Source organism: Pseudidiomarina sp. (genome assembly GCF_033722695.1).
Taxonomy (GTDB): Bacteria; Pseudomonadota; Gammaproteobacteria; order Enterobacterales; family Alteromonadaceae; genus Pseudidiomarina.
On record NZ_JAWVYM010000008.1, the window covers coordinates 1 to 56176 of the forward strand.

Here is a 56176-nt window from a genome sequence, read left to right on the forward strand (position 1 = left end):
CGTTGATGGTACTAAACAGCTCTATTCCCGTGTAATCGGCGGCGATCAGGCGATTATGGGCATGCAATATCCGGTGACCATGGTCGCACCCGGTGCCTCAGCCGAAATCCGCTCTACCCTGTTTATCGGTCCAAAAGATCAAGATGCGATGGCGGCCGTTGCCGAAGACCTTGATCTGACGGTCGATTACGGCTTCCTCTGGTGGCTGGCCCAGCCGATCTTTAAGCTGCTGCAAATTCTTCAAAGCGTGCTGGTGAACTGGGGTCTGGCGATTATCGCCGTCACCATAGTGATCAAGCTGCTGCTGTATCCGCTGACCAAAGCGCAATACGTATCCATGGCAAAGATGCGCATGATTCAGCCGAAGATGACTGCCCTACGCGAGCGCTACGGTGACGATCGCCAGAAGATGTCACAGGCGATGATGAAGCTCTACAAAGAAGAAAAAGTAAACCCGCTGGGCGGCTGTCTGCCGATGATCCTGCAGTTACCTATCTTCCTTGCTTTATATTGGGTTCTGCTGGAAAGCGTTGAACTACGCCATGCGCCGCTGTTCCTGTGGATTGAAGATTTGTCGGCTAAAGATCCGTACTACATACTGCCGTTGCTGATGGGTGCTTCGATGTTCCTGATGCAGCGTCTGCAGCCCACGCCGGCTACGGATCCTATGCAACAGAAACTACTGCAATATATGCCGGTTATCTTTACCGTGTTCTTCCTGTGGTTCCCGGCTGGTCTGGTACTGTACTGGTTAAGCAGCAACCTGATCACCATCGGACAAATGCAGTGGATTTACCGTGGCCTCGAGAAAAAAGGCATCATGGAGCGTAAAAAGAAGAAATGATCGATGATCTGCTGACTAACGACACTATCGTCGCCCAAGCCACGCCTCCAGGGCGCGGCGGGGTCGGTATTGTCCGGGTCAGCGGACCTGCCGCCAAACAGGTGGCTGAGCGCTTGCTCGGCCACTGTCCGCCACCCCGCAAAGCCGAATACCTGCCCTTCCGTGATCTGAACGGTGAATTACTTGATGAGGGCATTGCGCTGTTTTTTGCCGGCCCCAATTCATTTACCGGTGAAGACGTGCTTGAACTGCAGGGGCATGGCGGTCCCGTTCTGATTGATATGATCATCAAAGCGGTGCTGGACTTTCCCGATGTGCGTCCCGCGCGTCCCGGGGAATTCAGCGAGCGCGCCTTTCTCAACGATAAGCTTGATTTAACGCAGGCAGAGGCGATTGCTGATTTAATCGATACAACCTCAGAGCAAGCGGCAAAAGCAGCGCTACAGAGCTTACAGGGCGGTTTCTCGCATGAAATCGACCAACTTGTCGACGCCGTTATTCATTTACGCATGTATGTGGAAGCAGCCATTGATTTTCCAGACGAAGAAATCGACTTTCTGAGTGACGGTAAGGTTGCCGGCGACCTTGAAGCCATCATCGATCGCCTTTATGAAGTGCTGGTGCAAGCCCGGCAAGGCACCTTGCTTCGCGAAGGCATGAAAGTCGTTATCGCCGGTCGCCCCAATGCTGGTAAATCAAGCCTGTTAAACGCCCTGGCCGGACGCGAGTCGGCAATCGTTACCGCTATCGCCGGCACGACCCGTGATGTACTGCGTGAGCATATTCAGATTGACGGGATGCCACTGCATATCATTGACACCGCTGGTTTGCGGGATAGTCCTGATGAAGTCGAACAGATTGGCATCCAGCGCGCCTGGGATGAGATCTTCGCTGCCGATCGCGTGCTCTTTATGGTTGATGCCACTGAAACGGATGCCATCCACCCCGCTGATATCTGGCCGGAGTTTTTTGCGCAACTGCCGGAAGACCTGCCTTATACTGTTATCCGTAATAAAGTCGATCTCAATTCAGAGTCCGTGGCGCTGGAAGATCATGGCGGCATTCCGGTATTGCACCTGTCCGCCAAAACTGGCCATGGCGTGGATTTGCTGCGCGAACACCTGAAACATTGCGTGGGCTACCAGGCCACCAGCGAGGGTAGCTTTATGGCTCGCCGCCGCCATCTGGATGCGCTGGAAAAAGCCCGTCAGCATCTGCTGTCAGGGCAGGAACACCTTGAATCCAGTCTGGCCGGCGAACTTCTCGCTGAAGAATTGCGCCTGACTCAGCAGCACCTCAATGAAATCACCGGCGAATTCACCTCTGATGACCTGCTGAGCAAGATTTTCGGCTCTTTCTGTATCGGCAAGTAATTTAATTCCGCGCACTTGCCGCCACAGTTAACGCATCACCTTCAAAGCGTCGGCCCATTTAGCCATTTCTTCAAGCATCGCTTTAGCTGACTGCTTATGAACTTCAGCGCCAGCAAAATGTTGCGCATCATCGAGCAGCTCCCAAGGCATCTGCACCATGACACCCTCTACCATCGGCATCATCTTCAGGGTGGTGACTAGCTGCTTGGCGCTCTGGGCTGAGCGCAGCCCGCCGGATACTCCACCATAACTGACGAAGCCACAAGGCTTGTAATTCCATTCGTTGTACAGATAGTTGAGTGCATTCACCAACGCTGGCGGCGGTCCAAAATTATACTCAGGGGTGACGAACACATACGCATCAGCTTTAGCCACAGTGGCTGCCCAGGTTTTGGTATGATCATGCTGATATTGCTGCATGCGGGGATGATTGGGCTCATCATATACAGGGAGGTTAAAGTCTGCCAAATCAACCAGCTCAGTTTCAAAATAACCCAGTTCGGAGGCAACGTCATGAAACCAGCGTGCGATTTTTGGACCAACCCGTCCCGGCCGGGTACTGCAAATTATAATCTGAAGTTTAAGCGACATGAGGTTTATCCTGCTGCTATCTGAGTTAATGTGGATACAGCTTAACTATCGACTCAGCAGAAAGATAACGGATATTTTAGACACTTTTACTCGATTAAATTGAACAAAGGCGGGGCTAACCGGCTTGTTTTGGGGAGACCAGCCGGGAACGAATACGCTTGATCGCCTGCGAATGCAGCTGTGAAACCCGTGATTCCGTGACATCAAGTACCGCGCCGATCTCTTTCAGGTTTAGCTCTTCCTGGTAGTACAGCGTCATCACGAGTTTCTCGCGCTCCGGTAAGCCGTCAATAGCAGTCATCAGCTGTTGTTTGAGTTGTGCCGAGCCAACCAGCTGGTCAGGATCATCGCTGTCGGCATAGGTTTCAGCGTTGGGTTGGGCCAATACGACTTCGTCGTAGGACAAGACCAGACCATTGTTGGTATCCTGCAGTAACTGCTGGTACTCATCAAGGGTCATATCCAGTTCCGTCGCGATTTCACGTTCTTCCGGACTGCGCCCGAGCTGCTGTTCGAGGCGACGCATAGCCAGCTCTAGCTCCCGCCCGCTGCGGCGAACGCTCCGAGGGATCCAGTCACGACTGCGTAATTCATCGATCATGGCGCCGCGCACGCGTTGATGAGCAAAGGTTGAAAAAGCGACACCGGCCTCCGGGTCAAACCGGTCGATCGACGACAGCAGGCCTTCAAGCCCCGCCTGAATCAGGTCGTCCATATCAACGCCCGCCGGCAGGCGCACGCGCAGGCTGAGCGCCTGCCGGCGCACCATCGGATAATACTGTTCAACCAGACTGTTACGGTTTATGGTGCCTTGTGCTGTATACATAATTCCTCAGCTCTTCAGCCTTTAAATAACAACAACTCAATGCCCAGATAGCTGCGGGCAACCTGCTGCAGGTTACTCAGTAACCCTTGCCGCGAGGCAATCGGCGGGTGCAGCGCAATGACGCGGCGCGGACCAGCGGTGCCAATCGCCTTCAGGGCCTGGTACGCACGGTAAAAACCATTAATATCATCAGCAATCCAAACGGCCCAGCGCTGATGCCTTTGCGCCAAATCAGCCAAATTATCGTGGTCGGGCGAGGCAGGAATCATTTGCCAGGAAGCCGGATCCCCGACCCATTTCTTGCCCCCTTCAGCCCAACGCTTAAACACCTGGCTGGCAAGCTCGGTCTGCGGCTGCTCGCTGCCCGGGAGGCCTAGCACCACCACGCACTTGCCTGCTAAGACACGCGGCTTATCATGCTCAGTACTGTCGCTACCGTCAGTGCGCTTAGCGGCCCACTGACGCAAGCCGGCGGCTTGGTCACTCATAACACATCACTTAACTTGCTAGCTCCCGTCCGGCGGCCTGTAACGACTCATAACCCTGCAACGCATGCAGTATACCGCTGACCAGTTTATCGCCCTGAACGCGTCCGCGCTTACCGGTAAGGCTCAGCAGTTCACCGCGAACGCTGGCACACTCAGGTGCCTGAGCATATTCGATATGCACTGCCGCGGCGGCAATAGCGCCGGCCAGCCATAACTGTAGTGCCTGGCGCTGTGCCTGCTCATCCTGCGGAGCAATGAGCTTATCCAGCTGTTGCCAGGCCAACCGCGTCAGGCGACCATATTCTTCCAGCTGTAATGCGTACCGGATGCGCTCACCCAATTGCTCTGCCGAACACTGCCCGTCTACTAACCAGTAGCGGCGCTGCACCGGGTTCTTATTGGTGCCACCATGTAATTCACCATACACCAACTGGAGCGGGTGCTTGCTCTGCAACGAATCAACCGCGGCAACCTTAACCACAAGTTCGCGGCGCTCGCCACGATACTCGATTCGAGCGCGCGATAACGGCACCGCCTGCTCCTTTACTATGGCAACCACCGGCAGCCGCTTACCCTCTACCAGCAAACGGTGATTGAGGTTAAGGGTCGCGAGCCAACCGGTGCCTTCCTGATCAAAGACATCGAGTAACGCAGCCTCGGGTAAATAATCGAATAGCTGTGCCGGCGCACTATCCGCCCCAATTGTGAGATTTACTTCTGCACTTTGTAAATACGGCGGCAGTACTGGCAGACCTGACTGACTTAATTGCAGGTGCGGCGTAAGCTGCTGCCAGCCTTGCAGTGCCTGGGGTGCGGCCCAGCGAATGAGCGCGCAGCCCTGGTGCGGATCTGATTCCGGCTGCGGTAATTGCTGGTGCCGCCATACACTCTCCACAAGCCCGAATCCGGGTACTTGCTTACGCAGTGTTTCGACCACTGAACGAATGACCCGGCTATGGCTGAACAGTTGGCCGGATGAAAAATTCTGTGGTAGCTGCTGTTCCCAGTCATCGCCGCTGTAAACAGATTCTGTTTCCGCGACAGCTAGCGACTCACTAACCATGGTACGCAAATCCGCGGCAACCAGATCTTCGGGAACGCGCTGTCCACCGGAGCAAGCCTGCACGGCAAATTTATACCGAATCACGGTATCCAGTACGCCGCCCAGTTGTGCCGCTTCATCCAGCTTGGTCAGAATAACGTCATTGATACGCAACGCGCTTTCGCTGGCGATACCTTGGTAAATCCGGGCTACTTCATCCAGGTTTTGCTGCTGTGAAGCACTGTTCAGCAGCAGCATGATACGGGTACTGTCATCGCGCTTGTTGCTGCGCAGCGCCGCCAGTCGTCGCGCCAGATTCTGATCGCGCTGGCTCATTCCTACCGTATCAACCAGCACCAGACGTTTGCCCTTGATCTTGTCGGCCACGGCCGCCAGCGAGTCGCCATCGGCAAGCGCGTGCATCTGCACATCAAGCAGTTCGGCATATATCGCCAGCTGTTGCTGAGCGCCGATACGGTAACTATCAGTAGTAACCAGTAACAGGTTGTCGTTACCGTGCTTCATCACATAATTTGCGGCCAGCTTAGCGGTAGTAGTGGTTTTGCCCACGCCCGTTGGCCCCACCAGCGCCAGTACCCCCTGCTGATTGAGAATGTCCAGCTCAGCGTCAGGTGCCGCGATGCGCGTAATGAGCTGCTGTTGCAACCAGTCCAGCGCGGCGGCAAATTGCGTTTCCGATTGATTCAGGTGGCCCGGTAACAAGGCCACTAGCTGGCGGGCAAGTTCATCGCTGTAACCACCGGCACGCAGCTTCCGATAAAGGCGCCGGCGATTATCAATTGGCATCTTAGTGCCGGTTTGCTCGTGCATCATCGAGCGCATATCCTGCACTTCTGCCAGCAACTGCTGGGCCAGCGCGGCAAATTCAGGGGCGTTACCATTAGCCTGAGCTCTGGCAGGTGTATCAGTGCCCACCGCGTCCAGCTCGGCTTCGGCGATCGCAAATACTTCCGCCCCCTGAGCTGTTTTACGCGACGAAACAATAACCGCGTCCTCGCCCAGACTATCACGCACCTGGCGCATCGCCTCACGCTGGGTAGTGCCGGTGAAACGGCGAACGCTCATGCTGATTCTCCAATCACGCTAACCACCTTGATTGATCGATCATCGGGAATTTCGGCCTGAGATAATACCACTAAATCACTGAGTTGGCGGCGCAAGAAATGAGCTAACAGCGGCCGCAACTGATGGGGCACCACCATCACTGGTGGCATACCAAGGGTCTCCGCGCGCTGCAACGCCTGTTGCGTTTGCTCTTGCAGGGTCTGCGCCAGACCCGGCTCGATTGAGCCGTTCTGCTGTAGCGCCTGGCTCAGCATGGATTCCAGTTGCATGTCGAGACCAATCACCTGCAGCTCACGCGCACTGCCAAACCATTTCTGCGTGATAATCCGGCCCAACGCCAGACGCACGCGGGCCGTCAGGTCATGCACATCAGTCTGTTGCCCCTCAGATTCTGCCAGCGTATCAAAAATAGTGCGTAAATCGCGAATCGATACATCTTCGGCCAACAGGTTCTGCAGCACCCGCTGCAATGTCGTAAGGGTGACGCATTTGGGCACCACATCCTCAACCAGGGTTTTATTATCTTCGGCCAGGCGATCCACCAGCTGCTGTACTTCGCCACGACCCAGCAGATCGGAAGAATAGCGCTGCAACAGATGATTCAGGTGAGTGGCCACCACGGTACTGGCATCCACTACGGTATAGCCGTAAATCTGCGCATGCTCACGCTGATCCGACTGAATCCACAGGGCTGGTAAGCCAAATGCAGGGTCGGTTGTTTCGATGCCTTCGACGGTGCCGGTGAGCTGCCCTGGATTAATCGCCAGCCAGCGATCAGGATGTATCTCGGCGCGACCCACTTCACCGCCCTTCAGGGTTATCGAATAGGCGTTAGGGGGTAATTCCAGGTTGTCGCGAATATGCACCACCGGGGGCAGAAAGCCCACTTCCTGGGCGAACTTTTTACGGACGCTTTTGATGCGGCCCAGTAATTCACCCTGCTGCTGATCGTCAACCAGCGAGATAAGCCGGTGCCCCACTTCCATACCCAGGGTGTCGACCAGTTGCACGTCGTGCCAGCTGGCTTCAGGCGAACTGAAACTCGGTGCGGCGGCCGCAGGCTCGGAAGCGCCGGCCAGCGCGACTTCGCGTTGCTGGCGCTGGTGCATAACCCAGGCAAGCGACCCCAGCATGACAGTGAACAGCAGAAAGACAAAGTTCGGCATGCCAGGCACCAGGCCCAACATGCCGATAACGCCAGCCGCCAGCATCAGCACTTTGGGGCTCACAAACAGCTGCTTGATCAGCTGCTGACCAACATCCTGCTCAGTGTTCACCCGCGACACCGTAACACCGGCCGCTGTGGAGATAATTAGGGCCGGGATCTGTGCGACCAGGCCATCACCGATGGCGAGCAAGATGTAGGTATGTGCGGCCGAACCAAAACTTAGTCCGTGTTGCATCGTACCTATCATCAAACCGCCGATGATGTTCACCACCATAATGATCAAACCTGCGACCGCATCACCCCGTACGAATTTACTGGCACCATCCATCGAGCCATAAAATTCAGCTTCCTGTGCAACTTCCGTCCGGCGCCGGCGAGCTTCTTCTTCGCCAATCAGGCCGGCGTTGAGATCCGCGTCAATGGCCATCTGCTTACCCGGCATAGCATCAAGGGTAAAGCGCGCACCGACTTCGGCGATCCGCCCGGCACCCTTGGTGATGACCATAAAGTTGATAATGACCAGGATCAGGAACACCACGATACCAACGGCAAAATTACCCCCGACCAGGAACTGACCGAAGGCTTCGATCACTTTACCAGCCGCGTCGCCGCCCTCATGCCCTTCCATTAGCACAACCCGCGTTGAAGCGACGTTCAGCGACAGACGCAACAAGGTGGTAAACAGCAATACCGCAGGGAAAGCCGCAAATTCGAGGGGTTTTTCGGTGAACATGGCCACCAGCAAGACCATTAACGATAAGGCGATGTTGAAGGTAAACAGAAAATCCAGCATAAACGGCGGTAACGGCAGCACCATCATCGCCAAAATCATCAGGATCAGTACCGGCCCGACTAATACCTGCATCCGGGCACTGGTAATACCCCCTGCGACCATTCGCCAATCCATATTCATCGGGCAGGCACCTCGTAATCGTCCGGCACGCTAATCTGCGCCGGCTTGGGTGGCACTTCCGTCAGGCCCTGCTGGGAGCGCTTTAACTGAAACGCCCAGGCTAGCACTTCGGCAACCGCGCTATACAGCGGCCCCGGGATTTCCCGACCTAATTCAACGTAGGTGTAGAGCGCGCGTGCCAGCGGCGGCGCTTCCAGCCGCGGTATCTTATGGGTATCTCCGATTTCCCGAATCTTCGCCGCGACCTGTTCAACACCCTTGGCAACAACCCGGGGCGCTCCGTTTCCTTGCTCATCATATTTAAGCGCGACGGCGTAACGGCTCGGGTTGGTTACAATGACATCGGCGGTGGGCACATCGCTCATCATGCGACGGCGCGCCATTTCCTGCTGCTGCTGCCGGATCTTACCCTTAATGTAGGGGTCACCCTCGGTTTCCTTGTTCTCGCGCTTAATTTCCTCTTTGCTCATACGTAGTTTTTTCGTATGGGTAAATAGCTGATAGGGAACGTCAAACAGCACGACCACAATCAGGGTCAGCACCATCCACAGGCAGGCCTCGGCTGCCAGCGCGACGGCCTCGCCCAGAGCCTGCTTAACCGGCATGTGCATAAGCGCCATGAAGGTTGTCTTCTGCTGCCAGAGAAACAACACCAGTACCCCTCCAACCAGCACTGATTTAGCAATTGCTTTGCCAAGTTCGGCTAATGCCTGGGCGGAAAATACCCGCTTTAGCCCTTTGACCGGATTAAGCTTACTCAGTTTTGGTTGCATTGATTTCGCTGAAGCTACCCAGCCGCCCAGCAAGGCAGGCGCAACCAGGGCGAGCACGACCATAACGGTAAACAGGGGTAACAGCGAAAATAATGCGTGGCTGGCCAGCTCCAGAATATTCTGCAGCATCGGCCCGGACTCGAAGATTTGGGTGCGTTCAAACAGGAAGGCCTGCTCCATCACCCCACCAATCTCCTGGTAGAGGGAAGAGCTCATGCCCCATAACACAATAATGCCACCAAACAGCAGCACGAAGGTGGTCAGCTCACGGGATCGCGCCACCTCACCCTCTTCCCGGGACTTTTGTAATCGTCGGGCCGTGGGTTCTTCAGTTTTCTCCTGATCGCTGCTTTGGTCTTCTGCCATCTGGGTTCCGGGTTAAAAGCGACACTACTGGACTGTGCTGCTTAGTATGCCGAAACACAAATGGTGTTGAAGGGGAGAAAAGGCGGGTTTGTACCCGCTATTTCAGTGGTTGCTGATCGGTAAAATTGCCTTCCTGTTCAAGCTGAGAGCGGATCAGTGCTTCGTATTCAGCCTGATCTTGCGGGAAATAGCCCTGGCGTTTAATGAATTCAGCTGATTCCCGCGTATGGAGAACCAATGTAATGCGGCGGTTCATCGGGTCATCTGACTCAACACCTTCCATGGGAATGCGATCGGCGACCCCAGTGACCAACAACAGCTTGCTCGAATCAAGACCCGCGTCCAGCATAACTTTACGCGAAGCGTTGGCGCGGTCAGCGGATAGTTCCCAATTGCTGTAGCCGCGCTCGCCGCCGGCATAGGGCAAGCTATCGGTATGCCCACTTAAAGTAATCTCGTTAGGCACTTCATTGATAATCGGTGTCAGGGTGCGCAACAGGCGATCCATGTACGACGCGACTTTGTCACTGCCTAGCTCAAACATTGGCCGCTGCTCTGAATCAACCACCTGGATGCGCAGCCCTTCGCGGGTAATATCAAAACGCAATTGCTCCGCCAGTTCGCGTAGAATGGGGTCGTCCTCAACTGCCCGCTTAATACGTTCCTGTATACCCTGAAAGTGACGGCGTACATCTGATGGTCGCGTCTGCCGCCGCAGATCAATGCGCATCTGCTCACCTTTCGCGTGAGAGGGATCGTCACCACCGCCTTTAATCGCGCTGGTACTCGCCGATGATTTATCACCACTAGTTAGTGCAACCATCAGCGGTGTGCTGAAGTAATCAGCGACTTGTTGTTTACTCTCTTCACTGGAAATCGACAGAATCCACATCACCAGAAATAACGCCATGAGCGCCGTCATAAAATCAGCGAGAGCAATCTTCCAGCTACCACCATGATGCTTCTTGATGATTTTTTTGCGACGGATAATTATCGGGCGTTTATCATCGGACATAATTACGCTTCCGCTTTAGCGCCGCGAACATAGTCTTCCAGTTCGTTAAAGGTTGGCCGCTCTGCCGTATGCAGGGCCTTGCGACCAAATTCGACCGCCAGTTGCGGGGCATAGCCGTGCATGCTTGCCAGCAATGTCACGCGAATACACTGCATGGTCTTCGCCATTACGGCGATTTGCCTTTCTATGCGGCTGGCAACCGGATTAATAAAACCGTAGCCCATCAGGATACCGAGGAAGGTCCCGACCAGAGCGTGGGCAATCATTACGCCCATCGCCGAGGGGTCAGCACTGGCTGAACTCAACGCCCGTACCACCCCTAATACCGCCGCGACAATGCCGAAAGCTGGCATAGCATCACCGACTTTAGTCAGTGCATCTGCGGGAATTTCCGCTTCGGCTTCAAAGGTTTCAATTTCGTGGAGCATGAGCTCGTCGAGCTCCTGAGGGTTCATGTTGCCACTGATCATAAGCCGCAGATAATCAACGATAAAGTTGAGCATCAGCTCATCATTGAGTACCTGAGGATGTTCATTAAAAATACTGCTTTCGGCCGGTGCTTCTATATCCCGCTCCACCGCCAGCATGCCGTCGCGGCGCATTTTATTCAGTAGTTTGTAGATTACGGCGAGCAACTCGAGGTAGGTATCGTTGTCATATTTTGATGACGCCTTAAATTTCTTCAGCGACTTCATGGTCGCTTTTATCGCTTTACCGTTGTTTGCCGCGACAAAGGCCCCCAGGCCAGCGCCACCAATGATCAAAAATTCCAGCGGCTGAAACAGCGGACCCAGGCTTCCGCCGGCCAGCGCAAAACCACCGAATACGGAAAATAGTACGATTAAAAAGCCGAGCGGAATGAGCACAAGAACATCCTTTATCTATTGGAGTTATTCTATAGCTGGTTATCGGCAGGGGGAGCGGCAACTTAAGCGGTTTTGCCGATGTTTTTACGGGTGGTCTTTAATGGTTTGCCGGCCCGCGACGGCGGCTGGCATACACCGCAAACATAATCAGCATCGGGCGTATGGGCATGGTTCACAAACTCTAGCTTGCATGAATTGCAGGCGGACAACTGGAACATATTGCTTTCAAAAAATCTGACCAGCGTCCAGGCTCTGGTCAGCGCCAGTACCTCTTCATCACCCTTTAGCTGAATATGCTCCTGGTATAACCGGTAGGCTTTAATAAAAGCCTGCATCCGCTCCATCTTCTGCCCTTCGCGCAGGCGAACGTAGATGGTATAAAAAAACGATGAGTGGACATTTGGCATCCAGGTAAGAAACCAGTCCGTGGAAAACGGCAGCATGCCTTTTGGCGGCGACTTACCCGAAACCTCTTTATATAACCGGACTAAGCGCCCCCGGTTCAACTCGACTTCTGACTCCAGCACCTGCAGCCGTGCCCCGAGCTCGATAAGCTCGATAGCTAACTGGACCTGGTTAAGTTCGTCGAGAAGTTTTTTCACTGGCTTTGTTTCACGCAGAGGCTAACAACATGGCAAGGTGCGTTTCCTGCAAGCCGGTGTCGCGCTTATTACTTAAAATTGCCCGAAGCTGGTCTACCGGGCCAAGGCTTGGCCGCAGCAGGCTATGAGGTTGCCTGGCCAACAGGGACAGATCTTTAATCGACATGTCGGCGATCAAATCGGCTAAGTCATCATCAATTTTCAGGCGAAACACGGCGGTTTCGCGATCTTCCAGCAACAGCTTTTGAACCAGCAGTAAATAACTCAGGTTTAGATCCTGCAATTCGGCAATATTTCGACTTTGCTGCATAAGTGATGTGGTTCCGGAAGTATTAAAAAAACCAATGATTCAGTACGGAACTTTTAACAAATTTTTACACAAAGGGTCAAGCAGAAAAGTATTTTTTAAATCGAATGTTTTATATACAGCAGTGTTTATAAAATGTTCATCTTGAGTGCTCGCATGCCTATTCTCGGGCGGTCCCATCTAGCCCGCCAGCCCATAATAACAACTCTGCAACAATCTCCCAAAGCATTTGCGGTACGTATTCGTCAAGGTCTAATTGCGATAAAAGATCGACAAGTTCAGGTGAATGGTGGACAAAGATGCCATGCTCGGCCGCTTTCGCCAGAATTCGCTCGGCGAGCTCGCCCTGACCGGTGGCAATCACCTTCGGGGCCGGTTCAAATTCCTGATAACGCAGCGCAACAGCGCGTTTGGGGGGCTTAAATGCATCGCTCATTCATTCATCTCCACCGGAATTGCCGTGACCGGTATATCGGCGATCACAACACCCACCTGGCCTCGCAACCGCATAGCAAGCTCATCAACTTGCTCTCTAACATGAGTCAGATGCTCCGGCTGGCACTGCAAGCGCAGCTCGAGGTTAGCCGACCTGATTTTTAACTGGGCCCGCAGCTCGCCAAGGGTAGGTAGTTGAAGCTTAAACTCACTTTGCCAGGCGGGCGCCTCCTGCTCATCCGGCCCCTGTTGTTCGCGCCAGCGTTTAATCAGCGGATTGCGTTCGGGTTGCACCAACATCTGCAAAATAACCTGTGGCCAGATCTCGGTTTCTAAGCGCAACGTGCCCGACTGCATCAGTTCAAGCTGCTGCCCGAGAATGGGTTGGTTTTGTTGGGCTGTTTGCCGGGCCTGGGGATGCCGCAGCAGGTTAGTTAGGGGCAGTTTATCGGCGGCCCAGCGGCTCAGGGCGTTTTCGTAAAAGAGTCCGGATTCCCGTACCGCCTGGCTCAGGCGCCCAGCCAATTTAGCGGCATCAAGCTCTGCGGCGGCGGGAAATAACGGCTGACCACCCTGCACATGAGCGGCCCCCTTAGGTAAGTTTGAAGCAGGAATTTGCTGTTGTAAGCTCTGAATAATTGCGATCAGGCGAGCCACTTGCTGGCCGGCCTGGCTAAACTCGGTAGTGGTCGCAGTGGGTAAAATTTGTTGTACCGGCAGGGTATGTCTGGGTAACGGCTCTGCCGAGCTACGCTGTTTCATCACCTGATGAACCAGCGTATCCAGTAACGGCGTTATGCTGCTCAATTGCGATAGCTATGCTCAAGCTTTTGCTTCTTCTGCGCGCTGAGCAAGGTCTGCTCCAACAAGGTACGGCGCGCGATGAGCCGCTCGCGAATTTCGCGGTCCTGATCCATGATGGTGCTTAATAATTGTAGTTTCTGTAGCTGCTGCTCTTCATCCAGCGCTACACCCGATTCGCCATGACTAATACGCTCAACCTCACGGACGTAATCAACTTCCGCTTGGATCAGGGTATCCCAGTCCTCATTGCGCACACTGGCCAGCATCCGGTTCGAATAATCCAGTAGCGTCTGATAGGACATAATTACCTCCATTGGGGACATAACATATTGTTGTTTCAGAGTTTGCGCCGCCACGCTTAAATCCCTTCGGCCTCGGGCTGAATTTCTTTCCAGGCCGATCCGATCTGGCCGAGTAAATCACCGGCTTCTTTAAGTAAAGCGTCGTCATTGCGCAAATTGGCTTTCAACAACAGACCAGCTACGTAGGCATATAGTGCGTCTAATTGTTCCGCCAGTTCACCGCCCTGTTTCTTATCTAACGCTGCTGCCAGGCCCTGATTCACGATATCCAGTGCTTTGCTGATGGCTTTTGCTTTTTGTTCTATGCGGCCTTCCGACATATGTAAGCGCGCTGCGCTGATTTGCCGTAAAGCGCCGTCGAACAGCATATTTATGAGTTTATGCGGGCTAGCGGAAAGCACATGACTCTCTACGCCGACCCGCCCATATGCTGCAGCACCTTTCATTCCATACATCGTCTTATCTCCTGTTATTTCCGACCCAGCTGCGCATCAAGGGCCGCAAACTGCTGAGTCAGATAAGAACTGGTTGAGTTCATACTCGCGATCAGGCTGTCGAGCTGAGCGAACTGCGTCCGGTATCGATCAATAGTTCCCGCGATACGCTCTTCTTCGCGAATGTAACGATCATCTAACCGGGAGAGCATACTTTTGAAACCATCGGTTCCGGTGGTAATAGGCCCGCTGTCGCCCAGCAGTTGTTCCACGGCGGTAAGTGTTTTTGCCGCAAAGCCTTCGACGGTAGCAGTTCCTGAAAAGAAGTCCTGAACGTCACCCAACTGCTCGCTGGTTAATTTACTCAGCTTATCGCTGTCCACGGCAAGTTTGCCGTCCAGCGCTTTGGTAATGCCCAGTTCAGACAGGTTATTCAGGAGAGTCTCGGGAACGCTGTCACTGAGCGCGGTTCGCAATTTACCCTGTATCGAGCGCAAGCCGCTATCTCCGAGCAATTGACCTGCGGCGCCGGTTTCAGCGTTAAAACTGCTGAGCTCGCCCATGGTCTTTTCAATATTATTGTAGGCTTCAACAAATTCGTTAATCGCCCCGGTTATGGCTTCCTGATCCCGGCTAACGGTTACGGTGGCATCGCCTACTTTAGTAAGGCTGAGGGTTACACTTTCGATGGCACCGGCGACCTGGTTGGTCTGGCTGGTGACGGTAATACCGTTCACCGACATTGTGGCATTGCGCGCGGTGACTTCGGTCGCGGCATCGGTAGTCAGGTTGGTGGCCAGAGCTCCGCTGTAAGTAAGCGAACTAATCGCTTTGTCTGTGCCAGTTGCTATCGAACTGAAAACCAGCCGGTTGGGAGTGCCTGAACCATCATTGACAATCGACGCCTGAATATCGGTTTGCTGACTGTTGATCGCATTTTTAATCGACTCTAACGAACTGGACCCATCGGCAATAGTGATGCTGTGGGTTGTGCCATCACCAAGCACAAAGTCTACAGAGCCTGCGCCAAGCTGCGCCGTTTTATCAGCAATGCCGTTGGTGGCAATGCTGTAACCGCGCGCCAGCTGGCTCACGCTTACTGAATAAGAGCCTTTTGCTGCGGCATTAGAAGCCGCTGCCTGCACCGCGTCACCGCTGACACTGCTGGTAGTCGCGCCGAAAGTTTCTGCTTCGCCAAGCTTCTTCACCGCATCCTGAAACTGCGACAGCGCACCTTCCAGCTTCCCATAAGCCGAAATTTTCGCTTCGAAGCTACGTTTCTGGAGTGTAATAGGTTGCAGGCGCTGGCGTTCAGCAGATTCAAGCTGCCTGAGTAAACCGTTTAAATCCAGTCCGGAGCCAACCCCGAGTGCGGCAATCGCTGCCATAGTTTCCTTCCTTTTTTACGTCGGTTCAGTTTGCCTGAACGCAGGTAAATCAAAACCGATAATAGCCGGTTAAACACCGCTTATTTTCATCTATCGGCCAAACCCGGAACAACTTTAGTGCTCCGGCACAACAATATCTTTTATTTTTCCCAGCTCACGCAAAGCTGAGCCTTCCAGCGGTTCGCCAAGCTTCGAGTCAGGCGCTAACCGATGCGGCGATACCCGCACCCGCGCAATTTTTTTGTCCCGGTCCAAGCCGACCACCCAGGCAAACTGGCCACTATCAAAACGCAGCAGGCTACCAATAGGCACCGGCCCGAAGTGACGGATATAACGATCAATCCATACCTCATCAAACTGCTCGCTGCGCGCCTGAATAAATTTATGCGCAGCGATGGCAGTCATAGCCGGGCGATCTGGCCGGGCGCGCTGCAAGGCATCAAGCACATCAACCACGGCCGCAGCTCGTGCCAGTTGCCCCAGCCCGTTATCGCGCGCGCCATCCGGATAGCCGCTGCCATCCAGGCGTTCATTAATTTGCCCGATCACATTAGTCCGCACCACGGGTGACAACCATTTACAGTTATCGAGGGTGCCGAGAATATTCGGAACATGAGCTTGCATCTCTTTGTAGACTTCGGTACTTAACGTCACTGCTCGCCATATTTCAGGAGCCGTCATACCCTTACCCAAATCGTGCACCATAGCTGCCGCTGTTACTGCCTTACGCACTTCCCGGGGAATTTTAACCGTACTCAGGATATCTGCCAGCCGCACCGCAACAGATAACCCGTGACGAATCCAGCGCGACTCCCGGTGAATACAATGAACAGCAAATAATGTTTCTTCGCGTGAATCATCGAGCATGTCAAGCAGGCGATCCGCATGCAGCGACAACTGATGCGAGTTTACCGGTTGGCCCTGCTTTAATATCACCATCTGGCTGTCAAGATAACCCGCTATGCGCGCCAGCCTGCGAGCCATTGGAGTCGCATACTGATGACCGTGACGTCGGCCCAGGCGCTGGTCATTTTCATCTTTTACCTGAAATAATTCGGACGGCGACTTATTGCCGCCTTCGCCAGCGCTGCGGCTAGCCTCACGCTCTATCTCGCGGACAAAATTCCATAATTCTTTCTCTTTCGCCGGGCCAATCTCCGGAAACTCAAAACCAACCGCAAGCACCTGGCGGTCGTTATCCGTTTTTAAATGGCGGACTTTCGCTGCAACCGCAAACCTGACGCCATTGGGGAAAAATAGCTGAATTTCCGTATCCAGATCCGGCAACACGCGGGACACACCATCCTGCATAAAGAACTCCGCCAGACAGCCGGTGGCGGACAAGTCTTTTAAATCACCCTGCAGCTCAATCTTATCCTGTGTCTCTTCATCGTCACTGTGCAGAAGCACTCCGACGTCCATTCCCAGACGCAGAGAAGCCCGGAAACTCGCCCGCCGCTGTTTAACATGAATCTCCAATGGCCAGTCTGCATAGGCAAGCAAGCGCCCGTCGGCGTTGATTAGCTCGCGCATGGTCATGGGGTTGGATTTGACCAGACCACCAGGCGTATAACCATGCAAAGTAAATGTAACGCCGCGCCTTAACTGCGGCGCAAGATCACGAATGGCGCTCAGATCAAACAGCAGATAATCGCGCTCTTCCTGCTCCAGCAAAACCACAGGGTGTTCCTTACCACCCCCGTTGGCAACCTGTAGCGAGGCCACACCCGGCTGACTCAGCGCCTCATAATAAGTCGCTAACTCTATCGGGTTGTTAACCGGACTGAATTCGATTTCGGGTTCACTCACTCTTATTTCCCTCGTGGCGAGCTTTTATTATCGCGCAATGTCCTTATCGGCTGACGTTTATGCTTCTTTAATGTTTGCCGGCATGTATATAGGCATGCGTAGCAAAATACCTGCTATCAAAAAAATTTTCTAAAGGTTTTTTTCTACGCACCGATAACTAGTCAGGACGGAGGCCACAACCGGCAGCCAATTTTCGGAAACAGAAGGATAAAGACTATGTCAGTTATAAACACAAATATCACCGCGATGATTGGTCAGAACAACCTGTCAAAGTCGCAGTCTGCACTGCAAACTTCGATGGAGCGTCTGTCATCTGGCCTGCGTATTAACAGTGCCAAAGATGATGCCGCTGGCCAGGCGATTGCTAACCGCATGACCGCTCAAGTCACGGGTATGAACCAGGCTTCTCGTAACGCTAACGACGGTATCTCTTTGGTGCAAACCATGGAAGGCGGTCTGAACCAGGTCAACGATAACCTACAACGCATTCGTGAACTGGCCGTACAGGCTGCGAGTGATACTAACTCGGCCGCAGACAGAACGTCTATCGCAACTGAGATCACTCAACGGGTAGCTGAAATTGACCGTATCGCGGGTAGCAACAACTTTAACGGCACAAGCCTACTGAACGCAGCGGCTTCGCTGCAAATCCAGGTTGGCGCTGGCACTACCGCTAACGATTCAATCGCCGTCGCCACCGTAGATGCAACCTCAGCGACTCTGGGTGTCAACGCATTGGCGGTTGACACTGCCGCGAACGCTCAGCTTGCTATCGACAGCGTTGATGCCGCTATCACAACTATTGATACTGCTCGTTCTACTTTAGGTGCGACTCTGAACCGATTTGACTCTGTCGTAGACAATCTGGCAACGACTTCGACTAATCTGTCAGCGGCCCGCTCACGCATCGAAGATGCTGATTACGCGGCCGAAGTCAGCAACATGACGCGTGCCAACATCCTGCAACAGGCTGGTACTTCAGTTCTGGCACAGGCGAACCAGACTCCACAGTCAGTTCTGTCACTGCTGGGCTAAGAAAATCGGGTATCTCCGTGACGGTAACGCATTCACCGTCATTCCCATGGCAGCCCTTATTTTAAGGGCTGCCTTTTTTCGCTTCAGGAGGCGAAAATCATGACTACCCCCATGAATGAGTTGTCCTACAATAACTGGCCAGCAGCTTATGCCGCCGCAGAACGACAGCGAATGGAGCGGGTATTGCAGCAATTGCCCATGCCAAAATCCTCCGCCGAGCCACAACAATATAAAGCTGCGGAACTCGTCAGCCCGGTGCAGCGCATCAATCAGGTCATGGAGAATTACGGCCTGCACTTTGATTTATCCGAGCAGGCTGGTGGTAAAGTCGTGATCAAGCTGGTGAGCCGGGATTCCGGCGAGGTTATCCGGCAAATCCCGTCAGAAGAAATGCTGCGTATCGCTGAACACCTGGATGAGATAAAAGGATTGTTGCTGCAGCAGCAGGCTTAAGTTGTTAAACCTGCATGCCCATGATTTCTTTATAAGCACTAACCATGCGGTTTCGCACCTGCACGCCCATCTCAAAAGCCAGAGATGCCTTCTGCTTATCCACCATGACTTCATTCAGGGTTACATTGGGATCCCCTAACTGAAACGCCCGGGTTTTTTCGCCGGAGATCTGCTGCAGCGCATTAATTTTATCGATCGAACTCTTTAACTCTTGGGCAAAGCCGCCGGACTGAACGGGACCTGTTGCTGCAGGCTGGGCCTTAACTTCAGTCTGTAATGCCTGCATTTGCTGCAGAGCAGTCTGTATCGCTGGTACGCTCATATAATCGCCTTCAAAACATATGATATATTTTTATTGGCAACACTTTAGCAGTGCGTCCACTATCCGAAGCATCTAATTAACGCTAAAAAAGTGCCCTTTTTCACTCTTTGACTTGCCCCTCCCCCCGCATAATGGCATCTAGCTAAATCCGCCTGTTTACGAATCCGGAACCCAAAGAATATTATGGAAGCAACTCAGACCGTAAAACCTGCTGCAAGCACCGGCACCGCAGCGCCGGGCATGCCCTCGTGGCTGCAGCAGTTGAAGAACAACAATCTGGTGCCCCTGTTAATCGGCGGTGCCGCATTCGTTGGTCTGGTCTTTGCCCTGGTCATGTGGGCCAGCACGCCGGAATACCGGGTTCTGTATAGCAACCTGAGTGAGGCCGATGGCGGTCGTATTGTTAATCAACTGGAAGCCCAGCAGGTGCCCTATCAGCTGAACGGCGCAGGTACGATCATGGTGCCCGGCGATCAGGTGCATCGCCTGCGTCTGAGCATGGCAGAACAAGGGCTTCCTCAGGGCGGTAACGCCGGATTCTCGCTGATGGATAACCAAGCCTTCGGTATCAGTCAGTTCGCGGAGCAGGTTAACTTTCAGCGCGCCCTCGAAGGCGAACTGTCCAGTTCGATGGAGTCGCTCGGCCCGGTAGCCCGCGCCCGTGTGCACCTGGCCATGGCTAAAGCCTCTGTGTTCGTGCGCGATCGGGAGCCCGCAAAGGCTTCGGTCATACTGACGCTGCACGCCGGGCGCCAGCTTGGTGACGGCCAGGTCCAGGCCATTATCCATATGGTTTCCAGCAGCGTGCCGGAGCTGGCCACCGAGCACGTCACCGTAGTTGATCAGTATGGCAATCTACTGTCGAACAATAACCGCGAAGACGCTTTAAGCGGTACTAAGCTGACCTATATCGGACAGATCGAGCGGTCATATCAGGAGCGCATTGAAAACATCCTCACACCGATACTTGGCCGCTCAAATATTCAGGCCCAGGTTGTTGCCCACGTCGACTTCGCCAAGCGTGAGGCCACCGCTGAAAGCTATACCCCGAACCAGAATGTCGACACCGCCGCCATTCGCAGCATCCAGCGCAATATAACCATGCAGGGCAGCGGCATGGGCGCCCAGGGCGTGCCCGGCGCGCTGACCAATACCCCGCCGGGCGTGGAAGCCTCCCCCATCGAAGTCACTGCCGCCGAGCCCGGTGCAGAGCCGGCAGTAGAAACTGCGGAAAATAATGTTGCCAATCGCTCGATACAGCAGGATCAGATTGTTAACTATGAAGTGAATCGCACCATTGAGCATGTCGATCATCATCGTGGCCAGCTGGAACGCCTTTCCGTAGCTGTGGTGGTCAATCACCGCGAAGTCATCGGTGAAGACGGCATCGCTACCCGCGTCAAACGTAGCGACGAAGAGCTGGAATATATTACCCGGCTGGTACGCCAGGCCATGGGTTTTACCGAGGCTCGCGGCGACCAGCTTGATGTGATTAACAGCCTGTTCGTTAACCAGGCCGAACCTGTTGAAGAGCTCTCCTGGTGGGAGCAACAAGGCGTTCAGCAATTAGTGATGTCGGTCATCCGTTATCTGCTGGCCGGTCTTGGCATTCTGTTGCTTTACCTGTGGCTGTTGCGCCCACTGCTAAATCGCTTTAGCTCATCAGTAAGTGCTGGCAGTGGCGGCTCCAGGAACAATGCCCGCGGTAATTTACGCGCGGTGGTAGGCGACGATGGCGATGATACCGAATCAGCCCGCAGTCGCGGTGCACCGCGTGCCGGCGGCAGTATCGACGACGAAGACGAGGACGAGGAATATGGTTCGTTCCGCTGGCCTGAAAAAGAAAACAAATCGAATTACAAAAAAGGCCTGAAAAAAGCTCAGGAGCAAGCACGGGATAACCCGAAACAGGTGGCCCGAATCTTACAGAACTGGATAAATAACGATGACAATCTCTAATCAACAAGCGGCAAGCTCTGGAACCATGACCGGCCTGCGCCGCGCCGCGCTGTTGTTGCTCATGCTGGAAGAAGAGTCGGCCGCCGAGGTGTTTAAACACTTTGCGCCCCAGCAAATCCAGAAGATCAGTAAAGAAATGACGAAACTCACTGATGTCTCGCATAAGGACATCAAAACGGTACTGGAACAGTTCCATCAGGAACTCGCAGACACCCCGGCCCTCGACAAATACGATGATTATATCCGCTCGGTGCTCACCAGGGCCCTCGGCCAGGACCGTGCCAACAGCCTGATTGAAGACGTGCTCGAGCACAAGGTTGGCAGTGTTGGCATCGACGCCCTGAATATGATGGATGTGCCGGAAGTGGCCGAGATGATCCGCGATGAACACCCGCAGATTATTGCCACTATTCTGATCCATCTTGACCGCCCGCAAGCGGCAGGTGTGCTTGAACTGTTCGACGAACGCCTGCGCAATGATGTGGTCTTGCGGGTAGCGACCTTCACCGGCGTCCAGCCTGCGGCGCTGCAGGAATTAACTGAAGTACTGGGCGGCATGCTCGATGGCCAGAACCTCAAGCGCAGCAAAATGGGTGGTGTTCGCACCGCCGCTGAAATCCTTAACCTGCTGAGCGCCGGCCAGGAAGACACGGCGCTGGAAAACATCCGCGCCTACAACGACGAGCTGGCACAAAAAATCGTCGACGAGATGTTCCTGTTCGAGAACCTGCTCGAGTTGGACGATCGCAGTATTCAGGTACTGATGCGTCAGATAGAAACCTCAGCGCTGGTTATCGCCCTCAAAGGCGCCGACGACGCTCTGGTCGAGAAATTCCTGCGCAATATGTCACAGCGTGCAGCGCAGCTTATTCGTGAAGAAATGGAAACCCGCGGCCCAATTCGTGTGTCGCAGGTTGAAACTGAACAGAAAGCCATACTGCAGGTGGTTCGCCGCTTAGCTGATAGTGGCGAAATTGTCTTAGGAAGTGGTGACGATGCCTTCGTTTAAGTCATTCTCAGTTGCCCGGGAGCAGCGTGCAAGCACGGCTGCTACAGCTAGTTCGGCCAACGATGGCAACTGGCAGAGCTGGTCGATGCAGCCTCTCGGGCGCAAGCTAGCTGCCAGCGCAGTGAACGAGACGGACCAACCCGCCGAGTTCCAGGTTAACAGTGAGCTACACAAGCTTTGCAATGAGGCTCGTGCGGCTGCCTACCAGGAAGGCCTGAAAAGCGGCCAGGAAGAAGGTTATGCACAAGGTTACGAAAAAGGCCTTGAGGAAGGTCGTGTTGCTGCCGATAAGGAATTAAAGGAAACCCTGGCACAAACCCTGACTCCGCTTGGCAGTCTGATTGGGGAAGTCGACCGCGCGCTGCATCAGTTGGATGACAATGTCAGTGAACAGCTTGTTCAACTGGCTCTGGCGGTAGGTCGCCAGCTGGCCGGTGAAGCACTGGATGCACAACCTGAGGCGGTGCTGACGTTGGTTCGTGAGATGCTCCACGCCGAGCCCATGCTGACCGAGAAACCGGTGTTAATACTACACCCGGAAGATCTGAAACTGGTCGCTGAACAGTTAGAGAATGAAGTGGCCACAGTGGGTTGGAAGCTGCGGCCCGACGAACGTTTGCAGCGCGGCGGATGCCGCCTGATCAGCGCTACCGGCGAACTGGACGCAAGCCAGGAAACCCGCTGGCAGCGCATAATTCAGCAGTTAAGAGGACGCCATGCATAGTGCTGAGCAACTCACAGAACATTGGCAGGCCGCGCTAAACAGTGTGCGTGAGCGCTTGGTTGCGCTGCCGCAGTGGCGTCACTGCGGTCGGCTGGTGCGCGCCACCGGCATGGTGCTGGAAGCCGTTGGCTTGCAGCTACCGGTTGGCAGTGCCTGTGTGATTGAAGTGCAGCAGCAGAGCGATACCCTTATTGAAGCCGAAGTCGTCGGCTTTGCCGGCGATAAAACCTTTTTAATGCCCCTTGAGCAGGTACAGGGCTTAACACCAGGCGCTCGCGTTCTGCCGATTAGTGAGGCCGGTGACGACAGCCGCCGCTTTCCGCTTGGCCCGGCACTGCTGGGCCGGGTACTGGACGGTAGTGGTCGTACCCTTGACCAGCAACCGCTGCCGCGCGAAGTGGAATACGGCAAACTCTCTGGCAAAGCTATTAATCCGATGCAGCGCGCGCCAATCGATACCCCTATCGATGTCGGTATTCGCGCGATTAACGGCTTACTGACGATTGGTCGCGGTCAGCGCATGGGTTTGTTCGCGGGCTCGGGCGTTGGTAAATCGGTGCTGCTGGGTATGATGGCCCGCTTTACCAAGGCCGATGTGATCGTCGTCGGTCTGATTGGCGAGCGCGGCCGCGAAGTACAGGAATTTATTGATCAGATTCTGGGCGAAGAGGGCATGAAACGAGCCGTTGTGGTAGCAGCGCCGGCAGATTCATCGCCACTGCAGCGGCTGCAAGGCGCCGCTTATGCTACCCGTCTGGCCGAAGATTTCCGGGATCGCGGCCAACATGTGTTGCTGATTATGGATTCACTGACCCGTTTTGCCATGGCGCAGCGCGAAATCGCTTTAGCTATCGGTGAGCCGCCCGCCACCAAAGGTTATCCGCCAAGTGTGTTTGCACGATTACCGGCCCTGGTTGAGCGCGCGGGCAACGGCGCTATCGGCGGCGGCTCAATCACCGCTTTTTATACGGTGCTGACCGAAGGTGATGACCAGCAGGATCCCATCGCCGATGCGACCCGCGCAATTCTGGATGGCCATGTGGTGTTATCCCGGGGTCTGGCCGAGTCGGGTCATTACCCGGCAATTGATATCGAAGCGTCGATCAGCCGCGTGATGCCGTCAGTAATCAGCCAGCAGCAGGTGCAGCAGGCACAGAAACTGAAGAAGCTCTTTTCGGTCTATCAGCGCAACCGCGACCTTATCAGCGTTGGCGCCTACAGTCCGGGACACGACCCGGTGCTCGACCAGGCGGTGCAGAAATTTCCGCAGGTTGAACACTACCTGCAGCAGCAAATGCACGAAACCGCCAGTTTTAACGACGCACAGCGCGGCTTAACCGATGTCATTGGAGGGATGCAATGAACACTATCGCCTTAGCACAGCTTACTGAACAGGCTGAACGCGCTCGCAACGATGCCGCCCGGCTGCTTGCCAGCGAGCGCCAGAACAAACAAAAAATCGCCGCCCAGTTGCAGACGCTGCAAGGCTACCGTCACGAGTACCGGTTGCAATTGCAGCGCCAGTTGCTTAACGGCCTGGCGCCGGCCACTATTGCCACCTACCAGCAGTTTCTACGCAGTCTCGACCACGCCATCCTGCAGGCGCAACAGGCGCTGCAACAGCAAAGTGATAAAGCCGACCAGGTACAGCAGCTGTGGATTGAAAAACAGCAACGGCTGCAATCTTTTGCCACCCTGGGTGAGCGCCAGCAGCACGTTATCCGTAAGCAAGTGCAACAGCGCGAACAAAAATTAGCCGATGAATTGACAACCACCATGTACGCTCGCCGACTGCAACTCGCGAAGGAAGGATTTTAACCATGGTTCAGGTAAACGTGATCAGTCAGTTGCTGCACCAACAAATGCGCACACCAGAGGGCGGTGCAGAAGCTCAGCCCGAAGGCGCTTTTGCCACGCTTTTTGCTGCACTAGCCCCGGCCCCGGAAGCAGCTCCGGTCAAGCACAGTCTGCTGCCATCAACAGCCTTTAAGGGTGCATCGCGCGATGACTTAATTACCCTGCCGGAGCAGCCTCCGGGCCCGCCAATATTTGCCCAGACGGTCGCATTGCCGGTACCAGCCAATGTTAACGCGTTACCCGTGCCGCCAGCAGCACTGTCACCGGTATTGGAATCGCCGCTACCTGTCACAGCGCATCCACTGATCCAACCTGGCAACGGCATCATAAAACAACCGATCGCAACACCGGTCGAGCCAGCGGTAGCCCATGCCGCGGCAACGCCACCAGCAGGTTTTAAAGAAGCAGCAGTTAGCACCGCAGCACCTGCAACGACTGCCGTTGAGCCGCTGGTTCGCGCTCAGGTTCAGACGCAGACGCAGGCCCAGACGCAGCCAGCGGCTCCTGAACAAGCTGCTAAATCAGCGGAACTGGCGCAAGCCACGATTAATAGCCGGGCTAATACTGCTGAGCTTCGCGAAACCATGCAGCCTGCAGCACCAGTAGTGAGCCAGCTGGCTTCCGCCACCGCCACCTTGCGCGGATCCTCAGTGCCGGAGGTTGCGCCTAAGCCGCTGACCAACACTTCGGCGAATGGTATTCAGATCATCATGACAGACGCGCCCGTCGCCGGCAGCACGGCGGCGGCTGCGTCACAGCCAGCCCCACAAGCCATACCAGCGGCAGCGCTGCCTCAATTAACTGCGCCCGTGGGCAGCCCGGCCTGGCAAACCCAGCTACAACAAAACATGGTGCAGATGGTTATGCATAACCAGCAACAGGTTACCTTGCGCCTGAATCCTGCCGATTTAGGCCCCATTCAGATGCAGCTGCAACTGGACGATACCTCAGCTCAACTAAATATTCTGACGCACAGCAATCAGGTGCGCGGTGCCTTAGAAACGGCGATGCCTCAACTGCGTGAGGCCCTTGCGAGTCAGGGAATTCAACTAACTGATTCGCAGGTTGGCCAGCAGGGCAGCCAACAACAGCAGCCGCAGCAATCGCCGCAACAACAGCGGGGCATGCAATGGTCTGCCAAAGGCAATGACCGATCGCCAGTAACGGATTCAGCAAGTTTAACCTCCCCCGCCGGGGATTCAGTACACCAGGGCCAGGTCGATATCTACGCCTGACCTGATCAAGTTACTTTAACGAAGGTGATGTATGGCACGTAAAAATGACACTCCGGAAGCTACAGGGAATAAGAGCAATCTGGTGCTCTACATTTTACTGTTTTTAACCATCGCATTAGGCGCTGGCAATACCTGGCTACTGCTGGATACCCGCAATATCGCCTTAGCCGCAGGTAGCGCCGAAGAAGTAGCGGCAGAAGCCGAGGAATATGAACCGGTGTTTGTCAATATTTCGCCCTTTACGGTGAACCTGAAGAGCGATCAGTTCGGTCCGCGGCTGCTGTATACCGGCCTGACTCTCGAGGTTCCTGATGAGAAGGTGAAACAGGCGATCCTCAGCAATATGCCGCAGGTCCGTAACCGCCTGCTGGTGCTGTTATCCGGTCAGGAAGCAGAAAAAATAGCGATGTCGGACGGCAAAAAGGCGTTGGCAAGCAGCATTATGCAAAGTCTCAGTGAGCCGTATTACGGCGACAAAGAAATGGTGATTAACGATGTTCTGTTCACCGAATTTATTGTGCAGTAGGTGCTATGAGTAGTGATAACCACTTAAGTCAGGATGAACTCGATGCGTTGTTAAGCGGCGTTGCTGCCGAGCCCGATTCTGACGATGATGATGCCATTGATATTGAGACCACCGAGGATACAGCGCCGGCGGAAGCGCCTGTGCGCCAGCCAAAAGCCAAAGCGAAGGCTCGGCAGCGGCCGTTTGACCCGGCTTCTCAGAACCGTGTGGTGCGTGAGCGCCTGCATACGCTGGAAGTAATCAACGAGCGATTTGCCCGCCAGTTCCGTATGAATTTGTTCAATCTGTTGCGCCGCAACGCTGACATCAGCGTCGAATCTGTGCGTTATCAGCGCTTCAGTGATTTTGCCGATGCCACCCCATCGCCAACAAACCTCAATATTATCGCCATGAAGCCGCTCCGTGGTAGCGCTCTGGTGGTGTTCCCTCATCCGATGGTTTCAATGATTGTCGAGAACCTGTTTGGTGGGGATGGCCGCTTTATGACCCGCAACGAAGCGCGGGAGTTTACCGGCACTGAGCAACGTATTATCAGCCGGGTACTGAACCTGGCCATTGACGCTTATCAGGAATCCTGGCGCGCGGTGCATCCGCTGGAAATCACCTTTATCCGTTCGGAAATGCAGCCGAAGTTTGCCGCGATCACCAGTTCGCCGAGTGAGATAGTGGTAACCACCACCTTTCACCTGGAAGTTGGCCAGTTAGAAAGTAACTTTAAGATTTGCATGCCCTACTCGATGGTGGAGCCACTGCGTGACAAGTTAACCAACCTGCGCGCTGATACTGGCTACAGCAACGATAAAGCCTGGCGTCAGCGTATTTCCCAAGAGCTGAAATCATCTTCCATTGAGCTGGTTGCCAATTTTCTTGATATCCCCTTGCGGTTACCGCAAGTCATGTCTTTAAAGCCGGGCGATGTACTGCCGGTGGAATTGCCTGACACCGTGACCGCGACCGTTAATGCGTTACCCGTGCTGGAATGTGAGTTTGGCAGCGTGAACGACCACCGCGCCCTGAAAGTGAAGCATTTATTAGAAAACCATCAATTTCCAACCGCGGTGCTGCGTACCAAGGAGTCTGACCATGACAAATAAAGACCAAGACCAAGAGCAAGACCAGTCCCCTGCGGATCAGGATCAGGATCCCTGGGCTGATGCGCTCGCTGAAGAGCAGCAAAGCGCGCCAGCCAGTGACAGCCAGAAAGTTTTTAAGCCCCTGGATAACACCGCCACCGGCGGCACCATGAATGATCTGGATATTATTATGGATATTCCGGTCAAGCTTAGTGTCGAGCTGGGGCGCACCCGTATTACCATCAAGCAGCTATTGGAGCTGGCTCAGGGCTCGGTGGTTGAACTCGATGGCCTGGCCGGTGAACCGATGGATATCCTCATCAACGGCTACCTGATTGCGCAGGGTGAAGTGGTCGTGCTTGATGACAAATACGGCATCCGGATTACCGAAATCGTGACGCCGTCCGAACGTGTGCAGAAGCTGAACCGATGAACACGACCGAAGCACCCGAGCTGACCGGCGGCCTGGCACTATTTGGCCAGGTTACCTTAATTCTAATCTTCATTATTCTGGTGATTCTGGGTTGTGCCTGGTTGTTTCGCCGCTTTTCCGGCGTGGCACAGGGCGGCAGCGGCTTACTGAAAGTAGTCGGCAGCGTTGGCGTTGGCCAGCGTGAACGGGTGGTCATTGTCAGCGTTGGCGAAACCTGGTTAGTACTGGGCGTAGCCAGCGGCCAGGTGCGTAAACTTCATGACATGCCAGCGCAAGCCTCTGCAACCAAAGACGACGGACAGGGATTTGCCAGGCGCTTTCAGCAGGCACTGGGTAAACAGTTAAGCAATAAGGACGGGCGTTCAGACTAATGCGTATTCTTGCCATCGCGCTGTTGGTGCTGCTATTTCCCGCCGACCTGTTCGCCCAAAGTATTCCCGGTATCATCAGCGAACCGACGCCGGAAGGCGGCCAGAAGTGGTCATTGCCGCTACAGACCCTCATACTACTTACCAGTCTGGCCTTTATTCCGGCTGTCGTACTGATGATGACCTGCTTTATCCGGCTGATCATCGTATTCAGTCTGTTGCGCACCGCGATAGGCACGCAATCTGCGCCGCCGAATCAGGTGCTACTGGGATTATCGCTGTTTCTGACATCTTTCATTATGGCGCCGGTATTTAACCAGATTTACGATACCGCCTGGATCCCCTTAAGCAACGACACCATTGACCTGACGCAGTTTTTTACGCTGGCTTCAGAGCCACTGCGGGAATTCATGATGGCGCAGACCCGCGAGCCCGACCTGGCGTTGTTTGCCGGCCTGGCTAATGTTGGCCCGCTGCAAAATCCGGATGACGTGCCATTTTACGTGCTGGTGCCATCGTTCGTGACCAGTGAACTGAAAACGGCTTTCCAGATCGGTTTTACTATTTTTATTCCGTTCCTGATTATCGATCTGGTCGTCGCCAGTGTGTTGATGGCACTGGGTATGATGATGGTGCCACCGGCGACTATATCGCTTCCATTTAAGCTCATGCTCTTTGTGTTAGTCGACGGTTGGGGGCTATTGATTGGCTCGCTGGCGAGAAGCTTTTATGTTTAGGGAGCCGGCATGACACCAGAAACGGTCATGACCATCGCTTATCAGGCGATGCAGGTCTGCCTGTTCCTGGCTGGCCCGCTGTTGCTGACGGCGCTGCTGCTGGGTCTGCTCATCAGCCTGTTTCAGGCGGCTACGCAGATTAACGAGATGACGCTTTCATTTATTCCTAAAATTCTTGGCGTTATTGCGGTACTGGTTGCCATTGGCCCTTATCTGCTGCAGCTCATTATCGATTTTACCACGCGCCTGTTCACCAACATTCCCATTATGATCCAATAGCGGGTCATCCAGATGTTAACCATCACGTTCGCCCAACTTGAACACTGGATCAGTCTGTTCCTCTGGCCCTTCTGCCGCTTTAGCGGGGTGCTGCTGATTGCTCCGGTACTGAGTCACTCAAGCTTGCCGCGCCAGATAAAACTCGGTCTGGCGCTGATCTTTACGGTTGTTATCAGCCCACTGCTGCCACCATTACCGGATGTGCCTTTGTTTTCCTGGGAAAGCTTCGGAATTATTGTTGAACAGCTGCTAATCGGAGTGGCTATCGGCCTGGTCATGCAAGTGGTTTTTGCCGCTATTCAGGCCGCTGGAGAGTTTATCGGCCTACAGATGGGCCTCGCCTTCGCCACCTTCTTTTCGCCTGACAGTGGCGCTAATACGATGATTCTGTCGCGCCTGTTCTATGTATTCTCCATGCTGATGTTTCTGGCTATTGACGGCCATCTGCTGTTGCTGGAGGTACTGGCACGATCCTTCATTATGCTGCCCATTGGCACCATAGGTATGAACGCTGATGCCTTCGAGCTTATCGCCCGGTTTGGCGCGGTGATATTCAGTGCGGGTATCCTGCTGGCGTTACCGGTATTCGGCGCGCTGCTGATCGTGAACCTGACCCTGGGTATTCTGAACCGCTCGGCACCTCAGTTAACGGTGTTTTCGATTGGCTTCCCGATGTCATTAACCCTGGGGCTGGTGTTGCTGCTGGTATTAATGACTGAGCTGGGGACTTATTTACAGCGAATGTTCCAGGTTGGTCTTGATATGGTCGAGAAGGTGCTGGTGACTTTGTAAGCGGGCCCTACCTGCGCTTAGCGCAGGTAGTTAAACAAACTTAAATCCTTCACTTTGGCAAACGACTGCTGCGCTGCCTGTAAGCCCACCATCCGCATGCTGTACTCGGACGCCGCCTCAACATAGTTGAGATCTACCAGATCAGACATGGCCTGTTTATAGCCGATCATCCGGTTCGACGATATTGCGTCCAGCGTATCGAGCTCATTAAAACGGGCTCCGACTTCCGCCCGCACAGTCAGCACGTTCTCCAGTCCGTTATCGAGTTCGTTCATTACCACATGGATGCTATTTCGCAGATTTGCCTTATCGGAAGCCGTTATCGCCGGGGTATCTAATGCCGCTATGGCCCGCTCAAAGGTTTTAAAAATATCAGTGTTACCCTGATCAGCCGGCGCGATACGAAGCGTATCGCCAGCTGCTGGCTGCCCTTCCAGGCGAACCCTGAGGCCACCAACCGCAATATCCTGCGGCGCCGTATAAGCAACTGCGGCGCCACCATTAACGGAATAGGTCGGCGCGGCCGCGGTACCGCCAAAGCTCAAGTCAAAAGCCTGTCCGAACTGCGGGTCAGAAGGGTCCAGAATCTCGGCTGCACCAAAGGTCATGGTGCCCGCATTCGCCGGGCTCGCATCGACAAGGTAACCGGCACTGCTATGGACCTGACGAAAAATCTCGTCGCCAGTATGTCCCGTGGGCATTAACCGGTCGGCATCCACCCGTTGCTCTCTGATTTCGGTACTGCCATTAAAGCTAACTGAGCCATCGGGCTGCCGGATAAACGGCGCCGTGTCATCCTGGTAACCGCCAAACAGATAGCGGCCATTGCCATCACCACTATTTGCCAGACCAACAAGTGACTCATACAGACTTTTTAACTCGCTGCCAACGGAAGCGCGATCGGCATCGCCCAAGGTTCCGTTAGCTGCCTGCACCATTAACGTTTTGGCGCGGCTGTAAATTTCGGTGACACTATTCAGTACACTTTCTTCCTGGCCGAGCGAGTTGCGAACCCCAATGCGGGCATCAACAAACTGCTGGGTAACCGCCTGCGACTGGCTTAACGCGACGGCTTGCGTCATCGCCTGGGGATCGTCAGAAATAGTCGTCACGCGTTTGCCGCTGGCTATTTGCTGACCAACTTTCATCACGTCAGCCTGCTGCTTATTCATTGATGAAGTATGTTGATTATAAATCGTTAAAGTACTAATTCGCATAAGGCTACTCCGCTAGGGTTAACGCAGGCTCAGAATCGTATCGAGGATGGTTGATCCGGTTTCAATTACTTTCGCGTTGGCCTGATAATATTGCTGATAACGGATCAGGTTGGCCGCTTCCTCGTCCAGGTTGACCCCCGATTCTGACTGCTGCAAGGCGTTAAGCTGATCAGTGAGACCCTGCTGCGCAGCAAGATTAGCCTGCACCACGCTCATCTGGTTACCGGCGGTACTAATCATCCCGGCGTAGGCTTGATTAAAGGTCGCATTGCCCTGCACCAGCCGCTGATTCTGCAGCTCCAGCAGGGCCAGCGCATTACGGTTATCGCCGGTGCTGTTTGACTGTGCCGCGGCCAACTCAGAGCCTTCGGTAATCAGTAGTTCGAACTGACTCACCACATTATTAAGCGGCTCCACGAGAAACCTGTCACCGCTAGCTGGCGTGCCGTTAAGCGTGAGTTCTACCCCGCCAAAACTGAGGCTATTAGTCGCAGCATCGAAAGTCACTGCCACGGCTTTACCGTTATCCCGGCGCGTTACTGTATAGCCATCGTCACCGTAACGTATATCGAAACCCGTGCTCATCAGCGCGCTGGTATCGGTAATGCTAACCGCGGCTTCAACACCACCGGTATTGCGGGTATGACTAAACACGCTTGGGTCACCGATGCCGAATAACGCGCCGCCTGGTTGCTGGTTCAGATCAACGCCTTGCTGATGGACTTCATTGAACGCAGTGGCTAGCGAATAGGCAAGCTGACCTAACTGGTTTTGCATTTTATCAAGGCTTTCGCTGCGAAATTCAAATAGTCCGCTTAGCTTGCCCCGTTTAAAGTGATCTTCGCTCAGCTCTCGCGGATTACCGGACCCATCAACATAAGACACCATGGTCCGCGTCGGATCTGCCTGGCCAGCGCCAGCCTGCAATTGATATGGCGTGCCTGATGAAACCAGTGGCATGCCATTCCCCAAAGCGACCGTATAAGAGCCCGAATCCTGCTCATTCACCCGAATATCGATACGCTGGCTTAGTTCGTGCACGAGGTTATCACGCTGGTTCAAAAGGCTGTTCGGTGCATTACCCTCACTGCCCCGGGCTAGCTGAATTTCATCGTTTAGGCGAGCGATCTGACTGGTCAGACTATTTATTCCGGTAACTTCCTGGGCAATCTGCTCATTAACGCCCCGACCAATGTCATCCAGATAATTGCCGAAAGAGCTGAACTGCGAAACCATGGTACTGGCGGTTCCCACCACACCCTGCCGGGCTGCTGGATCACCGGGATTACTTGCCATCTGCCCGAGAGCGCTAAAAAACTTCTGCATCAGCGGTGCCAGGCCGGCCTGGTCATCCGACAGCAAGTTATCGATCTGTCTCAGTTGAGTACCATAAGTGTCCAGCGACGCCAGTGAGCCACTGGCTGCGTTAAGGCGGGTTGCGACAAACTGATTGAACTGCCGCTGCACATCATTCACTTTAACGCCATTGCCGTTGTTTTCGCCCAGCAGCACCACTTCGCGGTTATAGCCCGGCGTATAGACGTTACTGATGTTGCCACTGGTGGCATGCAGGGCGGTTTGCGCTGCGTGCAGGCCACTCAGGCCGATGGAAAAAATACTCATGGATATACCCTCTGATGATACCCCTGGTTATCGGCATTGCAGCCGTTAACTTGAGCCTTATTCACGGCTTTTGCTGTAGTTGCGCAAAGAGTCGGTCCGCTAAACCAATACCCTTGCTGGCCAGCTCCGACGACATTTGTTGATCGAACATTTCAGTATAGGTTTTCATGGCGTTAGTGTTAAAAAACACGGAGTCGCCACCGGCTTCCCGCATCGACTTCATCATCTGCTGTAAAAACAACGCTTCGAACTGGGTGGCGGCAGCTTTGGCGGCCTCGTACGGACGCCGCTGGCTATCGGTTTTCAACTGCGCCAGTTGCTGGGTATCCATGGCCAGCCCGGTGATGGTGCTGCTCATCAGATAATCTCCAATTTAGCGCGCAGCGCACCTGAAGCCTCCAGGGCCTGCAGGATAGCCATCAGATCAGATGGCGTGGCGCCCAGGTTGTTCAGGGCCTGCACCACTTCCATCAGCTCGGTACCTTCAACCACCTGCAGTGAGGCTTCTTCCTGCTGAATTTCGATATCCGCTACTTCGGCGGTTACTGTCTCGCCGCCGCTGAATGGCGGTGGCTGGCTGACCACCGGACGGCGGGTAATCGTCACAGACAGGTTGCCATGAGCAACAGCCGCCTGACGCAGCCGTACAGCACCGTTCAGCACGACTGAACCGGTGCGGGAATTCAAGACCACCCGGGCCGTCGCATCGGCGGGATTCACTTCAATATTTTCGATGCGCGCCATAAACCGCACCCGCTCATTGGCAGTCGCCGGCCCTTCAAGGGTGATGGTGCCACCGTTGATGGCCTGGGCAACCTGGTAGCCAAACTCATCATTAATACGTTCAACGGCGCGCAATGCTGTGGTGAAGTCCGCCTCTTTCAGATTCAGTTCCAGAATCCCCTGGCTACGACCCAGATCGACTTCTATTGCGCGCTCAATTGTGGCTCCGCCAGTGATACGACCGGCTGACTGATGGTTAATCACGGCGGACGAGCCCTGCGCTTCGGCCGAAATACCGGTAATCAGCAGATTACCCTGCGCCAGCGCGTAGACGTTGCCATCGACACCCTTGAGCGGGGTCATTAATAGCGTACCGCCACGTAAACTGCGGGCATTACCAATGGATGACACGACTACGTCGACCTGTTGCCCGGGTCGCGCGAAAGCCGGCACCTTGGCCGTTACGATAACCCCGGCCACATTGCGTAGCTGCATATTAGTACCCGGCGGAATCGAAACGCCTAACTGCGTGAGCATATTAGTCATACTCTGGCCGGTAAAAGGTGCCTGCATGGTCTGGTCGCCGGTACCATCAAGGCCAACCACTAAACCGTAACCAACCAGATCATTAGTCCGCACGCCACCGAAGCTGGCGATGTCCTTTAACCGCTCAGCTGCCGCAGCAGCGCTGCTAAACATACTTGCCAACAATAAAGCCGATAATCCAGTCAGTAATTTAGTCACTAATATGCGACGCATTGCGCTCACTCCTAAATATCTAAACCAGCCTAAAACGGCGCAATTTTATTAAAGAACCGTTGCAGCCAGCCCATTCGCTGGGCTTCACTGATATATCCGCCGCCCAGATATTCCAACCGCGCATCAGCGACCGCGGTCGAGACCACATTGTTCAGGCCGTTAATATTGCGCGGGTCCACAGTTCCCGAAAACCGGATAACTTCGGTACCCTGGTTAATCGCGATTTGTTTCTCACCGCGCACCCGCAGGTTACCGTTATAGAGCACTTCCATCACGGTGACAGTAATAGTTCCGGAAAAGCGATTATTGGCGCTGGAGTTACCCGCACCACTAAATTCGTTGTCACTGCTGACAGCAAAGCCATACTCAGCCAGCTGCTCGAGCGCATCGGGCAAACCGGAAAGATCAACGCCCATGGAGCTATTACGGGTGGCTTGGCTGGCTGAACTCTTGGTGGCGTTGACTTCTTCTTCGAGCATGATGGTGAGGATATCGCCAACCCGCCGCGGCCGTTGGTCTTCAAACAAGGGGATATAGCCTTGCTGAGCCTGGTAAATCGCACCATTTGGCACCGCCGGCGCAGGCTGCGGCACCGCCACCGGCGCGTAGGGTTCTACTAACACCGGATCCGGTACATTGGTGCAGGCGGATAAACCCGCCATAAGCGCTGCTAAAGATATCAGGCGCGCGGACGTGTTCATCACAGCTGCCCTAACCGGCCCAGCATCTCATCACTGGTCTGTACCGCACGGCTGTTGATTTCATAAGCGCGCTGGGTCTGGATCATATTGACCATTTCTTCAACCACGTTCACGTTTGAAGCCTCAACAAAGCCCTGATATAAGGTTCCGGTGCCGTTCATACCAGGCAGCGACTCAGTTGGAGCTCCGGACGATGCGGTTTCCACATACAGGTTGCCGCCAACAGCTTCCAGGCCGGTCTCATTCATAAAGGTCGCCAGACTAATCTGACCAACCTGTTGGTTGTCAGCAACGCCCGGCTGCTTAACGGTAACGATACCGTCTTCACCAATAGTGACGCTCATGGCATTAGCTGGCAGGAAGATAGCCGGTTCCAGCGGGTGACCATTGGCTGTAACCATCTGGCCGTCTTCATTCACCTGAAAACTGCCATCGCGGGTATAGGCAATATTGCCGTCGGGCATCAGCACCTGAAAAAAGCCTTTGCCGCTGATGGCCAGATCACGTGAGTTCTCGGTGTTATTCAGGCTGCCCTGAGTATGCAAACGTTCAGTGGCTACCGCGCGCACACCAGTACCTGTCTGAAGACCTGACGGTAGCGCGTCCTGGGCATTATTCATGGCACCAGGCTGGCGCATGTTCTGATAAAGCAAATCTTCAAACACGGCGCGCGAACGTTTGAAGCCAGTGGTGTTGACGTTAGCCAGGTTGTTGGTGATCACGTCCAGCTGTTGCTGCTGCGCGCTTAGCCCGGTTTTTGCCGTCCATAATGACTTAATCATAAGTTAACCCCTGCTCAGCCCCGAACCGACAACAGGCTGTTCGCCTGTTTTGCGGTTTCATCGGCTTTATTAATAAAGTTCATCTGCATTTCGTAGCGGCGCTGGTTATCAATCATGGCCACCATGGCATCGACCGCGTTGACATTACTGCCCTCCAGTGCACCTGAGCGCAACTGTGCGGTTTCATCCTGCGCCAGCACTGCGTTATTGATGCCGCGGAACCAACCATCTTCGCCGCGCTCGAGCAGCTGTGCATCACCGACAGTGACCAGCTTCAGGCGCTCCAGCGGCACCAGTTCATCCGGGTCAGCGCCTAAACCAATACCGCTGATGGTGCCATCATTACCAATCGATAATTGGGTCCCAAGTGGAACCATCACCGGACCGCCCTGACCAAGCACCGGCATGCCCTGTACTTTCAGCATGCCTTCCGCGTCCACCTGCAGGTCGCCGCGGCGGGTATAGGCTTCACCGGCCGGGGTCTGCACCGCCAGCCAGGCGTTACCCTGCAGCGCGACATCCAGCTCCCGCCCGGTAGTCTGGACCGGCCCTGCAGTGGTATCAAACAGGCCGGTGCCGGTGGCAGTCGCCACGCGGGTATCATGCACACCCGGGCCGTTTACCGGCACCGAACGGGCTGCCGCTAACTGGGCACGAAAGCCACTGGTGGACACATTCGCCAGGTTATTGGTAATCACCGTCTGTTCGTCGAGCGTTGAGCGCGCGCCGTTCATTCCGGTATATAAGATGGCATCCATAGCTTGCCCCTAATCAGAAACGCTAACTGTTAACGAAGGTTCATCGTGGTCTGCAGGGCTTCATCCTGCGACTTGATGCTCTGCGCGTTGGCCTGGTAGTTACGCTGCGCAATAATCATGGCGACCAGTTCCTGGGTCAAATCCACGTTCGACGCTTCCACAGCTCCGGACATGATGGAACCGAACTGACCAATACCAGGAACTGAAATAATCGGTTCGCCAGACTTAGTGGTTTCGATAAAAGCGTTATCACCCACTGGCTGCAGCCCTTCCAGACTCTGGAAATTGGCCAGGGCGATGGTGCCCAGTACCCGCTGCTGCTCATTGGAGTAGGTGCCGACAATTTCGCCAGCATCATTTACCTGAATCTGCATCAGGGTGCCTGAGGGAAAACCGTTCTGAGATACATTGGTTAATTCAAACGCGTTAGAAAACTGGGTGGTGTTGTTCAGATCCAGCGCCAGCGACATATCATCGGCACCCTCGCCGGGGCTAAAAGTGAACGCGTCCAGACTAGTCGTGTTGATCATTACACCGTTGCCGTTAAATTCGGCGGTGCCGACTTCAGGCGCCACTTCGCCATTACGGCCCAAACGCACCTGCCACTCGTTGGTGCCGACTTTCGAGAAATACACCTGCGCTTGCTGCGGATTACCCAACGAGTCATACAAAGTAATACTGTTGGTATAAGAGTAGGTACTGGCGTCAGTTGGATCGAAAGTCACAGTGGCCGGATCCAGAATCGGCGTTGATGCATCCAGGTTGAAGGTCGAGCGGATCTGGGTCGTGGCGCTAGCTGCCAGGCCCTGGGCTGGCACCCGCAGAACTTCCGGCTGACCACCTACATCGACGCCCGCCGGATAACCGGTTAAGCGCGCACCTTGCACGTTTACCACATAGCCATTCTTATCCATACTCAGCTGCCCGTTGCGCGAATACTGCACCTGGCCGGCCTGTTCAAAGCGAAACATGCCTTTACCGGTAATGGCTAAGTCCATTGAGCGGTTGGTCGTTTCCAGGTTACCGTCGCTAAAATCCTGCAATACGGCAGCTATCCGGGTACCCAAACCAACCTGCGCATTGGCGAAAATATCCGAGAACTGCGCGCGGGAGCTTTTAAAACCAACGATTTGTGAGTTGGCAATGTTGTTACTGATCACGTCAAGGTTAACTGCTGCTGCGCGTAATCCTGAAAGTGCTTGTGAAAAACCCATGATGAGCTCCTTAATTTTTGCTGTTTGTGATCACGCTGATCAAATAATTTGCCGGATGTCTTCTAGCCGTACCGGCTCAAATATTCCGCCTAAATCGAGACGCAAACCGTTGGCGGTATTACTCACTGCCATCACCTGCGCATAATTAAGTTGTTTAAAACCGACCGAAACGTCGTCATTGCTAGCTTCGACGCTGAACTTATAGGATCCGGCCGGGGCCGGGCTGCCGTCGGCCATCACGCCGTCCCAGACAAAGGACTGCGAACCACTGCCAACCTGATCAAAATCAAGCTGCCGCACCAGCATGCCGGAGTTGTTGTAAATATTGACCTTCACATCACCGGCAGGCGCATCAAGCTCGATACCAAACGGGGTGGTCTGCCCGCTCTCACCTACCAGAAGTTTGTCGCCGGGTACCAGCACCGCTTTGCCGATAAGCCCGGCCGCCTGCATGGCCTTGGCGGTATCCATCTGGCCGTTGATCGTCTGCATGGTATCGTTGAGTGACTCAATGCCGCTGACGGTATTAATCTGCGCCAGCTGCGATGTCATTTCGTTGTTTTCCATCGGGTTCAGCGGATCCTGATTACGCAACTGCGTAACCAGCAGGGTCATGAAGTTGTCACGCATCTCGGCACTGTTGGAAGCGACGCCGGCGTTGGGGCTACGGTTCGCCTGATTTAGTACTGCGGTATCTATAGTATTCATAGGTTAGCGTCCTCAGCTTTTACCAATCGACAGCGTACGCATCATCAAATCTTTACTGGTATTGAGTACTTCAACGTTGGCCTGATACGAGCGCGATGCGGAAATCATATTGACCATCTCACCGACCGGATCGACATTCGACATCGTTACGTAGCCTGCCTCATCGGCCAGCGGATGCCCCGGCTGGTACTCGCGGCGACCGGGCGCGTCAGATTCAATAACCTGCTGCACTTTGACAGCGCTCATGCCATTAGCCTGCAACTGCTGTTCAAAGATCACCTGCCTGGCGCGATAGGCTTCACCGTTGGGGCCACTCACACTGTTGGCATTGGCCATATTACTGGCCGCCACGTTCATGCGCTGCGACTGCGCTGCCAGTGCTGACCCGGCGATGTCAAAAATTGAAAAGTTAGCCATTTTTTTTGTGCTCCGTTCAGGCTGCGGTTATCGTTCTGACTGCATGGCTTTGCGCATGCCCGTTATTCGATCGTCAAAAAACTGAATATCCGCTTGATAGCGCAACGAGTTATCGAGAAAATGCGTGCGCTCAATATCCATTTCGACGGTATTGCCATCCATTCGCGATTGGGAGGGCGCGCGATATTGCATCTGTGGCGCTACGCCATTCGCCCCATTAGACGTGAGATGTCCGTGGCTGGTGGTCGCCAGTTGCAGGCCCCCGCCAGACTGCGATGCGGTGGCGCGTTTGAGCTCGGCCGCAAAATTAAAATCCCGGGCTTTATAATTGGGCGTATCGGCATTGGCGATGTTGCCCGACAACACTTCATGGCGCTGCGCGCGCAGGGCCAGTGCCTGCTGCTGAAACTGCAATGCATTATTTAATTTGTCGATCATGTTGCAGACCCTCCTCTTCACCATGAAGATTACTTCTACCCGAGACAATACAAAGCGAAGAAAAAGCGGCTTTTATTGCGCCATTTCTAAGGTTGGCTGCTTGCGCAGCTAGTTATACTCTGGACATAAGAAATAATCCGGATGGAACTCAGATGCGTACTCTTGCTCTATTACTGCTATTGGCCTGCTTACCAACAGCCGTGGCCGCGGCACCAAGCCAGCCCGCAGAAGAACCCTGGCTGGTGGCGGTCAGGCAGGCTATCGCTGAGCGTATCCCCGCCGACTATGTCGCGCACGAGGTTAGCCTGCTCAGTAATGACCGAACCCTCAACTTATTAACCGGGTGTCATAAACCCTTGGCGTTTCTGAATCATATCCCTGAGCAGATGGTGGGCCGGCTGGTGGTCAGCGTCACTTGCGCTGATCGTTCCCGCCAGCATCTGGTGCAAATTGAAGTGGATGCGACAGTGGATTATCTGGTCGCCGCCCGGGATCTGATGCAGGGTGAAAAGCTGCAGCAGGCTGACGTGTCGGTTCAGCGCGGCCAGCTAAGCGATTTACCCCGCCACGCCATGCTCGCCTCGGAACCGCTGCGCGGTCAGCAGTTACGCCGCAACCTCAGCGCCGGTACACCGCTGCAGGGCACGTTGCTGGAAAAGCCCAGACTGGTCAGCTTTGGCGATCCCGTTACTATTACTGCAGCCGGCAACGGGTTTTCCATTCAGCGTACCGGCAAGTCGCTGGATACTGGCGCTGCTGGTGATATAATCAGGGTCAAAGTCGATAACCGGCTGGTGCTTCGGGTTGAAGTAACTGGTCCGCGGCAGGCCCGCCCGGTCAGCGCCGGACAATAAGATTAAAGGTTTTTTCGTTACTGCCGATAATCTTGTCAGCAAACAAATTTAAGAGGTAGCTCACTGTGAAAGTGAATGGATTTCAACCACCTACTAGCGTCAGTCAGACTGAGCAAAATCGCTCGTCGCAGGCTACGCGTAATACGTCGGCTGCTGACAAGAGCAAGGCTACCGGTGCCCAGGGCGATGTGGTCACCCATTTCAGCCAGTTGCCACAGGATGCCAGCCAGGATATCGATATGGCCCGCGTAGAAGAATTGCGCGAAGCGATTCGCGATGGTCGTCTTTCTATGAATACGGAAAATATCGCCGAATCTCTGCTCCGCAGTATGAACGACGGTCTGACCGGCGAAGTTGAATAATTACTCATGAGTCTGCCCCGGCTGTTAGAACAACAATGTGATCGCCTGCAGCGGTTATTGCAGCAGCTGGAGCAGGAACAAGCCGTGTTAGCAGAAGGCAAGGTTGACGGCGAGCGGCTGCAACAAATTGCCGAAGATAAACGCCAACTCTATGAGGAACTGGAGCGTGCTGAACAGCTCCGCCGCCAGGCCCAGATTAAATTAGGTTACAGCGATGACGCAGCCGGTGCCCAGCAGGCTGCCGCACAAGCCAACTGCTTGCCCATCTGGAAGCAATTCATTGACCTTGCGGATCGCACTACACGCCTCAACGGCCTTAACGGTGAGCTCATTCAACACCGTCTGCACCATAACCAACATATGCTGAATATTCTGCGCGATGCCACCGGTGGTGGCAGCCTGTACGGTGCAGATGGCAGTCAGCAGCGCACCCCTCAACGGATCAGCTCAAAAGCCTGAGCCCGTTTTAGTTTTTCTCCCCATAGATATGATCCAGTACCGCCGCCAAGCGCTGCGCGCCTTGTTGCAGACGCTGCTCCAATACCGGACCGTATAGCGCCGTATAGCTGTCATCAACCTGCTGGTATTTGCTGAAATCCGTATAGACCCCGCGGGTAATAGCCGCCGACTCATTGGCCCACTCCAGCACCGTCTCACGCTTCAGCGCAACCGCCTGAGCAAGGGGGCTGACACCATTAAGCAAGGCAGAAACTTTCTGCTTCATCGGCTCAACCCCGCGCTTATTCAGCATCCCGCTGTCCCACACCCAGTGCAGATTGGACGGCTCTCCGTAAAAATCGAGCTGCGCCCGGTTGCCGCCCCGATCATCGGCATAACTGACATGCAAGGGCTGATGCAGATCACCGATAAAATGGGCCAGAAAAGCCAGCGATGTCCAACTGTCCTGGTTGTACTGCAGAACGTTATAATGGTGCATGATGGCGGACAGAATGCAGCCCTGCGAGGGGCAGTCGAGTTCTGTGACCTTATCGGCGGTGCGGGCAAAGTTCACATAATGATGGGGGCTGGCGTAGCCCCAGCGATCATCGCTCTTTATATGGTCGGCCCAGTTACATATGCTGGCAAAATTCTCATAATCCGGATGGGCATCGGCCATCGCATCCAGTTTGCGCTGAGTCGCCGGCTGGCTTAACTCATAAGCCATCTGGCAGAACAGCTCATGCCCGGAACCGCCATAAGCTTTGGCTGCCGGCGTCAGTAAAACGCATACCACCAGCACACTTATCGCCGCGCCAAACCAACCGCACGCACTTTTCATTTGTCACTACCTCTGTTGTGTAATTCGCAGCAGCACGCCTTGCTCACTGTCAGTCAGCACATAAACCGCGCCGTCATGGCCGACATGCACTGCCCGCAGACGCGCGCCGTAATCATTAAGTAATTCTTCGGTCAGCTGCCAGTCGCCGTTTTCATCCTGGCTGAAGCGCTGCAGGCGACGGCCGACCAGATGGGCCACCAGCAAATCACCGTCCCACCCCTGCAGTGCATCTCCGCTATACAAAGCCAGGCCAGCTGGAGCCAGGGAGGGCGTCCAGTGATATAAAGGCGATACCAGCCCCGGCAGATCCTCAAAGGGCGTGACCTTGGCGCCGCTATAATCGATGCCGTAACTAACCAGCGGCCAACCGTAGTTTTTACCGGCGATAATCTTATTCAGCTCGTCTCCACCGCGCGGTCCGTGTTCATGCTGCCAGATGGCGTCGCGTGCGGAATCATATACCAGCCCCTGCACATTGCGATGGCCATAGCTGTATATTTCTGGCGCCTGTTTATGCAGATAGGGGTTATCATCAGGCACACTGCCGTCAGGGTGAATGCGGACAATAGTACCCAAATGATTATCGAGATTCTGCGCCTGCTCGCGGTAATCAAAGCCGTCACCCAAACCGATTAGCAGGGTGCCGTCAGCCAGCCAGGTCATGCGCCCGCCATAATGAGCGCCGCCCGCTTTTTTAGGCTTAGCGGCAAAGATCACCTGTACGTCGGTCAGCCGGTAGGGTAAATCCTCAGGGATAACACCCCGGATCACGCAGGTGTTATTGGCATCTTCGGTACCGCAGGCATAGCTGACCACCACGGCCCGGCTGGTCGCAAAATCCGGTGCCAGTTGCAGCTCGAACAAGCCCGCCTGGCCCTCAACAAAGAGATCAGGGAGCTCGGCTGCGACCGGTGTCACTGTGCCCTCGGTTGTTACATGCTGTAGTTGTCCGCTTCGTTCGGTAACCAGCCAGCCGCCTTCTGGCAGGCTGGCAACTGACCAGGGATAGTGCAATCCGGTAACGATTTCTTCGGCCTGATAATTATTACTGGCAACTTGCGCCTGTGCCGGCAATACCGTAAACAATGAGAGTAATACAGTGGTGATTACTGCTTTCATGCGACGGGCTCCTTCAGTTCATCGCTGCGCGGGTGCCAGAGGCGATCAAAAACCCAGCCCGCCAGCACGCCGGTCAGGCTCATCAGCACAAAACCCAATAAGGTGCGGTTGGCCGCGATCAAGGTCGGCATCGGCGCGATGGCATCCACCACGGTGAAAGCGATAGCCAGGCCAACACCGCCCGCTGCCATAAAAAGCCAGCGTTCATAGTCAGGCCAGCGCTGCGCCAGCAGGTAGGCAACCGGGAAGCCAATCAGTAACGCGACGAGAAGAATAACGGCGATCGTCGGCGAAAAATTGATAATATCGTGGATAATCGTCGAAATTCGGGTATTCATGTCGATATCCAGAGTCAGCTCCGACAATGCCGCCAGATTAAACTGGGTCTGAATAACACTGGCAACCAGTGCCGCCGCAATAATCGCAATCACAAAAGCCAGAATCGTACGCAGCATAATCCTTGATCTCCGGGCAACAAGATTAGCTTATAACTTACGCTAGCTTAGTCTATATCGCAAAGTCGACCCGCTGCCAGTCATCACCAGCCGAAAATCGCAGGCTCTGAATAGAGCCACGGCCTTCCACATTGACTAGGTTTTGCTGGTTGGCCCAGACATCCTGCAGCGCCTGATGCTTAATTTGCAGACCGGTTAAATCATTGGGAATTGGCGTTTCCTGATAAACCCAGAAATCCGCGCCGTCGACCTGATAGCCCACCACGTCCAGTGGCAGTGACTGGCCATCGGAATCGCTCATCTTAAAGCGCGCCAGTACATATTCGCTGAACTGCTGACGGGTATTATCGTTGGTATGCATATTGGCGGCTTTATCGAACAGCTGCTGCACTGCATGCTCGGCATCGTGCAGTGAAAACTTATGCATCACTTCAATATTACCCGTGCGTTCATTAAACAACACCGTGGTAATGGCGGTTTTCAACTGATGGGCCGACGCCTGGCCTATCAGCATCAGCCCTAATAACACAACAATAATATGCCGCATCAATTCAGCTTCTCTTTGGCTTCCTGCATCAGATCGCGGGAAATATGATCTTTTTTGCGTTCTGACTTAAAGGCTTCGATACGAGACGGAATGATCTTACGCGGATAATAGTTGTTCTCGATATCCACATCCGCTGTTTCCCAGTTCGGATCCACGGCAAAGCTAACGACTTCCTTTTCAGTGACGATCAGCTTGCTTACCGCCTTGGCGTTGCGGCGCCAGATCTCCGCCGGCATTTCCAGCAGTTCCGTTGAGCCGTCAGCATAAGTCGCTTCCAGCAGAATTGGCATCACCAGGCCACCAAGGTTTTCAAATTCCAGTACGTAGTAGTTCTGGTCTTCTTCAATAGCGCGTTCAAATGCCTGACGCTCCCAGGGTTCCAGCTTCTCCAGAAACTTCTGGTATTCATTGCGCTGCTTATTGGTCACCGTAAACGGATCGTTCTCATCGTAGAAATCACGCACATCGGTGTTGAGTTCTACCCAGGTGCGGCGGCCTTCAGCCTTGTTGCGCTGTTCGAACAAAGATACTGGTTTATCGGCTTCTTCCTGGCGACGACGCTCCCAGTCAATGTCCGGATCCTGGGTATCCAACTGCAGCTTATAGACCCGTTGCAGCGCAATATCGACATGATCCGTGGAGTAGAACCAGCCGCGCCAGAACCAGTCCAGATCAACACCTGAAGCTTCTTCCATGGTCCGGAAAAAGTCCGCCGGGGTCGGACGCTTAAACATCCAGCGCTCAGAATATTCCTTAAAGGCATAATCAAAGAGTTCACGGCCCAGAATTACTTCGCGCAGTATATTCAGGGCAGCGGCCGGCTTGGTGTACGCGTTCGGACCCAGGTTCAGCACGCTGTCAGACTGGGTCATGATCGGCACCTGGTTAGTCGATTTCATATAATCGACAATCGAACGCGGCTCGACGCCCCATGGAATCGACGGATCCCATTCGCGGCCCGCGACACCATCAAGAAAGCTGTTTAAGCCTTCATCCATCCAGGTCCATTGACGTTCATCAGAATTCACTATCATCGGGAAGTAGATATGCCCGATTTCATGAATAACCACGCCAATCAGGAAGCGTTTTTCCGACAGCGAGTACGTACGGCTGCCGTCGTCCTGCAACTCAGTACGCGGGCCATTAAAGGTGATCATCGGATATTCCATGCCACCCACCGGTCCATTGACCGACTGGGCAGTCGGGTATGGATAATCGAATGAAAAGCGGCCGTACACATCCATGGTATGAATCACCGATTCGGTGGAGTATTTCTGCCACAGCTCGCCGCCTTCTTTGGGATAGAAGGACATCGCCATAACCAGCGGCTGAACACTGCCACCCTGCTGATAGCCGCGCGCATCCCAGATGAACTTGCGTGATGAAGCCCAGGCAAAATCGCGCACATCATCAGCCTTAAAGCGCCACACTTTACGTTCCGTTGTGCCTTCAGCTTCATTCGCCAGCGCTTCTTCCGGCGTCACGATAAACACCGGACGCTTAGCGTCTTCAGACTGTTTCAGGCGCTTCCGCTGCTCGGGGGTTAACACCTCGCGGGCGTTCGCTAGCTCGCCGGTAGCCGATACGATATGATCAGCCGGCACATCAATACTGACTTCAAAATCACCGAATTCCATAGTGAATTCGCCCCGACCCAGAAATTCTTTATTGGTCCAGGCTTCATAATCGGTAAAGGCTGCAACCCGCGGATACCACTGCGCTAATAGGAAGATGTCATTGCCGCCTTCGCGGGCATCATCAGGGAAGTGTTCGTAGCCAGAGCGGGCGCCAACGGCATCTTCTTCAACAATATTGAAGCCAAAATCAATCGCCAGCTGAGTTTGCTGACCGGGCTTCAGAGGCTGCGGTAAATCAACCCGCATATTGGTCCCGACAATGACAAAATCCAGGGCTTTACCCAGGCGATCGGCAACCTTGCTGATCTCAAAGCCAAGCTCGTTATCAGCCATAAACTGCTGACGGCGCAGATCGTTCAGACTGATGCGGGCCGGCTTGTCGATACCGCCCAGGCTTTTTTCCGGCTTACTGGAAAACGTAGCTGTACGCTCAGCGATCGAATCGCCGCGGAAGATGTTCTGATCAAGCTGAATCCAGATGTACTTCAACGTATGTGGTGAGTTGTTGTGGTAGGTAATAACCTCAGCAGCCTCAAGCCGCCGCTTCGCTTCGTCAAGCCGCACATCTATTGTATAATCAGCACGCTGCTGCCAGTATTTTTCGCCCGGCTCGCCTGCTGCGCTGCGATAAACGTTTGGAGTTGGCAAGCTCTCATCAAGCTGCCGGAATTTATCAACAAAGTCTCCCTTGGTTTGCTGAATAGCCGACTCAGCATAAGCCGGTAACACCGTAAATTGCGCCGTCGCCACAAGCACAGCACCTAGCAAGAATAGTTTTGATTTCATAAAGATAGGGTATCTGTTGTTATAATTAGAATAGAAGCCGGTGACTGTACCAATGTTTAGATCCTGATACCATGGACGCTGCCCTAAAAATTCAGCAATTTATCGTTTTTTAAATACGAGATCACCATGCACCACAAAATAGACATCTTAGTCGCCACCACCTCAGGAAATACCGAGTACCTGGCTGATCAGCTTGCCGCGCAACTCCAGCAAGATGGTTTTACCACTGAACTGCACTACGAACCCGACTATCAGCAACTCACCAGCAGCATTAATCAAGATAGCGTGTGGCTGTGTTGTGTCGCCTGCCACGGTGCTGGTGACTATGCCGACAGCATGCTGGATTTTGCTGAGCAGCTGCACAGCAAGCAACCGGATCTCAAACCCTTACGGTATGGCGTTATTGCAATCGGCGACAGCTGTTATGACACCTATTGCGCAGCGGGGCGAGATTGTGACGAACAATTGGCCAAAGCAGGAGCACAACGACTCCAGGATCGGCTTGAAATTGATATGTCGATCGATGATCCGGCCAAAAAAGCATCAACATGGGCACGATCTTTTACCGAACAGATGTGTATAAAAGCAGAATAAGTAGGCATAAGCTCTGTAGATAGCCGCTGTATAACTATGTGAATAACCCGCCCTGTGGGTAAGTGTACTGGTTATCCACCGTTTGATCACCGCAAGGATCATCATCTGAACACAGCTTTACTGATCCTTGTGATCCTTGCCAAATATGGCCTCAAAGCGCTTATCCACAGAAAAGTCATTGCTAGTAGTAATAGTAATAAAAGATCAAAACAAAAGATCTCTTTTAAATACTAATGATCTTTAGGAACTGATCCTGCTTAGAATTTAACCATTTTGATCTGCAGCAATTCGCGCTAAAATAACCGGCTCAGTTTTACCAGTACATGTTCGCCGTTAAACAAAGGAAATCCTCTATGTCAGACAACTCAAAATACCATCAGCATTATGACGTCATCGTCATTGGTGGTGGACATGCCGGTACGGAAGCAGCATTGGCTGCAGCCCGTATGGGTAGTCAAACGTTGTTGCTGACCCATAACATGGAAACCTTAGGCCAGATGTCCTGTAATCCGGCTATAGGCGGCATTGGTAAAGGCCATTTGGTTAAAGAAATCGATGCCTTAGGTGGCGCTATGGCAACAGCAGCTGACCATGCTGGTATTCAGTTCCGTACGCTTAATTCATCCAAAGGACCAGCCGTTCGCGCAACCCGGGCCCAGGCCGATCGCCAGCTCTACCGCGCATCAATTCGAACGATCCTGGAGAACCAACCTAACCTGAGCTTATTTCAGCAGGCTTGTGATGATCTGATCGTTGAACAGGATCGCGTGGTTGGTGTGGTAACTCAGATGGGATTGAAATTTTCAGCAACCACCGTGGTACTGACCGTTGGTACTTTTCTTGGTGGCGTTATTCATATTGGTCTGGATAATTACCAGGGCGGTCGGGCCGGCGATCCGCCAGCCAACGCGTTATCCAAACGGCTGCGTGAACTGCCATTACGGGTTGATCGGTTAAAAACCGGGACCCCACCGCGAATTGATGCCAAGACCATTGATTTCTCGGCGCTACAGGAACAACCCGGTGATCAGCCGACGCCTATTTTTTCGTTTATGGGCAAGCAGAGTGATCATCCACGGCAGATTTCCTGTTACATCACCCATACCAGTGAAAAAACCCACGAGATCATTCGCAGCGGTTTAGATCGATCGCCGATGTATTCAGGTGTCATTGAAGGCGTTGGCCCACGTTACTGTCCGTCGATTGAAGATAAAGTGATGCGCTTTGCTGATAAAAATTCGCATCAGATCTTTGTCGAGCCCGAGGGATTAACAACCCACGAAGTTTATCCAAACGGCATTTCAACCAGCCTGCCGTTTGACGTGCAGGTGGAACTGGTGCGTTCGATTAAAGGCTTTGAAAATGCGCATATCACGCGGCCGGGCTACGCCATCGAATATGACTATTTTGATCCGCGGGATCTGAAACAAACTCTGGAAACTAAATATATTCAGGGGTTGTTCTTCGCCGGCCAGATTAACGGCACCACGGGTTATGAAGAAGCTGGTGCCCAGGGCCTTATTGCCGGCGCTAACGCCGCCTTGCAGGTGCAGGGCAAAGAGGGCTGGGCGCCGCGCCGTGACCAGGCTTACATGGGCGTACTCATTGATGATTTATCAACCCTGGGAACCAAAGAGCCGTACCGGATGTTTACCTCACGCGCCGAATACCGGTTATTACTGCGCGAAGATAACGCGGATATGCGTTTAACCGAGCAAGGCCGTGAGCTGGGCCTGGTGGATGACGCTCGCTGGGCACGATTTAATGAAAAAATTGAAGGCATTGCCCAGGAACAACAGCGCCTGCGCAGTACCTGGATCTATCCACATCACGCCGCGGCCGAGGCCGTCAACGCGCTGGTGAAGACGCCGATCGCCCGCGAAGTGAACGTCGAAGAACTATTGCGCCGGCCTGAAGTAACTTATGAAGCGCTGATGAGCGTGGCGGAACTGGGCCCGGGCCTTACGGATCAGCAAGCTGCTGAGCAGGTGGAAATTCAGACCAAATATGCCGGTTATATCGTTCGCCAGCAGGATGAAATAGCAAAACAACTGCGTCATGAAAATACCCGGTTGCCGCTGAACTTCGACTACAAATCGATCAAAGGGCTGTCCAACGAAGTGATCGCTAAACTGAACGAACACCAGCCAGAAACCGTGGGTAAAGCCGCGCGGATTTCCGGGATCACGCCAGCCGCGATTTCGATGTTGCTGGTGCATCTGAAAAAACAGGGATTGTTGCGCAAGAGCGCCTGAGGGAATTTGACTGGTTATGCGCAAAAAATTAGAAACCCTGCTGGCCCAGGCTGGTATCGAAATTACCGACTCTCAACTGGACCAGCAGATCACCCTGGTCGAACAACTGAATAAATGGAATAAGGCTTATAATCTGACTTCGGTGCGTGATCCAGAGCAGATGTTAAGCCGGCATATTGTCGACAGTTTAGTTGTGTTACCTTATCTTCAGGGTCAACGTTTTATCGATGTCGGTACCGGTCCGGGACTGCCTGGCCTGCCGCTGGCAATAGCCCGGCCAGAGTGTGAATTTGTATTGCTCGACAGCTTGGGCAAGCGTACTCGTTTTATCCGTCAGTTCTGCCACCAGTTACAGTTAAGCAATGTTACCGCGGTGCAAAGCCGGGTTGAGGATTACCAACCCGAAGCCAAATTTGACGGCGTGATAAGTAGAGCCTTTGCGTCGCTTAATGATATGCTCAGTTGGTGTCGCCACTTGCCCAGTGCGCAGGGCCGTTACCTGGCACTGAAAGGTATTTATCCGACCGATGAACTGGCGCAGTTTGAACAGACTTTTGGCGACGAATTTGAAGTAGAAGCAATTCACCGGTTGCAGGTTCCGGGAGCAGAAGGCGAACGCCATCTGGTTATTATAAAAACAAGAGGTTAGTGTCCAGTGGGCCGAATCATAGCCATTGCAAATCAGAAAGGTGGAGTGGGTAAAACCACGACGGCGGTCAATTTAGCCGCATCGATGGCAGCAACCCGCCGCAAAGTATTGTTAATCGATCTGGATCCGCAGGGCAACGCCACTATGGGTAGCGGTGTCGATAAATATGAAGCGGAAAACACCGCCTACGAACTGCTGGTTGATCAAAAACCCGCCAAAGAAGTCATTATTACCGACACCAACGGTAAATATCACCTGATTGCTGCCAATGGCGACACCACTGCCGCCGATATTAAGCTGATGGAAGCCTTTGCCCGCGAACAGCGCCTGGCTAATGCCCTTCGTCCGGTGGTGGACGATTACGATTTTATCTTTATTGACTGCCCGCCATCATTAAGCATGCTAACCGTAAATGCGATGGCCGCGGCTGACTCGGTGCTGGTGCCAATGCAGTGTGAATACTACGCACTGGAAGGCCTCACCGCGCTGATGGATACCATTGAACGGCTGGGCGAAGCGGTTAATCCGCGGCTGGGCATTGAAGGTATTTTACGAACGATGTACGACCCGCGTAACCGGCTTGCGAATGACGTTTCAGAACAGCTGAAAACGCACTTTGGCGACAAAGTGTATCGCACGGTTATTCCCCGTAATGTGCGACTCGCCGAAGCGCCCAGTTTTGGCGCGCCGGTGATGTATTACGATAAATCATCAACTGGTGCTAAAGCTTATTTGTCTCTGGCTGGCGAACTGATTCGCCGCGAGGGTAAACAGAAAAAAGCCGAAGCAGCGGCTGAAGCCTAAGGATAGAAACGCGTTATGTCTGCCAAAAAACGAGGATTAGGACGCGGCTTAGATGCCCTGTTAACCACCAGCAAGACTGCCCGCGATCTGGAGCAGTCGGCTGAGCCGCCAATTGACTTTACCCAGAGCGAACTGCAGAAATTACCTATCGAATGGCTGCAACCGGGTAAGTATCAGCCGCGCAAAGATATGTCGCCGGAAGCGCTCGAAGATCTCGCCTCATCGGTAAAATCTCAGGGGATTATCCAGCCAATCGTGGTGCGGCCACTCGGCCACGAAAGCTATGAAATTATTGCCGGCGAACGGCGCTGGCGCGCAGCGCAGATGGCGCGCCTGAGCGAAGTCCCTTGCCTGGTCAAAGACGTACCCGATGAAGCCGCAGTAGCGATGGCGCTGATCGAAAATATTCAGCGCGAAGATTTAAACGCCATGGAAGAAGCCACAGCCCTGCAACGGCTGCTGGATGAGTTTCAGTTAACCCATCAGGAAGTAGCCGACGCCGTGGGTAAATCCCGCGCCACGGTAACTAACCTGTTGCGCCTGAATAATCTGGAAGGTGAAACCAAGACCTTATTGGAGCGCGGTGATATCGACCTGGGTCATGCTAAATTATTACTGGCTTTGCAGGGTGAATCCCAGGCTGAAGCCGCTCGCGTAATCGCGGCCAAAGCCATGACCGTGCGGGAAGCCGAAAAGCTGGTACGGCAGATTCTGGAGGGTCCGAAAAGTAACCCTGAGCCTAAGCAGCCTGACGCCGATATCCAGCGTCTGGAACAGCGCCTGAGCGATCATCTTGGTGCGGCTGTTGCCATTAATCACGGCCGCAAAGGCAAAGGTAAGGTCGTTATTAATTACAGTAGCTTAGATGAGCTTGACGGAATCTTGACCCACTTCCAGCTGAGCGACGACGGTTAGTCAGTCTGATTTGTTTGCAATTAAGACACAAATCTTTATACTATCGCGGGCTTTTTAAAGAGGTTTAAGCCTGTGGCAAAAACACTGACAAGTACCGGAAAACAGCTCGCTGCGCGCCTGTTACGCGTTCAGGGCGGCACCCTGTTCTTAATGGCTTGTGTGTTTTCACTGCTTAACTCGTATGAATATTTTTGGGGTGTTGTTGGCGGCGGTATGGCCGTGATGATTCCAACAGCACTTTTTGCCTGGCGCGCTTTTGCTGTAGGCGGCGCGCGGGCAGCGCAACAGGTTGTCAGTAACTTTTTTGCCGGTGAAGGCATCAAGATTGTCCTCACCATAGCCTTGTTGGTAATTTTGCTGGTGTTCACGACGCTCCCGCTCAGCGCGGTTGTCAGCGGCTACATCGCAATGTTACTGGTACAATGGCTGTTACCGATTTTATTTTTAAAATCAACGTAAATTGGGAAATGAAATGGCTGCAAGTGATGAGTTAACGCTGACAGGCCATATTCAGCACCATTTGACCAACGCCAGAATGTGTAATACCGAAGATGGTATTGCCTTCAATAAAGCGTGTGAGGATATGGGATTCTGGGTATGGCACATTGACACCCTCGCCTGGTCGATCGGACTAGGTATTTTGTTCCTGGTGATTTTCCGTCGGGCGGCCAGCCGTGCCGATACCGGTGTACCCGGGAAATTTCAGTGTTTCATTGAAATGATCGTGGACTTCGTTGGCGACAACGTACGCGATACCTTCCATGTGAAAAGTAAACTCATAGCGCCCCTGGCCCTGACCATCTTCGTCTGGGTATTCCTGATGAACCTGATGGATTTAATCCCGGTTGACTTCCTGCCTGCGTTTGCCGGCTGGATCGGCTCAACCTTCTTTGGCATGGACTCCCATGACGTCTACATGAAAATTGTACCGACCACGGATCTGAACATGACCGCGGCTCTGGCCCTGGGTGTATTCATGCTGATGATTGGCTACGGTATCAAGATGAAAGGCGTTGGTGGGTTCATTAAAGAACTGACACTGCACCCGTTCAGTTCGAACAATATGGCCGTGCAGATTATCCTGATCCCGTTCAACCTGATTCTCGAACTGATCGCATTGGTTTCCAAACCTTTCTCACTGGCGCTGCGGCTGTTCGGTAACCTGTATGCCGGTGAGCTGATATTTATTCTGATTGGTGCGATTGGCCTGATGCAGTTGCCATTGCATTTTGTGTGGGCAGTATTCCACATTCTGGTAATCGTGTTGCAGGCTTTCGTATTTATGATGCTGACCATCGTATACCTGAGCATGGCAGCGTCTGAAAGCCACTAAGTTTAGTATTACGTTTTATTTTTTAACTTTAACCTTTGAAATATCGGAGAAAACAATGGAACTAGCATTAGGTCTTAAATACATCGCTGTATCACTGCTGATCGGTTTTGGTGCAATCGGTACTGCGATCGGTTTCGGTAACATGGGCGGTAAATTCCTGGAAGCGTGTGCACGCCAGCCAGAATTAGCTCCATCACTGCAAGTTAAAATGTTCATCCTGGCAGGTCTGATCGATGCGGTAGCGATGATCGGCGTTGGTATTGCCATGGTACTGTTGTTCGTACTTTAAGGCCCAAGCCAATTACTCGAACAACTGAACTAAGGGAGGGCAGGTCGTGAACCTAAACATGACCCTGATCGGAGAATTGATCGCGTTTATCGTCTTTGTGCTGTTCTGCATGAAGTTCGTTTGGCCTCCGCTGAACAATGCGATTGAAGCTCGTCAGAAGAAAATAGCTGATGGCCTTGCCGCCGGTGAACGTGCGGAAAAAGACCTTGAGCTGGCGCAAGCCAAAATAGCTGACGAACTGAATGATGCGAAAGCGCAAGCTTCCGACATTATCGCCCAGGCGAAGAAACGCGCCGAAGAGACGATTGATGACGGCAAGAAGCGTGGCGAGCAAGAGCGTGAAAAACTGATCGCAGCTGGCCAGGCGGAAATTAAAGCTGAGCGCAACCGCGTACGCGAAGAACTGCGTAAGCAAGTGGCTGTATTGGCTGTTGCCGGCGCAGAGAAAATTATCGAGCGTGAAATTGATAAAGACGCTCACAGTGACATCGTTGAAAAACTGGTCGCTGAACTCTAACCAAAGGGGTTTGTGCAAATGTCAGAATTGACTACGGTTGCTCGCCCCTATGCAAAAGCAGCTTTTGATTTTGCAGTAGAACAGGACGCAATCGAATCGTGGCACGAAATGCTTAGCTTTGCAGCAGCTGTTGCTAAAGATGAGCAAATGACCACGTTTTTGAGCAGCGCCGAAACGCCAGAGAAGAAAACGGAAGTTTTCATTAAAGTGTGCGGCGAACAACTGGACGAGAAAGCCCAGAACTTCGTACGCGTCATGGCTGAAAATGGCCGACTGAAAGCTTTACCTGAAGTGGAGACGCTGTATAGCGAACTTCGCGCTGATTACGAAAAGGAAATCGCGGTTGATGTTACTTCTGCGGTCAAATTGACGAAAAAGCAGCAGGACAATCTGGCAAAAGCGTTAGAAGAACGTTTTTCACGCAAAGTTAAGCTGAATTGCAGTGTCGATGCAGCGATCGTCAGTGGCCTCTATATTAAAGCCGGTGACACCGTGATTGACGGTACGGTGCGCGGTAAGCTGACTCGGCTTGCCCACGCACTGCAATCCTAATTGGGGACTTGAGCATGCAACTGAATTCGAATGAAATCGCAGAACTGATCAAGAAACGTATTGACCAGTTCGAAGTGGTCAGTGAAGCTCGTAACGAAGGTACTATCGTTTCGGTAAAAGACGGTATTATCCGCGTTCACGGCCTTGCCGACTGTATGCAAGGCGAAATGATTGAGCTTCCTGACAATCGTTACGCTATCGCTTTGAACCTCGAGCGCGACTCTGTTGGCGCCGTGGTTATGGGTCCGTATGCGGACCTGCAAGAAGGCGTAAAAGTTAAATCTACCGGTCGCATCCTGGAAGTACCAGTAGGTCCATCTCTGCTGGGGCGGGTTGTGAACACCCTGGGCGCACCAATCGATGGTAAAGGCCCGATCGAAGCTGAAGGCTACGAAGCGGTTGAGAAAATCGCTCCTGGCGTTATCGAGCGGAAGTCGGTTGACCAGCCAGTACAGACTGGTTACAAGTCAATTGACGCCATGGTACCAATCGGCCGTGGTCAGCGTGAGCTGATTATCGGTGACCGTCAGACTGGTAAAAGTGCCCTGGCAATCGATGCCATCATCAACCAGAAAGACTCCGGCATTAAGTGTGTCTACGTCGCCATTGGTCAGAAATCTTCGACCATCGCCTCTGTAGTACGCAAGCTGGAAGAGCACGGCGCGCTGAAAAACACCATCATTGTTGCTGCGTCAGCTTCTGAGTCTGCTGCACTGCAATACCTGGCAGCCTACTCTGGTTGTACCATGGGTGAATACTTCCGTGACCGTGGTGAAGACGCGCTGATCGTTTATGATGATTTGTCTAAGCAAGCAGTTGCTTATCGTCAAATCTCATTGCTGCTGCGTCGTCCGCCAGGTCGTGAAGCTTATCCTGGTGACGTTTTCTATCTTCACTCACGTCTGCTTGAGCGGGCGGCACGAGTCAACGAAGACTATGTTGAGAAGTTCACCGACGGTAAAGTGAAAGGTAAAACCGGTTCACTGACCGCCCTGCCTATCATTGAAACCCAGGCCGGTGACGTATCAGCATTCGTACCAACTAACGTGATTTCGATCACCGATGGTCAGATCTTCCTTGAAACTGACTTGTTCAACGCCGGTATCCGCCCAGCGGTTAACGCCGGTGTATCGGTATCGCGGGTTGGTGGTGCAGCACAGACTAAGATCATCAAGAAGTTAGGTGGTGGTATTCGTCTGGCGTTAGCCCAGTATCGTGAACTGGCGGCATTCGCCCAGTTTGCTTCGGATCTTGATGAAGCGACCCGCTCGCAGTTAGAGCACGGTCAGCGCGTTACTGAGTTAATGAAGCAGAACCAATACGAGCCAATGAGCGTAGCGGAAATGGCCGTTTCTATCTTCTCAGCCGAAAAAGGCTATCTGAAAGATGTGAAAATGGACAAAGTACTCGACTTCGAAAGTGCGTTAATTTCGTACATGAAGAGCGAGTACGCTGAGCTGATGGCTGAAATTAACAAAACTGGCAACTATAACGACGACATCGAAGCCAAGCTGCATGAAGGTCTGAAATCCTTCAAGAAGACGCAGTCTTGGTAAGCGCAACGATGACCGCAGCCGTGCATAACGCTGTGGTCATCAGTCGTTGAGTTAACAGGAGAATATCATGGCCATCGGTAAAGAGATTAAAACCAAGAT

Annotated in this window: 65 protein-coding genes (1 of these 65 cut by a window edge); 32 read left to right on the forward strand and 33 right to left on the reverse strand. The window is 53.6% G+C overall.

Features of this window, described 5'->3' with window-relative positions:
* Both yidC and mnmE read left to right on the forward strand, forming a co-directional pair.
* A partial coding sequence (yidC, locus tag R3196_RS04685; RefSeq protein ID WP_318935497.1) for a membrane protein insertase YidC occupies positions 1-844 on the forward strand: 844 nt, incomplete at its 5' end.
* Positions 841-2217: a tRNA uridine-5-carboxymethylaminomethyl(34) synthesis GTPase MnmE gene (gene mnmE / locus R3196_RS04690; RefSeq protein WP_318935498.1), complete on the forward strand. Its 1377-nt coding sequence runs from the start codon at positions 841-843 to the stop codon at positions 2215-2217. The genes yidC and mnmE, both read left to right, overlap by 4 nt.
* Positions 2218-2244: 27 nt before the next feature.
* On the opposite strand, the gene R3196_RS04695 is transcribed toward mnmE, so the two are convergent.
* From R3196_RS04695 to R3196_RS04770, 16 genes are all read right to left on the reverse strand, one after another.
* Positions 2245-2808, reverse strand: a complete 564-nt coding sequence (locus R3196_RS04695; protein ID WP_318935499.1) for an NAD(P)H-dependent oxidoreductase — start codon at positions 2806-2808, stop codon at positions 2245-2247.
* Between the two features lie 115 nt (positions 2809-2923).
* Positions 2924-3634, reverse strand: a complete 711-nt coding sequence (locus R3196_RS04700) for an RNA polymerase sigma factor FliA (protein WP_318935500.1) — start codon at positions 3632-3634, stop codon at positions 2924-2926.
* A 14-nt stretch (positions 3635-3648) separates the two neighbouring features.
* Positions 3649-4122, reverse strand: coding sequence for a hypothetical protein (locus R3196_RS04705; RefSeq protein WP_318935501.1), 474 nt, complete (start codon positions 4120-4122; stop codon positions 3649-3651).
* 10 nt (positions 4123-4132) lie between these two features.
* On the reverse strand, positions 4133-6250 hold the full coding sequence (gene flhF / locus R3196_RS04710; RefSeq protein WP_318935502.1) for a flagellar biosynthesis protein FlhF: 2118 nt from the start codon (positions 6248-6250) through the stop codon (positions 4133-4135).
* Positions 6247-8325, reverse strand: a complete 2079-nt coding sequence (flhA, locus tag R3196_RS04715) for a flagellar biosynthesis protein FlhA (protein WP_413242899.1) — start codon at positions 8323-8325, stop codon at positions 6247-6249. Before flhA ends, flhF begins: the two co-directional genes overlap by 4 nt.
* 2 nt (positions 8326-8327) lie before the next feature.
* Positions 8328-9470 (reverse strand): flagellar biosynthesis protein FlhB, encoded by a 1143-nt coding sequence (gene flhB, locus R3196_RS04720; RefSeq protein WP_318935504.1) that lies wholly within the window; start codon positions 9468-9470, stop codon positions 8328-8330.
* 97 nt (positions 9471-9567) lie between these two features.
* On the reverse strand, positions 9568-10485 hold the full coding sequence (gene motB, locus R3196_RS04725; protein WP_318935505.1) for a flagellar motor protein MotB: 918 nt from the start codon (positions 10483-10485) through the stop codon (positions 9568-9570).
* 2 nt (positions 10486-10487) lie between these two features.
* Positions 10488-11351: a flagellar motor stator protein MotA gene (gene motA / locus R3196_RS04730; protein ID WP_318935506.1), complete on the reverse strand. Its 864-nt coding sequence runs from the start codon at positions 11349-11351 to the stop codon at positions 10488-10490.
* A gap of 62 nt (positions 11352-11413) precedes the next feature.
* A complete protein-coding gene (flhC, locus tag R3196_RS04735) occupies positions 11414-11953 on the reverse strand; it encodes a flagellar transcriptional regulator FlhC (protein WP_318935507.1) in 540 nt (179 codons plus the stop codon).
* Between the two features lie 10 nt (positions 11954-11963).
* Positions 11964-12263 (reverse strand): flagellar transcriptional regulator FlhD, encoded by a 300-nt coding sequence (locus tag R3196_RS04740; RefSeq protein ID WP_318935508.1) that lies wholly within the window; start codon positions 12261-12263, stop codon positions 11964-11966.
* Between the two features lie 157 nt (positions 12264-12420).
* Positions 12421-12696 carry an EscU/YscU/HrcU family type III secretion system export apparatus switch protein gene (locus tag R3196_RS04745; protein ID WP_318935509.1) on the reverse strand — a complete coding sequence of 92 codons (276 nt, stop codon included), beginning with the start codon at positions 12694-12696 and terminating at the stop codon, positions 12421-12423.
* Positions 12693-13502, reverse strand: coding sequence for a hypothetical protein (locus R3196_RS04750; RefSeq protein WP_318935510.1), 810 nt, complete (start codon positions 13500-13502; stop codon positions 12693-12695). The genes R3196_RS04745 and R3196_RS04750 overlap by 4 nt, the downstream gene beginning before the upstream one ends.
* Positions 13499-13801 carry a flagellar protein FliT gene (locus R3196_RS04755; RefSeq protein ID WP_318935511.1) on the reverse strand — a complete coding sequence of 101 codons (303 nt, stop codon included), beginning with the start codon at positions 13799-13801 and terminating at the stop codon, positions 13499-13501. The genes R3196_RS04750 and R3196_RS04755 overlap by 4 nt, the downstream gene beginning before the upstream one ends.
* Before the next feature lie 56 nt (positions 13802-13857).
* Positions 13858-14256 carry a flagellar export chaperone FliS gene (gene fliS, locus R3196_RS04760; protein ID WP_318935512.1) on the reverse strand — a complete coding sequence of 133 codons (399 nt, stop codon included), beginning with the start codon at positions 14254-14256 and terminating at the stop codon, positions 13858-13860.
* 14 nt (positions 14257-14270) lie between these two features.
* Positions 14271-15623, reverse strand: a complete 1353-nt coding sequence (gene fliD / locus R3196_RS04765; RefSeq protein ID WP_318935513.1) for a flagellar filament capping protein FliD — start codon at positions 15621-15623, stop codon at positions 14271-14273.
* 114 nt (positions 15624-15737) lie between these two features.
* Positions 15738-17432: an HD domain-containing phosphohydrolase gene (locus R3196_RS04770; RefSeq protein WP_318935514.1), complete on the reverse strand. Its 1695-nt coding sequence runs from the start codon at positions 17430-17432 to the stop codon at positions 15738-15740.
* Between the two features lie 216 nt (positions 17433-17648).
* Between R3196_RS04770 and R3196_RS04775 the strand changes: the two genes are divergently transcribed.
* Positions 17649-18467, forward strand: a complete 819-nt coding sequence (locus tag R3196_RS04775) for a flagellin (RefSeq protein ID WP_318935515.1) — start codon at positions 17649-17651, stop codon at positions 18465-18467.
* A 99-nt stretch (positions 18468-18566) separates the two neighbouring features.
* Positions 18567-18920 (forward strand): flagellar protein FlaG, encoded by a 354-nt coding sequence (locus R3196_RS04780; protein ID WP_318935516.1) that lies wholly within the window; start codon positions 18567-18569, stop codon positions 18918-18920.
* Between the two features lie 4 nt (positions 18921-18924).
* On the opposite strand, the gene fliE is transcribed toward R3196_RS04780, so the two are convergent.
* Positions 18925-19242 carry a flagellar hook-basal body complex protein FliE gene (gene fliE, locus R3196_RS04785; RefSeq protein WP_318935517.1) on the reverse strand — a complete coding sequence of 106 codons (318 nt, stop codon included), beginning with the start codon at positions 19240-19242 and terminating at the stop codon, positions 18925-18927.
* 183 nt (positions 19243-19425) lie between these two features.
* Between fliE and fliF the strand changes: the two genes are divergently transcribed.
* The 13 genes from fliF to fliR are packed head-to-tail and all read left to right on the forward strand — an operon-like array spanning position 19426 to position 30234.
* A complete protein-coding gene (gene fliF, locus R3196_RS04790; RefSeq protein ID WP_318935518.1) occupies positions 19426-21201 on the forward strand; it encodes a flagellar basal-body MS-ring/collar protein FliF in 1776 nt (591 codons plus the stop codon).
* Positions 21188-22210 (forward strand): flagellar motor switch protein FliG, encoded by a 1023-nt coding sequence (gene fliG, locus R3196_RS04795; protein WP_318935519.1) that lies wholly within the window; start codon positions 21188-21190, stop codon positions 22208-22210. Before fliF ends, fliG begins: the two co-directional genes overlap by 14 nt.
* Entirely contained in the window at positions 22197-22934 is a 738-nt protein-coding gene (locus R3196_RS04800; protein WP_318935520.1) for a flagellar assembly protein FliH, read from the forward strand. Before fliG ends, R3196_RS04800 begins: the two co-directional genes overlap by 14 nt.
* Positions 22927-24297 (forward strand): flagellar protein export ATPase FliI, encoded by a 1371-nt coding sequence (gene fliI, locus R3196_RS04805; protein ID WP_318935521.1) that lies wholly within the window; start codon positions 22927-22929, stop codon positions 24295-24297. Before R3196_RS04800 ends, fliI begins: the two co-directional genes overlap by 8 nt.
* Positions 24294-24752: a flagellar export protein FliJ gene (fliJ, locus tag R3196_RS04810; RefSeq protein ID WP_318935522.1), complete on the forward strand. Its 459-nt coding sequence runs from the start codon at positions 24294-24296 to the stop codon at positions 24750-24752. Before fliI ends, fliJ begins: the two co-directional genes overlap by 4 nt.
* Positions 24753-24754: 2 nt before the next feature.
* On the forward strand, positions 24755-26026 hold the full coding sequence (locus tag R3196_RS04815; protein WP_318935523.1) for a flagellar hook-length control protein FliK: 1272 nt from the start codon (positions 24755-24757) through the stop codon (positions 26024-26026).
* Between the two features lie 31 nt (positions 26027-26057).
* Positions 26058-26552, forward strand: coding sequence for a flagellar basal body-associated protein FliL (fliL, locus tag R3196_RS04820; RefSeq protein WP_318935524.1), 495 nt, complete (start codon positions 26058-26060; stop codon positions 26550-26552).
* A gap of 5 nt (positions 26553-26557) precedes the next feature.
* Positions 26558-27646, forward strand: a complete 1089-nt coding sequence (gene fliM / locus R3196_RS04825) for a flagellar motor switch protein FliM (RefSeq protein ID WP_318935525.1) — start codon at positions 26558-26560, stop codon at positions 27644-27646.
* The gene (gene fliN, locus R3196_RS04830) at positions 27636-28058 is read left to right on the forward strand and encodes a flagellar motor switch protein FliN (protein WP_318935526.1); all 423 of its coding nucleotides are present in this window, start codon (positions 27636-27638) and stop codon (positions 28056-28058) included. The genes fliM and fliN overlap by 11 nt, the downstream gene beginning before the upstream one ends.
* On the forward strand, positions 28055-28429 hold the full coding sequence (fliO, locus tag R3196_RS04835) for a flagellar biosynthetic protein FliO (RefSeq protein ID WP_318935527.1): 375 nt from the start codon (positions 28055-28057) through the stop codon (positions 28427-28429). The genes fliN and fliO overlap by 4 nt, the downstream gene beginning before the upstream one ends.
* A complete protein-coding gene (gene fliP / locus R3196_RS04840; RefSeq protein WP_318935528.1) occupies positions 28429-29163 on the forward strand; it encodes a flagellar type III secretion system pore protein FliP in 735 nt (244 codons plus the stop codon). The genes fliO and fliP overlap by 1 nt, the downstream gene beginning before the upstream one ends.
* A 9-nt stretch (positions 29164-29172) precedes the next feature.
* Entirely contained in the window at positions 29173-29442 is a 270-nt protein-coding gene (gene fliQ / locus R3196_RS04845; protein WP_318935529.1) for a flagellar biosynthesis protein FliQ, read from the forward strand.
* A 12-nt stretch (positions 29443-29454) separates the two neighbouring features.
* A complete protein-coding gene (gene fliR, locus R3196_RS04850; protein WP_318935530.1) occupies positions 29455-30234 on the forward strand; it encodes a flagellar biosynthetic protein FliR in 780 nt (259 codons plus the stop codon).
* Positions 30235-30251: 17 nt separating this feature from the next.
* On the opposite strand, the gene flgL is transcribed toward fliR, so the two are convergent.
* The 11 genes from flgL to flgB form a co-directional block, all read right to left on the reverse strand.
* Positions 30252-31451 carry a flagellar hook-associated protein FlgL gene (flgL, locus tag R3196_RS04855; RefSeq protein WP_318935531.1) on the reverse strand — a complete coding sequence of 400 codons (1200 nt, stop codon included), beginning with the start codon at positions 31449-31451 and terminating at the stop codon, positions 30252-30254.
* Between the two features lie 18 nt (positions 31452-31469).
* Positions 31470-33074 (reverse strand): flagellar hook-associated protein FlgK, encoded by a 1605-nt coding sequence (gene flgK, locus R3196_RS04860; RefSeq protein WP_318935532.1) that lies wholly within the window; start codon positions 33072-33074, stop codon positions 31470-31472.
* 61 nt (positions 33075-33135) lie between these two features.
* Positions 33136-33432 carry a rod-binding protein gene (locus R3196_RS04865; protein WP_318935533.1) on the reverse strand — a complete coding sequence of 99 codons (297 nt, stop codon included), beginning with the start codon at positions 33430-33432 and terminating at the stop codon, positions 33136-33138.
* Entirely contained in the window at positions 33432-34556 is a 1125-nt protein-coding gene (locus R3196_RS04870; RefSeq protein WP_318935534.1) for a flagellar basal body P-ring protein FlgI, read from the reverse strand. Before R3196_RS04870 ends, R3196_RS04865 begins: the two co-directional genes overlap by 1 nt.
* A 29-nt stretch (positions 34557-34585) precedes the next feature.
* The gene (locus R3196_RS04875) at positions 34586-35218 is read right to left on the reverse strand and encodes a flagellar basal body L-ring protein FlgH (protein WP_318935535.1); all 633 of its coding nucleotides are present in this window, start codon (positions 35216-35218) and stop codon (positions 34586-34588) included.
* Between the two features lie 38 nt (positions 35219-35256).
* A complete protein-coding gene (gene flgG / locus R3196_RS04880) occupies positions 35257-36039 on the reverse strand; it encodes a flagellar basal-body rod protein FlgG (protein ID WP_318935536.1) in 783 nt (260 codons plus the stop codon).
* Between the two features lie 14 nt (positions 36040-36053).
* The gene (locus tag R3196_RS04885; RefSeq protein ID WP_318935537.1) at positions 36054-36797 is read right to left on the reverse strand and encodes a flagellar basal body rod protein FlgF; all 744 of its coding nucleotides are present in this window, start codon (positions 36795-36797) and stop codon (positions 36054-36056) included.
* A gap of 29 nt (positions 36798-36826) precedes the next feature.
* The gene (gene flgE / locus R3196_RS04890) at positions 36827-38011 is read right to left on the reverse strand and encodes a flagellar hook protein FlgE (RefSeq protein WP_318935538.1); all 1185 of its coding nucleotides are present in this window, start codon (positions 38009-38011) and stop codon (positions 36827-36829) included.
* Between the two features lie 39 nt (positions 38012-38050).
* A complete protein-coding gene (locus tag R3196_RS04895; protein WP_318935539.1) occupies positions 38051-38719 on the reverse strand; it encodes a flagellar hook assembly protein FlgD in 669 nt (222 codons plus the stop codon).
* Between the two features lie 12 nt (positions 38720-38731).
* Positions 38732-39136, reverse strand: a complete 405-nt coding sequence (flgC, locus tag R3196_RS04900; RefSeq protein ID WP_318935540.1) for a flagellar basal body rod protein FlgC — start codon at positions 39134-39136, stop codon at positions 38732-38734.
* Positions 39137-39163: 27 nt separating this feature from the next.
* Positions 39164-39574 carry a flagellar basal body rod protein FlgB gene (gene flgB, locus R3196_RS04905; RefSeq protein ID WP_318935541.1) on the reverse strand — a complete coding sequence of 137 codons (411 nt, stop codon included), beginning with the start codon at positions 39572-39574 and terminating at the stop codon, positions 39164-39166.
* A gap of 152 nt (positions 39575-39726) precedes the next feature.
* Here flgB and flgA point away from each other — a divergent pair, with 152 nt between their 5' ends.
* From flgA to R3196_RS04920, 3 genes are all read left to right on the forward strand, one after another.
* Entirely contained in the window at positions 39727-40428 is a 702-nt protein-coding gene (flgA, locus tag R3196_RS04910) for a flagellar basal body P-ring formation chaperone FlgA (protein WP_318935542.1), read from the forward strand.
* 65 nt (positions 40429-40493) lie between these two features.
* On the forward strand, positions 40494-40790 hold the full coding sequence (flgM, locus tag R3196_RS04915) for a flagellar biosynthesis anti-sigma factor FlgM (RefSeq protein ID WP_318935543.1): 297 nt from the start codon (positions 40494-40496) through the stop codon (positions 40788-40790).
* A 6-nt stretch (positions 40791-40796) separates the two neighbouring features.
* Positions 40797-41249: a flagellar protein FlgN gene (locus R3196_RS04920; RefSeq protein WP_318935544.1), complete on the forward strand. Its 453-nt coding sequence runs from the start codon at positions 40797-40799 to the stop codon at positions 41247-41249.
* 7 nt (positions 41250-41256) lie between these two features.
* Here R3196_RS04920 and R3196_RS04925 read toward each other — a convergent pair whose 3' ends face one another.
* Genes R3196_RS04925 through R3196_RS04945 form a run of 5 tightly spaced genes read right to left on the reverse strand, consistent with a single transcriptional unit; the run spans position 41257 to position 46613 of the window.
* Positions 41257-42069, reverse strand: coding sequence for a S1/P1 nuclease (locus R3196_RS04925; RefSeq protein ID WP_318935545.1), 813 nt, complete (start codon positions 42067-42069; stop codon positions 41257-41259).
* A 6-nt stretch (positions 42070-42075) separates the two neighbouring features.
* Positions 42076-43188, reverse strand: a complete 1113-nt coding sequence (locus tag R3196_RS04930; RefSeq protein ID WP_318935546.1) for a PQQ-dependent sugar dehydrogenase — start codon at positions 43186-43188, stop codon at positions 42076-42078.
* Complete coding sequence (locus R3196_RS04935; RefSeq protein WP_318935547.1) at positions 43185-43643, reverse strand: hypothetical protein; 459 nt, start codon at positions 43641-43643, stop codon at positions 43185-43187. The genes R3196_RS04930 and R3196_RS04935 overlap by 4 nt, the downstream gene beginning before the upstream one ends.
* A 52-nt stretch (positions 43644-43695) precedes the next feature.
* Positions 43696-44190, reverse strand: coding sequence for a DUF6702 family protein (locus tag R3196_RS04940; protein ID WP_318935548.1), 495 nt, complete (start codon positions 44188-44190; stop codon positions 43696-43698).
* Positions 44190-46613 (reverse strand): M1 family metallopeptidase, encoded by a 2424-nt coding sequence (locus R3196_RS04945; protein WP_318935549.1) that lies wholly within the window; start codon positions 46611-46613, stop codon positions 44190-44192. The genes R3196_RS04940 and R3196_RS04945 overlap by 1 nt, the downstream gene beginning before the upstream one ends.
* A gap of 126 nt (positions 46614-46739) precedes the next feature.
* Here R3196_RS04945 and R3196_RS04950 point away from each other — a divergent pair, with 126 nt between their 5' ends.
* From R3196_RS04950 to atpG, 12 genes are all read left to right on the forward strand, one after another.
* On the forward strand, positions 46740-47207 hold the full coding sequence (locus tag R3196_RS04950) for a flavodoxin domain-containing protein (RefSeq protein ID WP_318935550.1): 468 nt from the start codon (positions 46740-46742) through the stop codon (positions 47205-47207).
* Positions 47208-47560: 353 nt separating this feature from the next.
* Positions 47561-49462: a tRNA uridine-5-carboxymethylaminomethyl(34) synthesis enzyme MnmG gene (gene mnmG / locus R3196_RS04955; protein ID WP_318935551.1), complete on the forward strand. Its 1902-nt coding sequence runs from the start codon at positions 47561-47563 to the stop codon at positions 49460-49462.
* A gap of 16 nt (positions 49463-49478) precedes the next feature.
* Positions 49479-50111, forward strand: coding sequence for a 16S rRNA (guanine(527)-N(7))-methyltransferase RsmG (gene rsmG, locus R3196_RS04960; RefSeq protein WP_318935552.1), 633 nt, complete (start codon positions 49479-49481; stop codon positions 50109-50111).
* Between the two features lie 6 nt (positions 50112-50117).
* On the forward strand, positions 50118-50915 hold the full coding sequence (locus tag R3196_RS04965; protein ID WP_318935553.1) for a ParA family protein: 798 nt from the start codon (positions 50118-50120) through the stop codon (positions 50913-50915).
* Between the two features lie 15 nt (positions 50916-50930).
* Positions 50931-51830, forward strand: a complete 900-nt coding sequence (locus R3196_RS04970; protein WP_318935554.1) for a ParB/RepB/Spo0J family partition protein — start codon at positions 50931-50933, stop codon at positions 51828-51830.
* 72 nt (positions 51831-51902) lie between these two features.
* A complete protein-coding gene (locus tag R3196_RS04975; RefSeq protein WP_318935555.1) occupies positions 51903-52289 on the forward strand; it encodes an ATP synthase subunit I in 387 nt (128 codons plus the stop codon).
* Between the two features lie 13 nt (positions 52290-52302).
* Positions 52303-53163 carry a F0F1 ATP synthase subunit A gene (gene atpB / locus R3196_RS04980; RefSeq protein ID WP_318935556.1) on the forward strand — a complete coding sequence of 287 codons (861 nt, stop codon included), beginning with the start codon at positions 52303-52305 and terminating at the stop codon, positions 53161-53163.
* 55 nt (positions 53164-53218) lie between these two features.
* Positions 53219-53452 (forward strand): F0F1 ATP synthase subunit C, encoded by a 234-nt coding sequence (atpE, locus tag R3196_RS04985; RefSeq protein WP_034775573.1) that lies wholly within the window; start codon positions 53219-53221, stop codon positions 53450-53452.
* Positions 53453-53498: 46 nt separating this feature from the next.
* Positions 53499-53969, forward strand: coding sequence for a F0F1 ATP synthase subunit B (gene atpF / locus R3196_RS04990; protein WP_318935557.1), 471 nt, complete (start codon positions 53499-53501; stop codon positions 53967-53969).
* Positions 53970-53987: 18 nt separating this feature from the next.
* Positions 53988-54521 (forward strand): F0F1 ATP synthase subunit delta, encoded by a 534-nt coding sequence (atpH, locus tag R3196_RS04995; RefSeq protein ID WP_318935572.1) that lies wholly within the window; start codon positions 53988-53990, stop codon positions 54519-54521.
* 14 nt (positions 54522-54535) lie between these two features.
* Complete coding sequence (gene atpA, locus R3196_RS05000; protein ID WP_318935558.1) at positions 54536-56077, forward strand: F0F1 ATP synthase subunit alpha; 1542 nt, start codon at positions 54536-54538, stop codon at positions 56075-56077.
* 67 nt (positions 56078-56144) lie between these two features.
* Positions 56145-56176: the beginning of a F0F1 ATP synthase subunit gamma gene (atpG, locus tag R3196_RS05005; protein WP_318935559.1), read on the forward strand. The gene runs 835 nt beyond the window's last position; only the first 32 of its 867 coding nucleotides appear in the window; it begins with the start codon at positions 56145-56147; the stop codon falls past the right edge of the window.

What these genes read in the sequence shown, in the direction of transcription:
- mnmE (WP_318935498.1), top strand. Translation starts at nt 841, where the DNA reads ATGATCGATGATCTGCTGACTAACGACACTATCGTCGCCCAAGCCACG.
- R3196_RS04695 (WP_318935499.1), bottom strand. Translation starts at nt 2,808, where the DNA reads ATGTCGCTTAAACTTCAGATTATAATTTGCAGTACCCGGCCGGGACGG.
- R3196_RS04700 (WP_318935500.1), bottom strand. Translation starts at nt 3,634, where the DNA reads ATGTATACAGCACAAGGCACCATAAACCGTAACAGTCTGGTTGAACAG.
- R3196_RS04705 (WP_318935501.1), bottom strand. Translation starts at nt 4,122, where the DNA reads ATGAGTGACCAAGCCGCCGGCTTGCGTCAGTGGGCCGCTAAGCGCACT.
- flhF (WP_318935502.1), bottom strand. Translation starts at nt 6,250, where the DNA reads ATGAGCGTTCGCCGTTTCACCGGCACTACCCAGCGTGAGGCGATGCGC.
- flhA (WP_413242899.1), bottom strand. Translation starts at nt 8,325, where the DNA reads ATGGATTGGCGAATGGTCGCAGGGGGTATTACCAGTGCCCGGATGCAG.
- flhB (WP_318935504.1), bottom strand. Translation starts at nt 9,470, where the DNA reads ATGGCAGAAGACCAAAGCAGCGATCAGGAGAAAACTGAAGAACCCACG.
- motB (WP_318935505.1), bottom strand. Translation starts at nt 10,485, where the DNA reads ATGTCCGATGATAAACGCCCGATAATTATCCGTCGCAAAAAAATCATC.
- R3196_RS04740 (WP_318935508.1), bottom strand. Translation starts at nt 12,263, where the DNA reads ATGCAGCAAAGTCGAAATATTGCCGAATTGCAGGATCTAAACCTGAGT.
- R3196_RS04745 (WP_318935509.1), bottom strand. Translation starts at nt 12,696, where the DNA reads ATGAGCGATGCATTTAAGCCCCCCAAACGCGCTGTTGCGCTGCGTTAT.
- R3196_RS04755 (WP_318935511.1), bottom strand. Translation starts at nt 13,801, where the DNA reads ATGTCCTATCAGACGCTACTGGATTATTCGAACCGGATGCTGGCCAGT.
- fliS (WP_318935512.1), bottom strand. Translation starts at nt 14,256, where the DNA reads ATGTATGGAATGAAAGGTGCTGCAGCATATGGGCGGGTCGGCGTAGAG.
- fliD (WP_318935513.1), bottom strand. Translation starts at nt 15,623, where the DNA reads ATGGCAGCGATTGCCGCACTCGGGGTTGGCTCCGGACTGGATTTAAAC.
- R3196_RS04775 (WP_318935515.1), top strand. Translation starts at nt 17,649, where the DNA reads ATGTCAGTTATAAACACAAATATCACCGCGATGATTGGTCAGAACAAC.
- R3196_RS04780 (WP_318935516.1), top strand. Translation starts at nt 18,567, where the DNA reads ATGACTACCCCCATGAATGAGTTGTCCTACAATAACTGGCCAGCAGCT.
- fliE (WP_318935517.1), bottom strand. Translation starts at nt 19,242, where the DNA reads ATGAGCGTACCAGCGATACAGACTGCTCTGCAGCAAATGCAGGCATTA.
- fliF (WP_318935518.1), top strand. Translation starts at nt 19,426, where the DNA reads ATGGAAGCAACTCAGACCGTAAAACCTGCTGCAAGCACCGGCACCGCA.
- fliG (WP_318935519.1), top strand. Translation starts at nt 21,188, where the DNA reads ATGACAATCTCTAATCAACAAGCGGCAAGCTCTGGAACCATGACCGGC.
- R3196_RS04800 (WP_318935520.1), top strand. Translation starts at nt 22,197, where the DNA reads ATGCCTTCGTTTAAGTCATTCTCAGTTGCCCGGGAGCAGCGTGCAAGC.
- fliI (WP_318935521.1), top strand. Translation starts at nt 22,927, where the DNA reads ATGCATAGTGCTGAGCAACTCACAGAACATTGGCAGGCCGCGCTAAAC.
- fliJ (WP_318935522.1), top strand. Translation starts at nt 24,294, where the DNA reads ATGAACACTATCGCCTTAGCACAGCTTACTGAACAGGCTGAACGCGCT.
- R3196_RS04815 (WP_318935523.1), top strand. Translation starts at nt 24,755, where the DNA reads ATGGTTCAGGTAAACGTGATCAGTCAGTTGCTGCACCAACAAATGCGC.
- fliL (WP_318935524.1), top strand. Translation starts at nt 26,058, where the DNA reads ATGGCACGTAAAAATGACACTCCGGAAGCTACAGGGAATAAGAGCAAT.
- fliM (WP_318935525.1), top strand. Translation starts at nt 26,558, where the DNA reads ATGAGTAGTGATAACCACTTAAGTCAGGATGAACTCGATGCGTTGTTA.
- fliN (WP_318935526.1), top strand. Translation starts at nt 27,636, where the DNA reads ATGACAAATAAAGACCAAGACCAAGAGCAAGACCAGTCCCCTGCGGAT.
- fliO (WP_318935527.1), top strand. Translation starts at nt 28,055, where the DNA reads ATGAACACGACCGAAGCACCCGAGCTGACCGGCGGCCTGGCACTATTT.
- fliP (WP_318935528.1), top strand. Translation starts at nt 28,429, where the DNA reads ATGCGTATTCTTGCCATCGCGCTGTTGGTGCTGCTATTTCCCGCCGAC.
- fliQ (WP_318935529.1), top strand. Translation starts at nt 29,173, where the DNA reads ATGACACCAGAAACGGTCATGACCATCGCTTATCAGGCGATGCAGGTC.
- fliR (WP_318935530.1), top strand. Translation starts at nt 29,455, where the DNA reads ATGTTAACCATCACGTTCGCCCAACTTGAACACTGGATCAGTCTGTTC.
- flgL (WP_318935531.1), bottom strand. Translation starts at nt 31,451, where the DNA reads ATGCGAATTAGTACTTTAACGATTTATAATCAACATACTTCATCAATG.
- flgK (WP_318935532.1), bottom strand. Translation starts at nt 33,074, where the DNA reads ATGAGTATTTTTTCCATCGGCCTGAGTGGCCTGCACGCAGCGCAAACC.
- R3196_RS04865 (WP_318935533.1), bottom strand. Translation starts at nt 33,432, where the DNA reads ATGAGCAGCACCATCACCGGGCTGGCCATGGATACCCAGCAACTGGCG.
- R3196_RS04870 (WP_318935534.1), bottom strand. Translation starts at nt 34,556, where the DNA reads ATGCGTCGCATATTAGTGACTAAATTACTGACTGGATTATCGGCTTTA.
- R3196_RS04875 (WP_318935535.1), bottom strand. Translation starts at nt 35,218, where the DNA reads ATGGCGGGTTTATCCGCCTGCACCAATGTACCGGATCCGGTGTTAGTA.
- flgG (WP_318935536.1), bottom strand. Translation starts at nt 36,039, where the DNA reads ATGATTAAGTCATTATGGACGGCAAAAACCGGGCTAAGCGCGCAGCAG.
- R3196_RS04885 (WP_318935537.1), bottom strand. Translation starts at nt 36,797, where the DNA reads ATGGATGCCATCTTATATACCGGAATGAACGGCGCGCGCTCAACGCTC.
- flgE (WP_318935538.1), bottom strand. Translation starts at nt 38,011, where the DNA reads ATGGGTTTTTCACAAGCACTTTCAGGATTACGCGCAGCAGCAGTTAAC.
- R3196_RS04895 (WP_318935539.1), bottom strand. Translation starts at nt 38,719, where the DNA reads ATGAATACTATAGATACCGCAGTACTAAATCAGGCGAACCGTAGCCCC.
- flgC (WP_318935540.1), bottom strand. Translation starts at nt 39,136, where the DNA reads ATGGCTAACTTTTCAATTTTTGACATCGCCGGGTCAGCACTGGCAGCG.
- flgB (WP_318935541.1), bottom strand. Translation starts at nt 39,574, where the DNA reads ATGATCGACAAATTAAATAATGCATTGCAGTTTCAGCAGCAGGCACTG.
- flgA (WP_318935542.1), top strand. Translation starts at nt 39,727, where the DNA reads ATGCGTACTCTTGCTCTATTACTGCTATTGGCCTGCTTACCAACAGCC.
- R3196_RS04920 (WP_318935544.1), top strand. Translation starts at nt 40,797, where the DNA reads ATGAGTCTGCCCCGGCTGTTAGAACAACAATGTGATCGCCTGCAGCGG.
- R3196_RS04925 (WP_318935545.1), bottom strand. Translation starts at nt 42,069, where the DNA reads ATGAAAAGTGCGTGCGGTTGGTTTGGCGCGGCGATAAGTGTGCTGGTG.
- R3196_RS04930 (WP_318935546.1), bottom strand. Translation starts at nt 43,188, where the DNA reads ATGAAAGCAGTAATCACCACTGTATTACTCTCATTGTTTACGGTATTG.
- R3196_RS04935 (WP_318935547.1), bottom strand. Translation starts at nt 43,643, where the DNA reads ATGCTGCGTACGATTCTGGCTTTTGTGATTGCGATTATTGCGGCGGCA.
- R3196_RS04940 (WP_318935548.1), bottom strand. Translation starts at nt 44,190, where the DNA reads ATGCGGCATATTATTGTTGTGTTATTAGGGCTGATGCTGATAGGCCAG.
- R3196_RS04945 (WP_318935549.1), bottom strand. Translation starts at nt 46,613, where the DNA reads ATGAAATCAAAACTATTCTTGCTAGGTGCTGTGCTTGTGGCGACGGCG.
- R3196_RS04950 (WP_318935550.1), top strand. Translation starts at nt 46,740, where the DNA reads ATGCACCACAAAATAGACATCTTAGTCGCCACCACCTCAGGAAATACC.
- mnmG (WP_318935551.1), top strand. Translation starts at nt 47,561, where the DNA reads ATGTCAGACAACTCAAAATACCATCAGCATTATGACGTCATCGTCATT.
- rsmG (WP_318935552.1), top strand. Translation starts at nt 49,479, where the DNA reads ATGCGCAAAAAATTAGAAACCCTGCTGGCCCAGGCTGGTATCGAAATT.
- R3196_RS04970 (WP_318935554.1), top strand. Translation starts at nt 50,931, where the DNA reads ATGTCTGCCAAAAAACGAGGATTAGGACGCGGCTTAGATGCCCTGTTA.
- atpB (WP_318935556.1), top strand. Translation starts at nt 52,303, where the DNA reads ATGGCTGCAAGTGATGAGTTAACGCTGACAGGCCATATTCAGCACCAT.
- atpE (WP_034775573.1), top strand. Translation starts at nt 53,219, where the DNA reads ATGGAACTAGCATTAGGTCTTAAATACATCGCTGTATCACTGCTGATC.
- atpH (WP_318935572.1), top strand. Translation starts at nt 53,988, where the DNA reads ATGTCAGAATTGACTACGGTTGCTCGCCCCTATGCAAAAGCAGCTTTT.
- atpA (WP_318935558.1), top strand. Translation starts at nt 54,536, where the DNA reads ATGCAACTGAATTCGAATGAAATCGCAGAACTGATCAAGAAACGTATT.